The organism is Arthrobacter sp. BPSS-3 (genome assembly GCF_044628475.1).
Classification (GTDB): domain Bacteria; phylum Actinomycetota; class Actinomycetes; order Actinomycetales; family Micrococcaceae; genus Arthrobacter.
Map to the genome: position 1 here is coordinate 167,057 of NZ_JBIMMV010000005.1, position 55,321 is coordinate 222,377.

The 55,321-nt window shown below is 69.4% G+C and carries 53 protein-coding genes and 1 pseudogene (2 of these 54 cut by a window edge); 32 read left to right on the plus strand and 22 right to left on the minus strand.

Going from position 1 to position 55,321, the window contains the following annotated elements; translation table 11 throughout:
- A protein-coding gene (locus ACFVY3_RS10000) for a 3-oxoacid CoA-transferase subunit B (protein WP_400159598.1) crosses the window boundary here: on the plus strand, nt 1–82 show its 3' portion. It extends 605 nt beyond the left edge of the window; 82 of the gene's 687 nt are visible here — the last part of the coding sequence; its start codon lies beyond the left edge, outside the window; it ends in the stop codon at nt 80–82.
- A gap of 25 nt (nt 83–107) precedes the next feature.
- On the plus strand, nt 108–929 hold the full coding sequence (locus tag ACFVY3_RS10005) for an IclR family transcriptional regulator C-terminal domain-containing protein (RefSeq protein WP_290257199.1): 822 nt from the start codon (nt 108–110) through the stop codon (nt 927–929).
- 43 nt (nt 930–972) lie between these two features.
- Here ACFVY3_RS10005 and ACFVY3_RS10010 read toward each other — a convergent pair whose 3' ends face one another.
- On the minus strand, nt 973–1,596 hold the full coding sequence (locus ACFVY3_RS10010; RefSeq protein ID WP_400159599.1) for a hypothetical protein: 624 nt from the start codon (nt 1,594–1,596) through the stop codon (nt 973–975).
- Between the two features lie 127 nt (nt 1,597–1,723).
- A complete protein-coding gene (locus ACFVY3_RS10015) occupies nt 1,724–1,942 on the minus strand; it encodes a hypothetical protein (protein WP_364138256.1) in 219 nt (72 codons plus the stop codon).
- 213 nt (nt 1,943–2,155) lie between these two features.
- On the opposite strand from ACFVY3_RS10015, the gene ACFVY3_RS10020 reads away from it, so the two are divergent.
- Nucleotides 2,156–3,151 carry a diacylglycerol/lipid kinase family protein gene (locus ACFVY3_RS10020; RefSeq protein WP_400159600.1) on the plus strand — a complete coding sequence of 332 codons (996 nt, stop codon included), beginning with the start codon at nt 2,156–2,158 and terminating at the stop codon, nt 3,149–3,151.
- A gap of 17 nt (nt 3,152–3,168) precedes the next feature.
- On the opposite strand, the gene mscL is transcribed toward ACFVY3_RS10020, so the two are convergent.
- A complete protein-coding gene (gene mscL / locus ACFVY3_RS10025) occupies nt 3,169–3,612 on the minus strand; it encodes a large conductance mechanosensitive channel protein MscL (protein WP_290257203.1) in 444 nt (147 codons plus the stop codon).
- Nucleotides 3,613–3,863: 251 nt separating this feature from the next.
- Between mscL and ACFVY3_RS10030 the strand changes: the two genes are divergently transcribed.
- The 4 genes from ACFVY3_RS10030 to ACFVY3_RS10045 all read left to right on the plus strand — a co-directional run bounded on the left by ACFVY3_RS10030 (nt 3,864) and on the right by ACFVY3_RS10045 (nt 7,499).
- The gene (locus ACFVY3_RS10030) at nt 3,864–4,892 is read left to right on the plus strand and encodes an FUSC family protein (protein WP_400159662.1); all 1,029 of its coding nucleotides are present in this window, start codon (nt 3,864–3,866) and stop codon (nt 4,890–4,892) included.
- Nucleotides 4,893–4,922: 30 nt separating this feature from the next.
- A complete protein-coding gene (locus ACFVY3_RS10035) occupies nt 4,923–5,699 on the plus strand; it encodes an IclR family transcriptional regulator (protein WP_400159601.1) in 777 nt (258 codons plus the stop codon).
- Between the two features lie 103 nt (nt 5,700–5,802).
- Complete coding sequence (locus tag ACFVY3_RS10040; protein ID WP_400159602.1) at nt 5,803–6,990, plus strand: 4-hydroxybenzoate 3-monooxygenase; 1,188 nt, start codon at nt 5,803–5,805, stop codon at nt 6,988–6,990.
- A 116-nt stretch (nt 6,991–7,106) separates the two neighbouring features.
- Nucleotides 7,107–7,499, plus strand: a complete 393-nt coding sequence (locus ACFVY3_RS10045) for a nuclear transport factor 2 family protein (RefSeq protein WP_400159603.1) — start codon at nt 7,107–7,109, stop codon at nt 7,497–7,499.
- Nucleotides 7,500–7,524: 25 nt separating this feature from the next.
- Here ACFVY3_RS10045 and ACFVY3_RS10050 read toward each other — a convergent pair whose 3' ends face one another.
- From ACFVY3_RS10050 to purB, 4 genes and pseudogenes are all read right to left on the minus strand, one after another.
- Nucleotides 7,525–8,028, minus strand: coding sequence for a GNAT family N-acetyltransferase (locus ACFVY3_RS10050; protein WP_290257207.1), 504 nt, complete (start codon nt 8,026–8,028; stop codon nt 7,525–7,527).
- A gap of 133 nt (nt 8,029–8,161) precedes the next feature.
- A pseudogene (locus ACFVY3_RS10055) lies at nt 8,162–8,861 on the minus strand (histidine phosphatase family protein).
- Nucleotides 8,862–8,903: 42 nt separating this feature from the next.
- Nucleotides 8,904–9,791, minus strand: a complete 888-nt coding sequence (locus ACFVY3_RS10060) for an endonuclease/exonuclease/phosphatase family protein (RefSeq protein ID WP_377970905.1) — start codon at nt 9,789–9,791, stop codon at nt 8,904–8,906.
- 109 nt (nt 9,792–9,900) lie between these two features.
- Complete coding sequence (gene purB, locus ACFVY3_RS10065) at nt 9,901–11,352, minus strand: adenylosuccinate lyase (protein WP_400159604.1); 1,452 nt, start codon at nt 11,350–11,352, stop codon at nt 9,901–9,903.
- A gap of 233 nt (nt 11,353–11,585) precedes the next feature.
- On the opposite strand from purB, the gene ACFVY3_RS10070 reads away from it, so the two are divergent.
- Nucleotides 11,586–11,885, plus strand: coding sequence for a hypothetical protein (locus ACFVY3_RS10070; RefSeq protein WP_400159605.1), 300 nt, complete (start codon nt 11,586–11,588; stop codon nt 11,883–11,885).
- Nucleotides 11,886–11,899: 14 nt separating this feature from the next.
- Nucleotides 11,900–13,348: a hypothetical protein gene (locus ACFVY3_RS10075; protein WP_400159606.1), complete on the plus strand. Its 1,449-nt coding sequence runs from the start codon at nt 11,900–11,902 to the stop codon at nt 13,346–13,348.
- Here ACFVY3_RS10075 and ACFVY3_RS10080 read toward each other — a convergent pair.
- Entirely contained in the window at nt 13,293–13,718 is a 426-nt protein-coding gene (locus ACFVY3_RS10080) for a phage holin family protein (RefSeq protein ID WP_290257213.1), read from the minus strand. The genes ACFVY3_RS10075 and ACFVY3_RS10080 overlap by 56 nt on opposite strands.
- Nucleotides 13,719–13,777: 59 nt before the next feature.
- On the opposite strand from ACFVY3_RS10080, the gene ACFVY3_RS10085 reads away from it, so the two are divergent.
- From ACFVY3_RS10085 to ACFVY3_RS10100, 4 genes are all read left to right on the plus strand, one after another.
- A complete protein-coding gene (locus ACFVY3_RS10085; RefSeq protein WP_400159607.1) occupies nt 13,778–14,896 on the plus strand; it encodes a histidinol-phosphate transaminase in 1,119 nt (372 codons plus the stop codon).
- A 146-nt stretch (nt 14,897–15,042) separates the two neighbouring features.
- Entirely contained in the window at nt 15,043–16,281 is a 1,239-nt protein-coding gene (gene pdhA, locus ACFVY3_RS10090; RefSeq protein ID WP_400159608.1) for a pyruvate dehydrogenase (acetyl-transferring) E1 component subunit alpha, read from the plus strand.
- Entirely contained in the window at nt 16,278–17,258 is a 981-nt protein-coding gene (locus tag ACFVY3_RS10095; protein WP_400159609.1) for an alpha-ketoacid dehydrogenase subunit beta, read from the plus strand. Before pdhA ends, ACFVY3_RS10095 begins: the two co-directional genes overlap by 4 nt.
- Before the next feature lie 11 nt (nt 17,259–17,269).
- A complete protein-coding gene (locus tag ACFVY3_RS10100) occupies nt 17,270–18,811 on the plus strand; it encodes a dihydrolipoamide acetyltransferase family protein (protein ID WP_400159610.1) in 1,542 nt (513 codons plus the stop codon).
- 50 nt (nt 18,812–18,861) lie between these two features.
- Here ACFVY3_RS10100 and ACFVY3_RS10105 read toward each other — a convergent pair whose 3' ends face one another.
- Nucleotides 18,862–19,200: a hypothetical protein gene (locus tag ACFVY3_RS10105; RefSeq protein WP_400159663.1), complete on the minus strand. Its 339-nt coding sequence runs from the start codon at nt 19,198–19,200 to the stop codon at nt 18,862–18,864.
- 233 nt (nt 19,201–19,433) lie between these two features.
- Between ACFVY3_RS10105 and ACFVY3_RS10110 the strand changes: the two genes are divergently transcribed.
- The gene (locus tag ACFVY3_RS10110; RefSeq protein WP_400159611.1) at nt 19,434–21,035 is read left to right on the plus strand and encodes an AMP-binding protein; all 1,602 of its coding nucleotides are present in this window, start codon (nt 19,434–19,436) and stop codon (nt 21,033–21,035) included.
- 40 nt (nt 21,036–21,075) lie between these two features.
- Here ACFVY3_RS10110 and ACFVY3_RS10115 read toward each other — a convergent pair whose 3' ends face one another.
- The 3 genes from ACFVY3_RS10115 to ACFVY3_RS10125 all read right to left on the minus strand — a co-directional run bounded on the left by ACFVY3_RS10115 (nt 21,076) and on the right by ACFVY3_RS10125 (nt 23,520).
- Complete coding sequence (locus ACFVY3_RS10115) at nt 21,076–21,507, minus strand: universal stress protein (RefSeq protein ID WP_290257219.1); 432 nt, start codon at nt 21,505–21,507, stop codon at nt 21,076–21,078.
- Nucleotides 21,508–21,549: 42 nt separating this feature from the next.
- Nucleotides 21,550–22,842, minus strand: coding sequence for a PLP-dependent aminotransferase family protein (locus ACFVY3_RS10120; RefSeq protein WP_400159612.1), 1,293 nt, complete (start codon nt 22,840–22,842; stop codon nt 21,550–21,552).
- A 114-nt stretch (nt 22,843–22,956) separates the two neighbouring features.
- Nucleotides 22,957–23,520, minus strand: coding sequence for an NAD(P)H-dependent oxidoreductase (locus ACFVY3_RS10125; protein ID WP_400159613.1), 564 nt, complete (start codon nt 23,518–23,520; stop codon nt 22,957–22,959).
- 118 nt (nt 23,521–23,638) lie between these two features.
- Between ACFVY3_RS10125 and ACFVY3_RS10130 the strand changes: the two genes are divergently transcribed.
- The 6 genes from ACFVY3_RS10130 (at nt 23,639) to ACFVY3_RS10155 (ending at nt 31,813) form a co-directional block, all read left to right on the plus strand.
- Nucleotides 23,639–24,280 (plus strand): TetR/AcrR family transcriptional regulator, encoded by a 642-nt coding sequence (locus ACFVY3_RS10130; RefSeq protein WP_400159614.1) that lies wholly within the window; start codon nt 23,639–23,641, stop codon nt 24,278–24,280.
- Nucleotides 24,281–24,646: 366 nt separating this feature from the next.
- On the plus strand, nt 24,647–25,633 hold the full coding sequence (locus tag ACFVY3_RS10135) for an ABC transporter permease (protein WP_364138303.1): 987 nt from the start codon (nt 24,647–24,649) through the stop codon (nt 25,631–25,633).
- Between the two features lie 2 nt (nt 25,634–25,635).
- Nucleotides 25,636–26,604 (plus strand): ABC transporter permease, encoded by a 969-nt coding sequence (locus tag ACFVY3_RS10140; protein WP_377970888.1) that lies wholly within the window; start codon nt 25,636–25,638, stop codon nt 26,602–26,604.
- Nucleotides 26,601–28,853 (plus strand): dipeptide ABC transporter ATP-binding protein, encoded by a 2,253-nt coding sequence (locus ACFVY3_RS10145; RefSeq protein WP_400159615.1) that lies wholly within the window; start codon nt 26,601–26,603, stop codon nt 28,851–28,853. The genes ACFVY3_RS10140 and ACFVY3_RS10145 overlap by 4 nt, the downstream gene beginning before the upstream one ends.
- 47 nt (nt 28,854–28,900) lie before the next feature.
- Nucleotides 28,901–30,613: an ABC transporter family substrate-binding protein gene (locus ACFVY3_RS10150; RefSeq protein ID WP_400159616.1), complete on the plus strand. Its 1,713-nt coding sequence runs from the start codon at nt 28,901–28,903 to the stop codon at nt 30,611–30,613.
- A gap of 135 nt (nt 30,614–30,748) precedes the next feature.
- Complete coding sequence (locus ACFVY3_RS10155; RefSeq protein ID WP_400159617.1) at nt 30,749–31,813, plus strand: Gfo/Idh/MocA family oxidoreductase; 1,065 nt, start codon at nt 30,749–30,751, stop codon at nt 31,811–31,813.
- Nucleotides 31,814–31,922: 109 nt separating this feature from the next.
- Here ACFVY3_RS10155 and ald read toward each other — a convergent pair whose 3' ends face one another.
- Nucleotides 31,923–33,041, minus strand: a complete 1,119-nt coding sequence (gene ald / locus ACFVY3_RS10160) for an alanine dehydrogenase (RefSeq protein WP_290257227.1) — start codon at nt 33,039–33,041, stop codon at nt 31,923–31,925.
- A 245-nt stretch (nt 33,042–33,286) separates the two neighbouring features.
- Here ald and ACFVY3_RS10165 point away from each other — a divergent pair, with 245 nt between their 5' ends.
- Nucleotides 33,287–34,507 (plus strand): PucR family transcriptional regulator, encoded by a 1,221-nt coding sequence (locus ACFVY3_RS10165; protein WP_400159618.1) that lies wholly within the window; start codon nt 33,287–33,289, stop codon nt 34,505–34,507.
- A gap of 36 nt (nt 34,508–34,543) precedes the next feature.
- Here the strand turns inward: ACFVY3_RS10165 and ACFVY3_RS10170 are convergent, their stop codons facing one another.
- The 3 genes from ACFVY3_RS10170 to ptsP form a co-directional block, all read right to left on the minus strand.
- A complete protein-coding gene (locus ACFVY3_RS10170; protein WP_290257229.1) occupies nt 34,544–34,777 on the minus strand; it encodes a hypothetical protein in 234 nt (77 codons plus the stop codon).
- Nucleotides 34,778–34,851: 74 nt separating this feature from the next.
- Nucleotides 34,852–35,271: a helix-turn-helix domain-containing protein gene (locus tag ACFVY3_RS10175; protein WP_290257230.1), complete on the minus strand. Its 420-nt coding sequence runs from the start codon at nt 35,269–35,271 to the stop codon at nt 34,852–34,854.
- A 54-nt stretch (nt 35,272–35,325) separates the two neighbouring features.
- Nucleotides 35,326–37,011, minus strand: coding sequence for a phosphoenolpyruvate--protein phosphotransferase (gene ptsP, locus ACFVY3_RS10180; RefSeq protein WP_400159619.1), 1,686 nt, complete (start codon nt 37,009–37,011; stop codon nt 35,326–35,328).
- Between the two features lie 188 nt (nt 37,012–37,199).
- On the opposite strand from ptsP, the gene ACFVY3_RS10185 reads away from it, so the two are divergent.
- From ACFVY3_RS10185 to ACFVY3_RS10195, 3 genes are read left to right on the plus strand one after another with little or no spacing between them, the layout of a single operon-like run.
- On the plus strand, nt 37,200–37,928 hold the full coding sequence (locus ACFVY3_RS10185; RefSeq protein ID WP_290257232.1) for a TetR/AcrR family transcriptional regulator: 729 nt from the start codon (nt 37,200–37,202) through the stop codon (nt 37,926–37,928).
- 58 nt (nt 37,929–37,986) lie between these two features.
- Nucleotides 37,987–39,960: a PTS mannitol transporter subunit IICBA gene (locus ACFVY3_RS10190; RefSeq protein ID WP_400159620.1), complete on the plus strand. Its 1,974-nt coding sequence runs from the start codon at nt 37,987–37,989 to the stop codon at nt 39,958–39,960.
- Nucleotides 39,960–41,108: a mannitol-1-phosphate 5-dehydrogenase gene (locus ACFVY3_RS10195; RefSeq protein WP_290257235.1), complete on the plus strand. Its 1,149-nt coding sequence runs from the start codon at nt 39,960–39,962 to the stop codon at nt 41,106–41,108. The genes ACFVY3_RS10190 and ACFVY3_RS10195 overlap by 1 nt, the downstream gene beginning before the upstream one ends.
- An 89-nt stretch (nt 41,109–41,197) precedes the next feature.
- Here ACFVY3_RS10195 and cycA read toward each other — a convergent pair whose 3' ends face one another.
- Nucleotides 41,198–42,661, minus strand: a complete 1,464-nt coding sequence (gene cycA, locus ACFVY3_RS10200; protein WP_400159621.1) for a D-serine/D-alanine/glycine transporter — start codon at nt 42,659–42,661, stop codon at nt 41,198–41,200.
- A gap of 150 nt (nt 42,662–42,811) precedes the next feature.
- On the opposite strand from cycA, the gene ACFVY3_RS10205 reads away from it, so the two are divergent.
- Nucleotides 42,812–43,270: a MarR family winged helix-turn-helix transcriptional regulator gene (locus tag ACFVY3_RS10205; protein ID WP_400159622.1), complete on the plus strand. Its 459-nt coding sequence runs from the start codon at nt 42,812–42,814 to the stop codon at nt 43,268–43,270.
- A 76-nt stretch (nt 43,271–43,346) separates the two neighbouring features.
- Nucleotides 43,347–44,573: an MFS transporter gene (locus ACFVY3_RS10210; RefSeq protein ID WP_400159623.1), complete on the plus strand. Its 1,227-nt coding sequence runs from the start codon at nt 43,347–43,349 to the stop codon at nt 44,571–44,573.
- 106 nt (nt 44,574–44,679) lie between these two features.
- On the opposite strand, the gene ACFVY3_RS10215 is transcribed toward ACFVY3_RS10210, so the two are convergent.
- The 3 genes from ACFVY3_RS10215 to rraA all read right to left on the minus strand — a co-directional run bounded on the left by ACFVY3_RS10215 (nt 44,680) and on the right by rraA (nt 48,550).
- Nucleotides 44,680–46,119 carry a sugar porter family MFS transporter gene (locus tag ACFVY3_RS10215; protein WP_377970874.1) on the minus strand — a complete coding sequence of 480 codons (1,440 nt, stop codon included), beginning with the start codon at nt 46,117–46,119 and terminating at the stop codon, nt 44,680–44,682.
- 188 nt (nt 46,120–46,307) lie between these two features.
- Complete coding sequence (locus ACFVY3_RS10220) at nt 46,308–47,966, minus strand: MDR family MFS transporter (protein WP_364138340.1); 1,659 nt, start codon at nt 47,964–47,966, stop codon at nt 46,308–46,310.
- Nucleotides 47,967–48,073: 107 nt separating this feature from the next.
- The gene (gene rraA, locus ACFVY3_RS10225; protein WP_290257242.1) at nt 48,074–48,550 is read right to left on the minus strand and encodes a ribonuclease E activity regulator RraA; all 477 of its coding nucleotides are present in this window, start codon (nt 48,548–48,550) and stop codon (nt 48,074–48,076) included.
- Nucleotides 48,551–48,647: 97 nt separating this feature from the next.
- Here rraA and ACFVY3_RS10230 point away from each other — a divergent pair, with 97 nt between their 5' ends.
- From ACFVY3_RS10230 to ACFVY3_RS10245, 4 genes are all read left to right on the plus strand, one after another.
- Nucleotides 48,648–49,928: an MFS transporter gene (locus tag ACFVY3_RS10230; protein WP_400159624.1), complete on the plus strand. Its 1,281-nt coding sequence runs from the start codon at nt 48,648–48,650 to the stop codon at nt 49,926–49,928.
- 124 nt (nt 49,929–50,052) lie between these two features.
- Nucleotides 50,053–50,649 carry a helix-turn-helix domain-containing protein gene (locus ACFVY3_RS10235; RefSeq protein ID WP_290257244.1) on the plus strand — a complete coding sequence of 199 codons (597 nt, stop codon included), beginning with the start codon at nt 50,053–50,055 and terminating at the stop codon, nt 50,647–50,649.
- Nucleotides 50,650–50,867: 218 nt separating this feature from the next.
- On the plus strand, nt 50,868–52,082 hold the full coding sequence (locus ACFVY3_RS10240) for an NADP-dependent malic enzyme (RefSeq protein WP_400159625.1): 1,215 nt from the start codon (nt 50,868–50,870) through the stop codon (nt 52,080–52,082).
- 24 nt (nt 52,083–52,106) lie between these two features.
- Nucleotides 52,107–52,607: a DUF456 domain-containing protein gene (locus ACFVY3_RS10245; protein WP_400159626.1), complete on the plus strand. Its 501-nt coding sequence runs from the start codon at nt 52,107–52,109 to the stop codon at nt 52,605–52,607.
- A 24-nt stretch (nt 52,608–52,631) separates the two neighbouring features.
- On the opposite strand, the gene ACFVY3_RS10250 is transcribed toward ACFVY3_RS10245, so the two are convergent.
- The gene (locus tag ACFVY3_RS10250) at nt 52,632–53,090 is read right to left on the minus strand and encodes an Lrp/AsnC family transcriptional regulator (protein ID WP_400159627.1); all 459 of its coding nucleotides are present in this window, start codon (nt 53,088–53,090) and stop codon (nt 52,632–52,634) included.
- Nucleotides 53,091–53,417: 327 nt separating this feature from the next.
- Between ACFVY3_RS10250 and gluQRS the strand changes: the two genes are divergently transcribed.
- Nucleotides 53,418–54,308 (plus strand): tRNA glutamyl-Q(34) synthetase GluQRS, encoded by an 891-nt coding sequence (gene gluQRS / locus ACFVY3_RS10255; protein WP_400159628.1) that lies wholly within the window; start codon nt 53,418–53,420, stop codon nt 54,306–54,308.
- Between the two features lie 9 nt (nt 54,309–54,317).
- Nucleotides 54,318–54,863: an HD domain-containing protein gene (locus ACFVY3_RS10260; protein WP_290257248.1), complete on the plus strand. Its 546-nt coding sequence runs from the start codon at nt 54,318–54,320 to the stop codon at nt 54,861–54,863.
- On the opposite strand, the gene ACFVY3_RS10265 is transcribed toward ACFVY3_RS10260, so the two are convergent.
- A protein-coding gene (locus ACFVY3_RS10265) for an ATP-binding protein (RefSeq protein ID WP_400159629.1) crosses the window boundary here: on the minus strand, nt 54,860–55,321 show its final stretch. Its footprint extends 852 nt past the window's final position; only the last 462 of its 1,314 coding nucleotides appear in the window; the start codon falls outside the window, past its right edge; the stop codon is at nt 54,860–54,862. The genes ACFVY3_RS10260 and ACFVY3_RS10265 overlap by 4 nt on opposite strands.

A 55,321-nucleotide genomic window follows, 5' to 3' on the forward strand; every position in this document is an offset into this window, starting at 1 on the left:
GGTGCGGGAGACGTTCGGCTGCACCCTGGCGGACCTGCAGGCCGTGGTGCCCGTGCCGCTGACCGCGGCCGGGCCGGAATGACGGGCCGCGCAGATAGGGTAGGGCGGTGACTCAAAAGCCGAACCCGTCCCCGGCCGGTGCCACGGAGGCGCCCGCCGCGAGCGACCAGTACGTCCAGTCGCTGGCCCGCGGCCTGGCCGTCATCCGCTCCTTCGACGCCGAGCACCCGCAGATGACGCTCAGCGAAGTGGCCGCGCGGACGGATCTGACCCGCGCCACGGCCCGGCGCTTCCTGCACACCCTGGTGGAGCTGGGCTACGTCCGCACCGATGGCAAGGACTTCGCGCTCACGGCCAAGGTGCTGCAGCTCGGCTACGCGTACCTCTCCGGGCTGTCCCTGCCGCAGATCGCCCAGCCGCACCTGGAGGAGCTCTCCCTGGCGCTCGGCGAATCAACCTCCGCCGCGGTGCTGGAGGGCCAGGACATCAGTTACGTCGCCCGGGTGGCGACGCGCCGGATCATGACCGTCGGCATCACCGTGGGCACCCGGTTCCCCGCCTATGCCACCTCGATGGGCCGGGTGCTGCTGGCCGCCCTCCCGCCGGAGGAGCTGGCGCGCTACCTGGACACCGCGGATCTGCGACCGCTGACACCGCACACCATCGCCGACCGCGCCGGGCTGGAGGCCGAACTCGCCACGGTCCGCGCCCAGGGCTGGTGCCTGCTGGACCAGGAACTGGAACTCGGGCTGATGTCCGTGGCCGCGCCGATCCACGACGGGCCGAAGGTGGTGGCGGCGATCAACGTGTCCCTGCAGGCCCAGGCCGTCGCGGCCCGCCCGGACCCCGCAGCGTACCTCGACTCGGTCCGCGAGGCCGCCGTCGCCACCGCCGAACTCATCTCGGCGGACCTCTCCGCGAAGAGCTGAGCCGCGGGCTTGGCGCGCGGACTGAGTCGCCGGGCGAGGGGTTCTAGACCCGGCGGGACCGGGCGAAGAGCTGCCGCAGCGTGAAGGAGGAGCCCAGCGCGCTGAACTGCAGCATCATCAGGAATTCGCCCTTGAGGTCCTGCACCAGCGGCGGATTGCTCGTGAGGTTGTAGCCCAGCAGGTCCCAGGCTCCCGGTTCGAAGAGCAGTCCGAAGGGCTGGTCGCCGATATATTCGGCCACATCCAGCCAGATGCTGCCGAAGAACGCCAGGAGCATGGTCAGCGCGGTCACGCCCAGCACCACCCAGGCCCCGCGCCGGGTCACGGAGCCGCCCCGGCCACCGGTGCTGCCGGCCAGATAGAGCCGCGCGGCGCCGGCCGCCGTCACGAACGACACCAGCGAGGCCATCCAGCCGAGCTTCCAGAGAGCCAGCCACAGCACGACGCCGGCCGGGACCACCGCCAGGGCGAAGACGGTGCCGCGCACGGCGTGCTCCAGCGTCTCGGTCCGCGGGCGGGGCAGCGGCAGGGCCGGCAGCAGCGTGTGCCGGCGGTCCGCCGAATCCGGCCACGGCGCGCCGTCGGGCCACCGCTGGCCGTAGCGGGGCTCCGCCCCGAGGTTCGTCAGTGAGTGTTCGTGTGCGTCGGAATCCGCGCGCTCGGTCATCATTCCCCCAAATGAGATGAGTCTTCCGGCCACATCGGGCCGCTAAATCCCGCCCAGTCTGGCACATACCTTGGACAAAATACGGATTCCCGGCGGATTGTTTCCCCGTCGCCGGGCCGGGGCCCGGTTACGCGGTGGAGACGGTGATGGTGACGCCCTCGTCGTCGTCACGGATCTGCAGCTGCAGCGGCCGGTTCACCAGGGTGGTGTGCATGTCCTCGCCGCCCTCGGGATCGAGTTGTTCGGCCAGCCGGGTCAGCGCCAGCGCCATGGCCCGGCCCCAGTCGTGGGGATCCCTGCTGGAGGCTTCGGCTTCCGCCGTGTGATGGTCCTGGTGTTCGGTCATGTGGCCGCCTTCCGCGTCCGAAGCGCACACGCCTCGGAGGTTCCGGGGCGGCATCCGGCCAGGCCGGCACGCTTCAGTCCTTGAACACGGTCAGTGTACTGACCATCCGAGCGGTGCGTCCACGATTCCGCGCCCCCGCTGTGCGGGATAGCGGGGCGGCGCGGATAGGATTTCACTGCGGGAGCCATCCCGCCACGCTGCCCGAAGGACGACATGCCACAGAACAATGCCGCGACCCAGGCCACCCCGGCCCCGGAGCATTCCGCACAGACCAGCCCGGCAGGGGACGCCTCGACGACCCGCCGCGCCGCCGTCGTCATCAACCCGATGAAATCCTCCGGCGAGGACTTCAAGACCGCCTTCTATGACCTCTGCGAGTCGGAGGGCTGGGCCGAGCCTCTCTGGCTCGAGACCACCGCCGAGGACACCGGCCTGGGCCAGGCGCGTGAGGCCCTGGAGGCCGGCGTCGACGTCGTCATCGCCGCGGGCGGGGACGGCACCGTCCGGTGCGTCGCCGAGGTCCTCGCCGGCACCGGCACCCCGATGGGCCTTGTGCCGATGGGCACGGGCAACCTGCTGGCCCGCAACATCGGGGTCGACATCACCGACCCGGTCGCAGCCAGCCGGGACGTCCTGGCCGGTTCCGACATCAAGGTCGACGTCGTCAAGGCACGGCTGGACCACGGCGGGGACGAGCAGGTGTTCCTGGTCATGGCCGGACTGGGATACGACGCGGCCATCATGGCCAACACCGTCGACGAGCTCAAGGACCGGGTGGGCTGGCTGGCCTACGTCGAGGCCGGCATCCGGCACCTGCCCGGCAAGCCGGTCCGCGCCCGGATCAGCGTCGACGGACAGCAGCCGGTCCGGCGCCGCATCCGCAGCGTCATGGTGGGCAACTGCGGCAAGATCACCGGCGGCATCGAGGTGTTCCCGGACGCCAAGATCGACGACGGCATCCTGGACGTCCTGATCCTCGCCCCGCAGGGCCGGCTCGGCTGGTTCAGCGTGCTGGCCGGCATGTTCGGCCGCAAGAACAACAAGAACAAGGCCGTGGAGTACTTCGTCGGCAAAACCGCGGAAATCAGCCTCGACCAGGAGCAGGAATTCCAGCTCGACGGCGACCACATCGGCAAGGCCAAGCACCTGAGCGTGGCCGTCGAGCACGAGGCCCTGACCATCCGGATGACGAAGGCCGCGCAGGCCTAGCGAGAGGCGCCCGGCCGCTAGCGGTGATCGGCCGGGACGTCCCGGGAGTCGCGGGACGTCCCGGCCACCACCGTCAGCAGGTCCCGGATCTCGGCCAGCAGGGCCGTGTCCGCCGGGAGCGGCTTCTCCTCCGGCTCCGCCGTCGCGAGCCGGTTCTTGACCATCCTGTTGATCCGGTTCATCGGCGCCACGAAGATGAAGTACACCACCGCGGCGGTGATCAGGAAGGTGACGAACGCGGTCAGCACCGCGCCCACGTTGACGAACGTCTTCTCGTTGCCCGGCCAGATGTGGAAGCCCAGGCCCTGGGCCTCCACGCCGCCCGCGGCCGCGATGATCGGGTTGATGATGTTGGTGGTGAAGGCGGTCACCAGGGCGGTAAACGCTGTACCGACGACGACGGCGATCGACAGTTCGATCACGTTGCCGCGCAGGATGAAGTCCTTGAATCCTTTGAGCATGGGGTCCTCCGGGAATGCTGCCGTACGGGTGTTTCAACCGCTCGACGCTACCACCGCAAGCACCCTCCGGGTCTTCCGTTGATCGGAAATTGAGGCGGCGGCGGGGACCTTCCGGGCGTAAGCTCGTCAGGGATGCCAGTGCCGCCGTCGTTCACCGAATGGCAAAGGAAGGCCCCTCACACCCCGTGCATCCCTCATCCGCCGCAGACCGCCGCGCACCGTTCGCCGACTTCTTCGCCATGTTCTTCACCATGGGCCCGGCCAACAAGGACCACCACCCCGCGCTCCGCTGCGCCGTCGGCGTCTTCGTCCCGCTGATCACACTGGTGCTGCTGCAGCGGCTGGACCTGGCCATCTTCGCCTCCTTCGGCGCCTTCGCCGGGATCTACGGCCGCAACGAGCCGCACGGCCGGCGGCTGGTGCTGCAGCTGCGCGCGGGAACGCTGATGCTCGCCGTGATCCTGCTGGCTGCCCTGACCGCGCACGCCGGCGCGCTGCCCGCGTTCACGCCGGCCGGGCGGATCTGGCTGCAGGTCGCGGCGACCACCCTGGTGGCCGGCGCCTGCTCGCTCATCGTCTCCCTGTGGCGGCTCCGCCCGGCGGGATCCCTGTTCCACATCTTCGCCTTCGCGGCGATCGCCTCCGTCCCGCGCCAGCCGCCGCTCTGGCAGGGCATGCTGGTGGCGGTGCTGACGGTCGCCTTCTCGCTCCTGGTGGGCATGTCCTCCCGCGTGGTTCCCGGCCGGCGGCGGCCGTGGAACTGGTCCGCCCCCGTCCGCCTGACCGGGCCGGAGCGTCGTGCGGCGTGGCAGGAGGCCGTCGGTTACCTCGTGGCCGCGGGCCTGGCCGGGATCCTGGCCACGGTGATCGGCCAGCGCCTTGGCATCGGCCACAACTACTGGGCCATGGTGGCCGCCGTCGTGCCCCTGGTGGGCCACACCACCCGGCACCGGATCAGCCGCGGCCTGCAGCGCATCCTGGGCACGGCCCTGGGCCTGGCGCTGCTCGCGGCGATCCTGGTGGTGCAGCCCCAACCCTGGCTGACGGTGCTGGTGATCGCCGCCTGTCAGTTCGGCGCGGAGATGTTCATCGCCCGCCAGTACCTGGTGGCCCAGCTCTTCGTCACGCCGCTGGCCCTTATCTCCACCCTCCTGGTGGCGCCCGTCCCGGCCGGCGTGCTGCTCCGGGACCGGCTCTTCGAGACCGTAATCGGCGCCGTGGTGGGCGTCGCCGTCGTCCTGGCGCCCGCCCTGTGGCGGCAGTGGAAGACTGGTCGCTAGCAGGAAACGTCGACGGCGGGAGCGTGGGGCATGGCCAATTCCGAATCGGGTGATTCGGTGGTGGACCGCGTGGTGCGCCTGCTGGAGGCCATCCCGGAGGGATCGGATGCACTGCAGCTCTCCGAACTCGCCGCCCGCGCGGGGCTGCCGCTGAGCACCGCGCACCGCCTGGTCCGGCAGCTGGCCGGGCACGGGCTGCTGGAACTCGGCGCCGGCGGGTCGGTCCGGCTGGGGCTGCGGCTTTGGGAACTGGTAAACCGGAACTCGCCCACCCTGGCCCTGCGGCAGGCGGCGATGCCGTTCATGGAGGACATTCAGCAGGTGCTGAACCAGAACGTGAACCTGGCGGTGCTGGACGGGGCGGAGGCCCTCTTCGTCGAACGACTCTCCCGGCGCGGCTCGGTGGCGAACCGGGCCAAGGTGGCCGGCCGGATGCCCGTGCACCTCTCCTCGGCCGGGCTGGTGCTGATGGCCCACCAGCCGCCCGCCCGCCAGGCGGCGTACCTGCGCGACTTCGCCGATCCCGCCGGGAAGGTGGGTGTGGCCGAGCTCCGCGCGCTGCTGGCCCAGGCCGCCGCCCAGGGCTACGCCGAACTCTCCGGCGTGGTGGATCCGGACACGTGGGGCATCGCGGTGCCGGTCCGGGACGCCCGCAAGCGCGCGGTGGCCGCGCTCGGCGTCGTGGTTCCCGTGCGGGAGATGCGGCTCAAGGCGCTGGTGCCCGCGCTGCAGACCGCCGCGCGGGGCATCGGCCGGCGGCTGGGGGAGACCCGCGCATCCTCGATCCATTCAACGGAACAGGTGTAACGCCGGTCACGCCCGTGCGGCACACTGGGAGGCAGTGATGATCCGGTCTGTGCGCCGCGCCCGCCCCGGGCCCGCCCGGACCCCGCAACGAAGCGAGGAACCCATGGCACGGCACGTCGTCCGCACGCAGGTGGCCATCGTCGGCGGCGGCCCCGCCGGCCTGATGCTCTCCCACCTTCTGGCCAGGGAAGGGATCGAGTCCACGGTGGTGGAGCTGCGCAGCAGGCAAGAGATCGCCGAGACCGTCCGTGCCGGGATCCTAGAGCACGGCACCGTCAACCTGCTGGTGGACGGCGGTGTTTCGGACCGGGTGCTCACCGACGGGGACCGGCACGACGGTATCGAGCTGCGCTTCAACGGCGAGAGCCACCGCATCGACTTCCAGGACCTGGTGGGAGAATCGGTGTGGCTCTACCCCCAGACCGATGTCTTCAAGGACCTTGCCGCCCGCCGCGAGGCCGACGGCGGAGACGTGCGCTACGGAGTCACGGACACGGCCATCCACGACCTCGACGGCGACCCCCGGGTCTGGTTCACCGACGTTGACGGCACCGAGGTGGAGCTCCGGGCGGAGTTCATCGTCGGCGCCGACGGCTCCCGCAGCCACTGCCGCGGGCAGATCCCGGAGGCGCACCGAAAGTGGTACTTCCACGAGTACCCGTTCGCCTGGTTCGGCATCCTGGCCGAGGCACCGCGTAGCTCGGAGGAGCTGATCTACGCCAACTCGGAGAACGGCTTCGCGCTGATCAGCCAGCGCACCGAGACGGTGCAGCGGATGTACTTCCAGTGCGACCCGGGCGAGGACGTCAACAACTGGAGCGACGAGCGGATCTGGGAGACGTTCCGCAGCCGGGTGAACGGCAACGGCTTCGAGCTTAAGGAAGGTCCGGTACTGGATAAGACGGTGCTGAAGTTCCGCAGCTTCGTGCACGCCCCGATGCGCCACAAGAAGCTGTTCCTGGCCGGGGACGCCGCCCACACGGTGCCGCCCACCGGGGCGAAGGGCCTCAACCTCGCCATCGCTGACGTCCGGGTGCTGTTCGAGGGACTGGACAGCTACTACAAGACCGGGTCGGAGGTTCTCCTGGACCGCTACAGCAGCCGCGCCCTGGACCGGGTGTGGAAGGCCCAGCACTTCTCCTACTGGATGACCTCCATGCTGCACACCCCCGAGGGTGCGGACGACTTCGCCCGGGCCCGGCAGCTGGGCGAGCTGAACTCCGTGGTGTCCTCCCGGCACGGCCGCGCCTACCTCGCCGAGGCCTACACCGGCTGGCCGTCGGCGCGGTAGGACGGCGCTCCGGGGAGCGGTCAGCCACTCATTCTTCCATCGACACTCCCTTGCGACGGGACTAGCCTTAAACCATCCCGCCATGACCCGACGAGGACGACGGAGAGGTGTCCATCATGGGAAGCGCAGACAATGTTGAACTGGTCCGACGGGGGTACGAGGCCTTCAACTCAGGGGATATGGCGACACTCAGCGAAATCTTCGCCGAGGACGCAGTGTGGCACGTGGCCGGAAGCGGCGTGCTCTCGGGAACCAAGCAGGGCCGCGACGCAATTCTCGCCTATTTCGGCGAACTGGGTGCCCGCACGCAGGGCAACTTCCACGCCAAGGTCCAGGACATCGTTGGCGGCGAGGAACACACGGTAGCGATCCAGCGGACCGTTGCGGAGGGTAACGGCAAAACCCTGGACATGGGCTCGGTCATCGCCTTCGTGGTCCGGGACGGGAAGGTCGCGGAGGGCAGGGAGTACTTCGAGAACACCGCCACGGCGGACGATTTCTGGGCCTGACCGAACATCCCCGCCCTCGTGTCCCTCAGGCCATCGCGGTGTGGGCCGCGCTGTGGGAATCGATGGTCTTCTCGTAGCAGAAGGAGTGATCCACGCCGATGTACGGCCCAAAGTTCGGCACCGGGGCGAACCCGGAGTTGGCGTAGAACTGCCGCCCGTCGGTCTGCACCGAGCCCGCCTCCGCCGTCAGCCGGGTGATGCCCAGGGCGTGGGCGTGGCCCTCCAGTGCCGCCAGGATGGAGCTCGCCACCCCCGAACCGCGGGTGTACGGCAGGACGTAGAGGCGCTTGATCTCGGCGGTCCGGGAGTCCAGGAGGCGCAGCCCGCCGCAGCCCACCGGCTGGCCCGAGCCCTTGTCATAGGCGACGAGGAACACCGCCGAGTCCGACTCGGAGGGTACCGGGCCGGGCTCGTGGTCCGGGCGGCCGAAGCGGGCATCCAGCTCGGCCTGCTGGGCGGCCCGGAGGTCTGCGCCCACGGGGTTGGCCCAGGGCACCTGCCGGATGTGAAGCCGCGGGTTGGTCTGCATCGTTGCCTCGTTTCACCGAAGGGTTATGCAGTCCAAGGCTAGGAAGCGGTGGTTTCCACGGTGTTTCCCGCAGGTAAGGGATGGGAGAACTTGGGGCGGTGACGGCGCGGAGGGCATCGATGCCGAACGGACCTCAGGCGGGGCCGCCGGCCGGGTCCTCCGCCGTCGGGTCGGCCAGGGCCAGGCCGCCCACGGGGCTGCCGTCCCAGTGGACCATCCGCCAGCCGTCCGCGGGGCCGCCCTCCAGGGCCACGATGCCGGTGTTGGCCAGCACGTGCCGGGCCGCGAACCCGGCGTCGACGTTCTCCGCGCGCAGGGCGGTCCAGACCCGGATGGCCGCGCCGTGGCTGACGACGGCGACCGTGCCGCCGTCGTCCGTGCTCCCCGGGGACGCCCCGCCCCGGGGCCCGGCAGCTGCCGCCGCGATCCGGTCGACGGCGTCGTCGAACCGGGCCAGGAAGTCGTGGCCGCTGGGACCGGTCGGCATCCGCCGGTCCAGCTCGCCCGCGGCCCACCCGAACACCGTGCCGAGGTAGCGCAGGTGGGACTCCCGGTCGGTGAGCTTCTCCAGCGCGCCCGCCTCGATTTCGTGCAGCCCGTCCAGGACCGTGACATCGAGTCTGCGGCGGCTGGCCAGCGGGGCGGCGGTCAGCTGGGTCCGGATCAGCGTGGAGGCGTAGAGCCGGCTGATTTCCAGCCGCGCCAGGGAACGGGCCAGGGCCTCCGCCTGCCGTTCGCCCAGCTCGGTCAGGCCGGGGCCGGGATTGCGCCGTGTCGAGCTGGCCGAGCACGTTGCCCGGCGTCTGGCCGTGCCTGATCAGGAGGAGCCTCATAGCCCGAATTTTACCGCCGTGCCCTGCGAGGGGAGCCGAGCGTCAGGGGATGAGGACGGTGGCCTGGATCGGGGCGTGGTCGCTGGGGTAGCGGTCGTCGAGGCGGAAGGTGTTGACCGCCGCGTCGGCCACCTGGATGCCGGGGGTGACGGCGATCCAGTCGATCCGGCTCTCGCCCACCACCGGGTCCTTGTAGTTCGGGAAGGTGCCGTACGCCGGGGTGAGGTGCCGCTTGGCGACCAGCCAGGAGTCCCGGAACGGGCCGCCGTCCACCAGGGTGGAGTATGCCCCGGACGCTCCGGCCCGGGCGTTGAAGTCGCCCATCACCACGGTGGGCAGCCCGGGTTCGAAGCGGGCCGTGTGGTCGATGATGGCCTCGGCGCTGCGCAGCTGGGCGTTTTCCGACTCGTGGTCGAAGTGCGTGTTGAGGACCATCAGCTCCCGGCCGGTGCTGCTGTCCTCGAACCGGCCCCAGGTGGCGATCCGGGTGGTGTCGTTGCCCCAGGTGGCGGATCCCGCGACGTCCGGGGTGTCCGAGAGCCAGAACTGGTCCCAGGCCTGTAGCAGCAGGCGCCGGGAGTTGTAGAAGATGCAGGAGTACTCACCGCGGCTGCCGCCGTCGCGGCCCTGTCCGATCATCCGGTAGTGGTCCGGGAGCGCCTCCTCGATCACCGCCAGCTGGTGCCCGAGGCCCTCCTGGATGCCCAGGACGTCCGGGAGTTCCTCGGCGAGCACGGCCTGCAGGGCCGGCGCCCGCTCCGGCCAGTAGTCGGCCTGGCCGGGGAGGGTGTGGTTGGTATCGCAGCGGATGTTGAAGCTCATCAGGCTCAACGCGGCGTCGTCCGCCCCCGGAGATTCGGGGGCGTCCGGCGCCAGGGGATCCGGGTCGGTCAGAACGGTCCGTGCGGTCGACGCTATGTCGCTCGGCAAGGGAGTCTCCTCGTGTCGGTTACAGTCCCAGAATCCACGATACGACTGGCCGGTCCTCGACGGCGGCGTAAACGCGGATATGCCGGAAGGTTAATTCGACGTGAATGACCTAGCGGCCGTCCGCCAGGTGATCGACCAGCTTGTCCGCGATGCCGGTGTAGCGGCCCGGCGTGAGCGCCAGTAGGCGTGATTCCGCCTCGGCGGAGAGGCCCAGGCCCTGGACGAACTCCTGCATCCGGGCGGCGTCCACCCGCTGGCCGCGGGTCAGGTCCTTGAGTCGTTCGTAGGGGTTTTCCATGCCCGGCACGCCGGCGATTGCCTCGGCGCGCATGACCATCTGGATGGCCTCGCCGAGGACCTCCCAGTTGGTGTCCAGGTCCGCGGCCAGCACGTTCTCTGCCACGTCCAGGCGGTCCAGGCCCTTGGCGACGTTGGAGATCGCCAGCAGCGAGTGGCCGAAGGCGACGCCGATGTTCCGCTGCGAGGAGGAATCGGTGAGGTCGCGCTGCCAGCGGGAGGTCACCAGGGTGGAGCCGAGCACGTCCAGGAGGCCGGAGGAGATCTCCAGGTTCGCCTCGGCGTTCTCGAAGCGGATCGGGTTGACCTTGTGCGGCATGGTCGACGAGCCCGTCGCGCCGGCGACGGGGACCTGGGCGAAGTAGCCGATCGAGATGTAGCTCCAGATGTCGGTGCAGACGTTGTGCAGGATCCGGTTGAAGCGGGCGACGTCGGCGTACAGCTCGGCCTGCCAGTCGTGGCTTTCGATCTGGGTGGTCAGCGGGTTCCAGGTAAGCTCGAGGCCCTCGACGAAGCCCTTGGCGACGGCTTCCCAGTCGGCTCCCGGGACGGAGGCGACGTGCGCGGCGTAGGTGCCGGTGGCGCCGTTGATCTTGCCCAGGTATTCGGTGCGCGCGATCCGGTCCAGCTGGCGGGTCAGGCGGTGCGCGATGACGGCCAGTTCCTTGCCCAGGGTGGTGGGGGTGGCGGGCTGGCCGTGGGTGCGGGAGAGCATCGGGACGGCGCGGTTGGCCTCGGCCATGGCGCCGATCTGGGCCACGAGCGTGCGGGCGGCGGGCAGCCAGACATTCTCGACGGCGCCCTTGATGCCGAGCGCGTAAGAGAGGTTGTTGATATCCTCCGACGTGCAGCCGAAGTGGACCATCGCGGTCAGGTGCTCGATCCCGATGCCGGGCAGGCGGCGGCCGATGTAGTACTCGACGGCCTTCACGTCGTGGACGGTGACGGCCTCGATCTCGGCGAGTTCGGCCACCGAGGCGGCGTCGAACTCGGTGACGATGTCCCGCAGCTGCTGCTGCTGCTCCGCGGACAGCGGGCCGGCGCCGGGCAGGACGTTGTTGCCGGTCAGGTGGATCAGCCATTCGACCTCGACGGCGACGCGGTCGCGGTTGAGCGCGGCCTCAGAGAGGTAGTCCACCAAAGGCGCGACGGCGGACTGGTAGCGGCCGTCCAGCGGTCCCAGGGCGATGGGGGTGCCGGAGGCGGCCAGGGCCAGGCGTCCGGACGGCGTGCGGGTCTCAGCTGTGGCAGCAGTTTCAGGCATGGTCCGATTCTTTCACGAAGTGCCGCCGGGGCCGAAGCCGGACGGTGGTATGACAGCCGCCCGGGCGGGGCGCAGCCCGTTGTCCACATAGCCGCACCGTGCCGTGTCCGCCCCCGGTGCGTGGCCCTAGCGTCGTTCTGTGGCCGGGGTGTGCAGGAGGCAACCCCAGGAAGAGAACACACGGCAGAGAACACGAGGAAGCCGGCTTAAGCCGGAGAAAGGAGGGATGCGCGATGACGTCCACAACCGTGCTGGCCGGGGACGCGGCGGCCTGCGCCTCCCGCAGCGCCGAGGTGCAGCGGCTCGCGGCCCGGGTGGCCGGATGCGCCGGGCAGGCGGACGCCGTCCTGGCGGCGCTGGCCCGGTTGGAGCTGCAGACCTGGCAGTCGCCGGCCGGGCGGGCGTACCGGGTGACGCTCTCGCTGCAGGCGGCCTCGCTCCGACGGGCCCGGGATGGCCTGCTCGAGGCCTCGTCGGCGGTGCTGGCCCACGCCTGGTTGGTGGCCCTCGCCCCCGGCCGGTCCGGGTTTTGAGAGGACGGGCACTGATGACGGAACTCAGCCCGGCAGGCTCCGGCGAGGTGCCACGTCCGGTGGCCCCGCCCCCGGACGGCATGCTCCGCATCCGCGGCGGGGTGGGCGGCGTGGCCTTCCAATTCGAAGAACTGCTGGCCGGCGCGGCAGCCCTGGACGCCTCGGTGAGGGACCTTTACGCCGTGGAAGCGGAGGCGGACGGGATCCGCCGGTCCCTGTTCTCCTATCAGCAGGACGCCTACCGCAGCGGCAGCGAAGCCATCACCGCTGTGGGGGAGGCAGGCCGGGGGATCGGCAGGGTCCGGGCCGAGCTGGAACACATCGCCGCCCAGGTCCGGGCCAGCCACCGGGACTACGAGTTCACCGAGGCCCGAAACGCCCTGCTGCTGAGGATGGGCCTGGCCGGACCCGAGTATGGATCCGCCGGCGGGGTCCTGGGCTTCCCCGGGGTGCGCGACCGGTTCGAAACCGGGCTCGCCTCACCGGGGAGTCTGGCGCTGCTGCTGGGCCTGCCGCTCCCGCTGGCCGGAGCGCTCGCCGGGGTTCCCGGCTCGGCCTCGATCGGTGGCCTGGTCAGGGCGCTGACGGACGAGCCCGGGCTCGGCTTCCTCAAGCCCCGTCCGGTCTCGGCCACCGCCGGGGGCACCAGCACCGAAACCGTGGACCTGACGCCGGCCGGACTGCTTCGCCGCACCGAGGACGTGGACCGGACGCCGGGTGAGATCGAGGTCATCAGGGTCGATGCCGCCGGCGGCCCTGCCTGGGTGGTGCTGGTCCCGGGGACGCAACTGGGCGGTCTTCCCGCCGGAACCAACCCCTTCGACACGGCCGGCATCGCGGAGGCGCTGGGCTATGACTCCGTCGAAACAACAGCCGCCATCAGGTGCGCACTGCGTGAGGCCGGCGCGGAGGCGGGCGATCAGCTGGTGGCCGTCGGCTACAGCCAGGGCGGCATCCACGCCATGAACCTCAGCCGGGACAAGGCATTCCTGGCCGAATTCGACCTTAAGTACGTCCTGACGGCCGGGTCACCGGTCGGTGGGATCAGCCCCGCCCCGGGGATCAGCAGCCTGCACCTGGAACATCGGGAGGACTGGGTGCCCGGGGCCGACGGCGCCCCGAACGCGGACACCCGCGACCGGGTCACGGCCACCCTGACCAACGCCCTGAGCGTCCCGGCGCCAAAGGACTTCGGCCTGGGGCCGGGACACCGGCTGGAGAACTACGAGGCCGGCGCCGCCGCCGTCGAAGCCTCCCGTGACCCGTCGCTGCAGGCGTCCACCGCCGCGCTCGCGGCCGTGGTGGGTACGGGCGGGACGGCGGCCGTCACCCGGTTCGCGCTCCGCCGCGAGGCACGCCCCGTACCGGCGGGAGGAGGGAGCGTCAGGGCCGACGCCGGCGGTATGGTCAGCGGCGGCCACCGGGAAGCCGGCCGGCCACCAGCGACACCAGGGTCACGATGATGGCGGCCAGGACGGCGGTCCAGAAGAAGGAGTCGATGGTGAAGTGCACCGGCGTGTAGGAACTCAGCCAGGCCGTCAGGTACAGCATGGCCGCGTTGATCACAACGGTGAACAGGCCCAGGGTGAGGATGGTGATCGGCAGTGACAGCAGGCTGACCAGCGGCTTGACGAAGGCGTTGACCAGGCCGAAGATCAGGCCGATAAACAGGTAGGCCAGGATGATGCCGATGGTCTCCGTGCCCTGCGTGACCCCCTGGTCCGCGACGGCGCCGGTGGTGGCCGTGGTGGAGATATTCAGTCCCGGCAGGATCCAGCTGGCCACCCAGAGGGCCAGGGCATTGACGATGACCCGCACAAAGAGAGAGCGCATGGCCCCATGCTGTCACATCACCGGACGCACGGGCAGGGTGGCGTCGTAGGCTAGGGGGCATGACTTCTTCTGACAGCCTGGCCGGCGGAATTCGCCCGCGGCCGGTGGTGGACCTGCTTCCCCGATACGCCGCCGGCAAGCCGCCGGCTCCCGTCGAGGGGCTGGTCAGCTACAAGCTTTCCTCCAATGAAAACCCGCTTCCGCCGATCCCTGCAGTGCAGCAGGCCATCGCGGCGCGGACCGACTTCAACCGCTACCCGGACCCGCTCAGCAGCAAACTTTGCGCCGCGCTCGCCGATTTCCTCGAGGTCCCGGCCGAGGACATCGTCACCGGCGCCGGCAGCCTCGGCGCCCTGAACCAGCTGCTGGCCACCTTCGCCGGCCAGAACGACGACGGCAAGGCCGACGAGGTCATCTACGCCTGGCGCTCCTTCGAGGCCTACCCCATCAGCGTCGGCCTCGCCGGTGCCGAGAGCGTCCGCATCCCGCTCACCGCGGACGGACGCCACGACCTGGACGCCATGGCCGCCGCCGTCACTGTCCGGACGAAGATGATTCTGCTCTGCACCCCGAACAACCCCACCGGGCCCATCCTCACCACCGAAGAGACGGAGCGGTTCCTCAACGCCGTGCCCGCGGACGTCGTCGTCGTGATCGACGAGGCCTACCAGGAGTTCGTCCGGGCCGAGGACGCCGTGGACGGCATCGAGATGTACCGCAAATACCCCAACGTGGTGGTGCTCCGGACCTTCTCCAAGGCTCACGGCCTGGCCGGCCTCCGGGTTGGCTACAGCGTCTCCCAGCCCGAGCTGACCCAGCACCTGCGCGTCACGGCCACCCCGTTCGCCGTATCCCAGCTGGGTGAGGACGCCGCGGTCGCCTCCCTCCAGCACTACGACCAGGTTGTAGAAAGGGTACAAAGCCTGGTCGACGAACGGGACCGGGTAACGGCAGGCCTGCGGGACCTCGGCTGGTTCGTTCCCGAGGCCCAGGGCAACTTTGTCTGGCTGAACCTCGGGGCCAACAGCGGCGAATTTGCCGCACTGGCGGGGGAGCAGGCGCTCTCCGTCCGGGCCTTCGGTGACGAGGGTGTGCGGGTCAGCATCGGCGAGACGGAAGCCAACACCCGCTTCCTCGAACTGTGTGCGAACTATACAAAAGCCCCGCAGCGTTCCTAGCGGTAAGCATCACCCCCTGCGGCCGCCCGCGGAGGGTACTGTGGGGACGAGTAAGCCATCATGTATGCCGGAACCGGGATGTATTCCTGGTGTGGCATATCTACCACCGAGTGCAGCGCCCCGGATGCGGCAGGCAAGGAGACGGTATGGGTACACAACTGCCCTCCACCGAGTTCGACGGAACCGACACGGATGACCGCCGCGAGGCGCAGGCCGAGGCTGTCCTGGGTGACCCCGACGTCCCCATGGTCCAGCTCCTGCGCCCGGACGGGACGTTGGGGACGGACCCGGTGTTCTCCGAGTACGCCGCCCGCCTGGATGCCGGGAAGCTGAAGGGCTTCTACGCGGACATGGCCAAGATCCGCCGGTTCGACGTCGAGGCCACCGCGCTGCAGCGCCAGGGCCAGCTGGCCCTCTGGGTGCCGCTGACCGGACAGGAAGCCGCGCAGATCGGCTCGGGCCGGGCCAGCCAGCCGCAGGACTACATCTTCCCCACCTACCGGGAACACGGCGTCGCCCTGACACGCAACGTGGACCTCGCCGAGCTGCTGCGTCAGTTCCGCGGGGTGTCCAACGGCGGCTGGAACCCCAAAGACACCAACTTCCACCTGTACACGCTGGTCCTGGCGGCCCAGACGCCGCACGCCGTCGGCTACGCCATGGGCGTCCAGCGCGAGCAGAAGCTGAACCCCACCGGGGAGAAGGCCGCCGTCATGGTCTATTTCGGCGACGGCGCCAGCTCCGAGGGCGACGTCCACGAGTCGATGGTCTTCGCGTCCTCGTTCAACGCCCCCGTGGTCTTCTTCTGCCAGAACAATCACTGGGCCATCTCGGTCCCCACCACGGTGCAGACCCGGATTCCGCTCTCCAACCGCGCCAAGGGCTACGGCTTCCCGGGCATCCGGGTGGACGGCAACGACGTCATCGCGGTGCACGCCGTGACCGAATGGGCCCTGGACCGGGCCCGGCGCGGCGAGAGCCCGGTGCTGATCGAGGCCTTCACCTACCGGGTGGGCGCCCACACCACGGCGGATGACCCCACGAAGTACCGCGGCTCCGAGGAGGAGGCGCAGTGGCGGGCCAAGGATCCGCTGGAGCGGCTCGAGAAGTACCTTCGGGCCGAGGGCCTCGCGGACGACGCCTTCTTCGAGCAGGTCAAGGCCGACGGCGACGAGCTCGCGGCCTACGTCCGCAAGACCACCCACGACCTGGAGACCCCGGACATCCGGCAGGCCTTCGCGAACACCTACGCCGAGGCCCACCCCCTGGTGGCCGAGGAACTGGCCTGGTTCGAGGACTACAGCGCCGGCTTCGCCGATGAGGCGGCGGACGCCGAGGACTCCGGGACACAGGGCACAGCGACAGACGGGGCAGCCAGCCGATGACCACCATGACCATTGCCAAGGCCATCAACGAGGGGCTGCGCGCCACCCTATCCGGCAACCCGCGCACCCTGCTGATGGGCGAGGACATCGGACCCCTCGGCGGCGTCTACCGCGTCACCGACGGCCTGATCGGCGATTTCGGCGCCGACCGCGTCGTCGACACCCCGCTGGCCGAATCCGGCATCATCGGCACCGCTATTGGCCTGGCCCTCAGCGGCTTCCGGCCCGTCTGCGAGATCCAGTTCGACGGCTTCGTCTTCCCGGGCTTCAACCAGATCACCACCCAGCTGGCCAAGATGCACTCGCGCAGCAACGGCAACCTCACGGTCCCCGTGGTCATCCGCATCCCCTACGGCGGCGGCATCGGCTCGATCGAGCACCACTCCGAGTCGCCCGAGGCACTGTTCGCGCACACCGCCGGGATCCGGATCATCACCCCGTCCAACCCGCACGACGCCTACTGGATGATCCAGCAGGCCGTCGACTGCCAAGACCCGGTGATCGTCTTCGAGCCGAAGCGCCGCTACTGGCTCAAGGGCGACGTCGACACCGCCGCCCCGGGCCGCTCCGCCGACCCATTTGCCGCCCATGTGCTGCGCGAGGGAACCGACGCCACGGTGGTTGCCTACGGCCCGCTGGTGCCCGTGGCCCTCGCCGCCGCCAACGCCGCGGCCGAGGACGGGCACAGCGTCGAGGTGATCGACCTGCGCTCCATCTCACCGATCGACTTCGACACCGTCACCGCGTCCGTGAAGAAGACCGGCAGGCTGATCGTCACACACGAGGCCCCCACCTTCGGCGGCATCGGCGGCGAGATCGCGGCGCGTGTCAGCGAGCGGGCTTTCCACTCCCTGGAGGCGCCGGTGCTGCGCGTCGGCGGCTTCCACATGCCCTACCCGGTGGCCAAGGTCGAGGAAGATTACCTGCCGGACATCGACCGCATTCTTGAGGCGCTCGAACGCGCCCTCGCCTACTGACGGGGAGCACCATGACCGTAAACAAGTTCAACCTCCCGGACGTCGGCGAGGGCCTGACCGAGGCCGAAATCGTCTCCTGGAAGGTCAAGGCCGGCGACACGGTGGCCGTCAATGACATCCTCTGCGAGATCGAGACCGCCAAGTCGATCGTCGAACTCCCCTCGCCCTACGCCGGGACGGTGGCGGAGTTGCTGGTCGCCGAGGGTGTGACGGTCGACGTCGGCACCCCCATCATCAGCGTGGCCGACGCCGGCGCACCCGCGGCACCCGCCCCGGCGGCTTCCGCGGCGCCCGCCACCGACCGGACCCAGGCGCCGGAGGCCCCGGAACCGGCACCGATGTACGGCACGCTCACCCCGGGCGGCGACGCCGAGCCCGCCGCAGAAGCCGACGGCCGCCCCGCCGGCGGCCCGCTGGTTGGCTCCGGCCCCAAGGCCGACGCCGTGAAGCGCCGCCGCCGGACCTCCGCCCCGGCAGCGCCCGCAGCCAGCCCGGCCGCAGCCCCCGCGGCAGCCGCTCCCGCCGAGCCGGTCGAGTCGCACGACATCTGGATCGACCCGGCCTCCGTCACCCAGGCCGGACGCGGACCCCAGGCCCCCGTTGCTGGGGCCGACCCGCGCCCCACCCTCGGCGGAGCCATCACCGGCCTCGTCTCCAAGGTCCTGGCCAAGCCGCCGGTCCGGAAGATCGCCCGTGACCTTGGCATCGACCTGGCCGACGTCGTCCCCACCGGCGCCCGTGGCGAGGTAACCCGCGAGGACCTGGTCAGCTACCAGGCGCAGCGCGACGCCGAGCTGGACAAGGCGGACACCTTCTGGGGCAAGACGGGCCGCCCCCAGGAACAGCGGATCGAGAAGATCCCGGTCAAGGGTGTCCGCAAGGCCACCGCCCGGGCCATGGTCGAATCTGCCTTCGCGGCCCCGCATGTGAGTATCTTCGTCGACGTGGACGCCAGCCGCACCATGGAGTTCGTCAAGCGGCTGAAGGCCTCACGCGACTTCGAGGGCATCAAGGTCTCGCCCCTGCTGATCTTGGCCAAGGCGGTCATCTGGGCCGCGGCGCGTAACCCGAGCGTCAACGCCAGCTGGGTGGACGCCAAGGACGGCAGCGACTCCGCGGAGATCCACGTCAAGCACTTCATGAACCTGGGCATCGCCGCGGCCACGCCGCGCGGGCTCATGGTGCCGAACATCAAGAACGCTCAGGACCTCTCGCTGAAGGAACTGGCGCTGGCACTGAACGAGCTGGCCACCACGGCCCGCGCCGGGAAGACCCAGCCGGCCCAGATGCAGGGCGGCAGCCTGACCATCACCAACATCGGCGCCCTCGGCATCGACACCGGCACCCCGATCATCAACCCTGGCGAGGTGGCGATCGTGGCCTTCGGAACCATCAAGCAGAAGCCGTGGGTACTGGACGGCGAAGTCATCCCGCGCTGGATCACCACGCTCGGCGGCTCCTTCGACCACCGCGTGGTGGACGGGGACCTCTCGGCCCGCTTCATGGCTGACGTCGCCTCGATCCTCGAGGAACCGGCGCTGCTGCTCGACTAACCGGTTCCGACTCACCGGGTCTTCCCGTTAGTGAGAACCTTCTGGAGGCTCTACGCTCCGGAGTAACCGGAGAGGAGCTGGCCGATGACCCGGCTGCCGCCCCAGTTCGCGACGGCGATGGCCGCGGCAAACATGGTGCCGGCCACGCCGAAGCTCGCGCCGGTGACGATGGAGAGGAACTTCCAGTCCTCCCGCAGCACGCTGCGCACCGTCGCCGGCATCTGCAGCGACGGGGAAATAAGGTTCGGCGCCGAGTCCACGCTGCCGTCGTCGAGGTAGGCCACCACGCGGCCGGCGGCGCGGTCCACGCGCATGGCGCTGATGTGGTTGCCGTGGCGGGCCAGCAGGATGTCATGCCCGACGAGCTGGCGGCGTTGCAATGTAGGCAGGGTAGGCAAAGGATTCTCCCGGAAACGTGGGCGGATAGGACTGTCCGCACCGTCGGGGGCACCTCCCATTTTACCGCCGCGCCGACCGCCGGCCCGGACCGGAGCCGGGTGAGACTGCCCACTGGCCACCGTGACGGCGGTCAAAGTGCCGCCCTCCTGTCCGACGGCGCCCCGCGGCATTAGAGTGGCACCAGCCGCCGCGGTGCGGTCCTCACCGATCAAAGGAGATAGTGGTGTTCCGGAGTCCGTTCCCCGCCGTAGACATTCCCGACGTCAGCCTCTACGACTACCTTTTTGCCGGCCTCGACGACGCCGCCTTGGACCGAGTGGCGCTGGTGGACGGAAGCAGCGGCGCGGAGACCAGCTACCGGGAACTGCGCGACGGTGTCAACGCCGTCGCCGGAGCCGTTGCGGCCCGGGGCCTCGGCGTCGGCGGAGTCGCGGCAATCCTCTGCCCAAACACCCCGGCCTTTGCCGTCGTCTTCCACGGCCTGCTTCGGGCCGGCGCCACCGTCACCACGGTCAACTCCCTGTACACGGCCGAGGAAACCGCCAAGCAGCTCGACGACGCCGGCGCAGACTGGCTCTTCACCGTCTCGGCGCTGCTCCCGGCCGCACGCGCCGCGGCGCAGGAGGCGGGCATTCCCGCCGACCGGCTGGTGGTGCTCGACGGCGCCGAGGGGCACCCCTCGCTGCGGGACCTGCTGACCGCCGGGGATCCCGCCCCTGAGGTCAGCTTCGACCCGGCCACGCACATCGCCGTGCTGCCCTATTCCTCCGGCACCACCGGCCGGCCCAAGGGCGTGATGCTCAGCCACCGCAATCTGGTGGCCAACGTCGAACAGTCCCGGAACCTGCTCAAGGTCACCGCCGAGGACCGGGTCCTGGCGGTCCTGCCGTTCTTCCACATCTACGGCCTGACGGTGCTGCTGAACCTGGCCCTGCGCGAGGGCGCCCGGCTGGTCACCATGCCCAGGTTCGATCTCGCGGAGTTCCTCAGGCTGATCCAGGAGCAGCGCTGCAGCTTCCTCTTCATCGCCCCGCCCGTGGCCGTGGCCCTGGCCAAGCACCCCATGGTGGCCGAGTACGACCTCGGATCCGTGCGCACCACCATGTCCGGCGCGGCGCCGCTGGACGGCGAACTCGGCACCCGGCTCGGCGAACGGCTGGGCTGCCGGGTCCTCCAGGGCTACGGCATGACCGAGATGAGCCCGGTCTCGCACCTGATCCCGGTCGACGCCGTCGACGTCCCGGTCAGCTCGGTGGGCTACACCGTCCCCAATATGGAGTGCCGCCTGGTGGACCCCGCCAGCGGGGACGAGATCGAGATCCCCGCCGAGGGCACCAGCGCACCCGGACACCTGCTGTGCCGCGGCCCGAACGTGATGCTCGGGTATCTGAACCGGCCCGAGGAGACCGCGGACACCCTGGACACGGACGGGTTCCTGCACACCGGGGACATCGCCACGGTCCGCGCCGACGGGGTGGTCACAATCGTTGACCGGCTCAAGGAACTGATCAAGTACAAGGGCTACCAGATCGCCCCGGCCGAGCTCGAGGCGCTGCTGCTGACCCACCCGGGAATCGCGGACGCCGCCGTGATCGGCAGCGTCGACGAGGACGGCCAGGAGGTTCCCATGGCCTTCGTGGTGCGCCAGCCCGGGCCCGACGGCGACGCGCTGGATGAGGTGGCCGTCGAGGACTTCGTGGCCGCGAAGGTCGCCCCGTTTAAGAAAATCCGCCGGGTACAGTTCATCGACGCCGTGCCGAAGTCGGCCTCGGGCAAAATCCTGCGCCGGGTGCTGAAAAATCCGCACCCGGCGCCGCAGGCCTGAGCCGGCCGTAAAACTTGAGCCGCCCGGGCGGCCGGGGTGACTATTCCGGCGAGTCGGTCTTGGCGATGTAGACGTCGCAGGGGGCGTTGTGGGCCACGCTGTTCGCAACGCTCCCCAGCACCCGGCCCAGGCCGCGCATCCGGCGGTTGCCCACCACGATCATCCGGGCGCCGGTGCGCTCGGCCTCCTGGATCAAGGCCTCGGCGGGCTTGCCGCGCGCCGCGGAGTAGGTCACGGGGGTGCCTTCGGACTGCAGCTTCTCGGCCACGCCCTTGGCGACCGTCTCGGCGTCGCCGGCGTCGGAGACGATCCACTGGTCGCTGCCGCTGCCGAACACCTGCGTCCGGTCGCTGTCGAAGGCGCTGACAACGTGGAGGGTGGCACCGAGGGAGGCGGCCAAATCGCGCGCGGTGTGCGCGGCGCGCAGGGCAGTCTCGCTGCCGTCGACGCCGACGACGATGATTCCGGACATGAGGTCTCCTCTAATTCAGGCGGGCCAGACAATCAGTTCAGGCTACAACGCCCCGACGGCTTCCCGCAGGACCGGCGCCAGTCTGCGGACGCCTTCCTCGATCGCCTCGGCCGGGACGGCGCTGAACGCGAGCCTCAGCTTGTTCGAGGGCTCGTCGGAGGGGCTGAACGCGGCACCCGGAATGAAGACCACCCCGGCGTCGATCGCCTTCTGCAGCAGCGGGTAGGTGTCGATGCCCTCCGGCAGGGTGACCCAGACGAAGAAGCCGCCCTCGGGCCGGGTCCAGCTGAGCCCCTCCGGCATGTACTCCTCCAGGGCTGCCAGCATCGCCTCGCACCGCTCCCGGTAGAGGCCGCGGTAAGTGGCGATCTGACCCTGCCAGTCGTAATCGCGGAGGTAAGCCGAGACCAGCATCTGATTCAGCGTCGGCGGGCACAGGGTGACAGCCTCGGAGGCCAGGTAGTAGCGGCGCTGCAGGTGCGCGGGGACCAGCGCCCAGCCGATCCGCAGGCCGGGGGCGAAGATCTTGGAGAAGGACCCCATGTAGATGACGTCGTCCGGGTTCCCGGCCCGCAGCGGCGTCAGCGGGCGGCCGTCAAAGCGCAGCAGCCCATAGGGGTTGTCTTCCAGGATGATGATATTCGCGTTACGGCATATATCCACGACCCGCTGCCGGCGCTCGGCGGCCAGGGTGATGCCGGAAGGGTTGTTGAAGCTGGGGATCGTGTAGAGGAACTTGATGTTCTTGCCCTCGGCCTGCAGGGCGGCGATCCTGGCCTCCAACTGCTCCGGGACGATGCCGTCGCCGTCCATCGGAATGATGGCGACCTCCACCTGGTAGGCCTCGAAGGTGTTCAGCGCGCCGACGTAGGTCGGGTCCTCCACCAGGACCACGTCGCCGGGGTTGCAGAAGACCTTGGTGGCCACGTCCTGGGCGGACTGGGAGCCCGCCGTGATGACGATGTTCTCCGGGGCGGCGTCGAGGATTCCCTCGGCGGCCATCACCTCGCAGATCTGGCGGCGGAGTTCCTCGGTGCCCTGGCCGCCGCCGTACTGGAGGGCGGTCAGGCCCTCCTCGGCGATGATCCGGGCCGCCGATTCCGCGAGCCGGTCCAGCGGGAGGGACTGGAGGTACGGGCTGCCCCCGGCGAGGGAGACCAGTCCGGGCCGCAGGGAGATGTCGAAGACGTCCCGCACGGCCGATTGCTTGATGTTTGCTGCGCGCTCCGAGAAGAGTTCCTCGTGGCGGTGGGCGGACGTAGCCGCGCGTTCGATTGCGTCAATGGCCTCGGCCGGCAGGACAGCGCCGGCGGCATCAAGTGTTTCGTGGGTCACACCCTCAGGATACAGCGCTTGTTGTTATGGGGAAAACTTTTGTTCACAAGATCGAGCGCACACGAAAGCCCCCGGCAGCCAGCGGCCGGCCGGGGGCTTCCGGGGCAGGGGAGACTAGGCCGCGTCGGCGATGCGGGCCTCTTCGATGGCCTGGAAGACACCCTTGATCTGCTCCACGACCTCGGCGTCGTCCTTCGGGTGGACCTCGGCGAAGCGGACCATGGAGCCCGGGACGGCGAGCTTGACGTCCTCGAGGACCCGGGCGCCGGCGATCCCGGCGGCCTTGCGGGCCTCGTCCTGGGCCCAGACGCCGCCGTACTGGCCGAAGGCGGTGCCGACGACGGCGGTGGGCTTGCCGTTGAGGGCGCCGGCGCCGAACGGGCGGGACAGCCAGTCGATGGCGTTCTTCAGCGGGGCGGGAACGGTGCCGTTGTACTCGGGGGTGACCAGGAGCAGCGTGTCAGCCTCGCTGGCGGCCGCGCGCAGGGCGGCCGCAGCGGCGGGAACCTGGCCCTCGACGTCGATGTCCTCGTTGTAGAACGGGATGTCACCCAGGCTGTCGTGGATCACGACCTCCACCTGCTCCGGCGCGTTGAGCTGGATCGCCTCGGCGAGCTGGGCGTTGGTGGAGCCGGCGCGGAGGCTGCCGACGAGGGTGAGGACGGTGGTGCTGGACATAGAGTCTCCTTCGTGTGCGCCGGGAGCGGCGCGTGGCTGTTGGAATCGGCCCGGAGGCCTTCACGGAGGTAAACGGACTGCGGTCCGTTTAATATTCCCGGCGGCTAGGATGTGGAGCGTGAGCCACATCCCCCTCCGCCCCGGCATGCCGGGGTCCGCGCCCGGTGCCGCCCTGCCCTCGGCCGCCGGCAGGCCGTCCGAGCGCCGGGACGCCGCGCGGAATCGCGAACTCCTGCTGGCCGCCGCCCGGGAACTGATCGCCCAGGGCGGCGCGGAGGCCCTCACCATGGATTCCCTTGCCGCACGGGCCGGCGTGGGCAAGGGCACGGTGTTCCGCCGCTTCGGCAGCCGCGCCGGGCTGATGGTGAGCCTGCTCAGCGACGCCGAGGCGGAGTTCCAGGGCCGGTTCATGTTCGGTCCGCCGCCCCTGGGCCCCGGCGCCCCGCCCCTGGACCGGCTGGTGGCCGTGGGTGCCGCCCGGATCCGCTGGGTGCTGGAATTCGGCGACCTCGCCCGGGCCGCGGACGAATCCCCCTACAACCGGTTCGACGTCCCGGCCGCCGTCCTCTGGCAGCGCCACCTCGAAATGCTGCTGCGCGAGGCGGGCTTTACGGCGGACCCCTGGCTGATGGCCGGATCGCTCAGCGTGACTCTCGAGCCGGAGCGCATCCTCTATGCCGTCAGGGTGCACCAGGTGTCCCCGGAGCGGCTGGCTGAGTCCTGGCGGGAGTTGGCCGTCCGGGTGGTTGGCACCGCGTAGAGTACGCCCTCTTTCGGCCGTCCGCCAAGTCAAATCAATTCAAAGGAATTATTCATAACGATCTGGTAGTGACGGTCCCGGATTGGCGCATTTCCCGCCCGGCGGCGCGATTTCTATGTGGTAGTTTCCTCTGGAATGTGACCCGCAACATACTGCCTTACGAGGCTGGCCGATGGGCCTGCGGGTGGCCACGCACCTGCTGGCCTTGATCCCGGACCGACGGCGGAGACCCCCCGTCACGCGGGGACTACGGAAGGATTCGCGCTGTGAACGAACTCATGACCCTGCCCCGCGGCCGGGCGGACCTGCCCCGCCCGGCGGCGCCCGCCACCGCAGCACAGCCGACGGCCAGCCTGACGTAGCCGCATGCTCCGCTACCTGGCCAAACGGGCCGTCACCTACGTCGTCATGATCTTCCTGACCACCAGTGCCGGATATTTCCTGGCGGTCACCAGCCTGCAGCCGGCGCTGCTGGAACAGGAACGCATCCCGCGCCCCACCCCCGAGCAGGTCGCCAACTCCTTCAGGCTCAAGGGCCTGGACCCCGCGCTGAGCCCCTGGGAACGCTACGTGGACTGGCTCACCGGGATCGTGACCCGCTGGGACTGGGGCCGCAGCCCCAACGGCGCCTACATCAACGCAGAGTTTGGCGACCGGGTCTGGATCTCCACCCGGCTCTTCCTCGCCTCGATCATCCTGACCCTGATCATCGGCGTCGCCCTCGGTGTCTACACCGCGGCCCGGCAGTACAAGTTCTCCGACCGCGCCATCACCTCTTACAGCTACCTGGTGTACATCGTGCCCGCTCCGATCGCGTACTTCCTGGTGCAGCTGTGGGCCATCAACATCAACGAGACCGTGGGTGACCGGATTCTGTTCGTCACCGGCATCTCCACCCCCGGCCTGGAGGGCGACGGCTGGGTGCAGTTCCTGGACATGCTCGCCCACTACGCCGTGCCCACCTTCGCCATCACGATCGTGGGCTGGGGCGCCTACCAGATCGCGCAGCGGCAGTACCTGCTGGACAACGTCAACGCCGACTTCGTCCGCACCGCCCGCGCCAAGGGCCTGACCCGCAACCAGGCCATCACCCGGCACGCCCTGCGCGTCTCCTTCATCCCGGTGGCCCAGAGCATCGCCTTCACCATCCCGGCGATCTTCGCCGGCGGCTTCTTCGCGGAGAAGATCTTCGCCTGGCACGGCGTGGGCTCGTGGAGCATCGACGCGATCGCCCTCCAAGACGTGAACGCGGCGACGGCCACCCTGGCCTACGGCTCCGTGATCTTCGCAATCGGCGCGATCCTCGCCGACTTCGCCACCACCCTTGTCGACCCGAGAGTGCGGGTGCAGTAGCCATGACCAACCTCAACGCCATCGACCCGGCCGCGGTCGCCGAGGAAGCAAAGATCGAGGACGGCGACGTCGTCATCGCCAAGTCGCGGATCATCCTCCGCCGCTTCCTGCGCAACAAGACCGCCGTCGCCGGGCTCGTCATCTTCATCCTGCTGACCCTGCTCTCCTTCTTCGGCGGGGCACTCTCCAGCTGGGACAAGGAGACCATCGACCCGTTCAACATCGGCACCGAACCCTCCGCCGAGCACCTGCTGGGCACCTCCCAGGCCGGCATCGACCTGTACGCGCTCACCGTCGAGGGGACCCGGGTCTCCATCCTCATCGGCCTGGTGGTGGGACTGGTCTCGGTCCTGATCGCGGCCGTGTACGGCTGCACCATGGCCTACTTCGGCGGCAAGGTCGACAAGGTCATGCTCTTCATCCTCGAAGCGCTGATCATGATGCCGGCGCTGCTGGTCGTGGCCGTGGCCACGAGCGGCGGCGGGGACGGGCTGAAGAAGAGCCTGCCCAGCTGGCTGCTGCTGATTATCGTGCTGCTGGTCTTCAGCTGGATGGGCACCGCCCGCCTCATCCGGTCCCTGTCGATGTCCCTGATGCAGCGGGATTTCGTCAAGGCCGCCCAGTACATGGGTGTTCCCGCCCGGCGCATCGTCTGGCGTCACCTGGTCCCGAACATCGGCTCGCTGCTGGTGCTCGACATCACCCGCGGCGTCACCGGCGCCATCCTCTCCGAGGTCGCCTTCTCCTTCATCGGCATCGGCATCAAGGTCCCGGACGTGAGCCTGGGCGTGCTGATCGGCCAGGCCACTTCCCAGGTCTCCACCTTCCCGTGGATGTTCTGGGTGCCGCTGACCGTGATGTTCCTGCTCACCGGGTCCCTGGCAATGATGAACGACGGCCTCCGGGACGCGTTCGACCCCAGCTCCAGCTCGATTGGCAGCGCCAAGAAAAGGAAGAAGGCCACCGCATGAGCAGCGACACCACCGGCCTCGGCACCGCCGAACGCCTCAATACCACCGAACGCCTCCATGCAGCCGGCCTGCACAGCGCCGATAGTGCGCCCGCGGGCGCCGTCCTCTCCGTCCGGGGCTTGAACGTCCGCTTCAACACCGAGAACGGCGTGGTCCACGCCGTGCGCGGCATCGACTTCGACCTGATGCCCGGCAAGACCCTCGGCATCGTGGGCGAATCCGGCTCCGGCAAGTCCGTGACCTCCATGGCCATCATGGGCCTGCTCCCGGAAACCGCCGATATCAGCGGCTCGGTCCGGCTGCACGGCACCGAGCTGCTGGGCCTGAGCGACAAGGCCATGTGCCGCCACCGCGGCAACGAGATGGCCATGGTCTTCCAGGACCCGCTGTCCTCGCTCACGCCGGTGTACACCGTGGGCGCCCAGATTATCGAGGCGCTCACCGTGCACAACCCCGGGATGAGCAAGCAGGCCAAGGAGGCGCGCGCCGTCGAACTCCTCGCCATGGTGGGCATCCCCAGCCCGAAGGACCGCCTCAAAGCCTTCCCGCACGAGTTCTCCGGCGGCATGCGGCAGCGGGTGATGATCGCCATTGCGATCGCCAACAACCCCCGGGTGCTGATCGCGGACGAGCCGACGACGGCGCTGGACGTCACCATCCAGGCGCAGGTGCTGGAGGTGCTGCACACCGCGCAGGAAGAGACCGGCGCCGCCGTCGTCATGATCACCCACGACCTGGGCGTCGTGGCCGGCATGGCGGACGACATCATGGTGATGTACGCGGGCCGGCCGGTGGAAACCGGCAGCGTCGACGACATCTACTACAACCCGCGGATGCCCTACACCATGGGCCTGCTGGGCGCCGTGCCCCGCGTGGACACCGCCGAGAAGACCTCGCTGGTGCCGATCGAGGGCATCCCGCCGAACCTGATCAACGCCCCCACCGGCTGCTCCTTCGCACCCCGCTGCCCGCTGGCCACGGAGGAATGCCTCGACGGCGAGCCAGCGCTGCTGGCCGTCGGCGGCGCCGGGGACGGCACACTCGAGCACCGCGCCGCCTGCATCAAGAGCGAAGAGCTGGGCGCCGGGGTGGACGTGCACCGGATCTTCTCCGCCCCCGAGGTGCCGGTCTCCCGGTTCGACGCCGTCCCGCGCGCCGACCGCAAGGCCGTGCTGGAGCTGACGGACGTGCGCAAGCACTTCCCGCTGCTCAAGGGCTCCCTGATTAAGCGCCGGATCGGCACTGTCAAGGCCGTGGACGGCCTCAGCTTCGACATCCGCGAGGGCGAGTGCTTCTCGATCGTGGGCGAGTCCGGCTGCGGCAAGACCACCACGCTCCTGGAGATCATGGAGTTCCACCGGGACCAGGACGGCGAGGTCACCATCGGCGGCCTGAGCAACAAGGCCGCCTCGGACGCGAAGACCAAGGCCGCCATGCGCCGGGAACTCCAGATGGTCTTCCAGGACCCCACCGGCGCCCTGGACCCGCGCTTCACCGTCTTCGAGGTGCTGGCCGAACCGCTGGAGAACTCCGGCATGGCCAAGCCCGCGATCCGGAAACGGATCATGGAGCTGATGGAGCTGGTGGGCCTGCAGCCCGACCACGTCAACCGCTTCCCCAACCAGTTCTCCGGCGGCCAGCGGCAGCGCATCGGCATCGCCCGGGCGCTGGCGGTCAATCCCAAACTGGTGGTCCTGGACGAGCCGGTCTCCGCGCTGGACGTCTCGGTCCAGGCCGGCGTCATCAACCTGCTGGACCAGCTCCGCGCCGAACTGGGCCTGAGCTACCTGATGGTGGCCCACGACCTGTCCGTGGTGCGGCACATCTCCAACCGGGTGGCCGTCATGTACCTGGGCAAGATCGTGGAAATCGGCGACGTCGACGAGGTCTTCGACCGCCCCCGCCACCCCTACACCCGGGCGCTGCTCTCCGCGATCCCGGTGCCGGATCCGCGGCTCGAACGCACCCGGGAACGGATCATCCTGCAGGGTGACCTGCCCTCGCCGCTGGATGCGCCGCAGGGCTGCAACTTCGCGACCCGCTGCCCGGTCTTCGCCGCGCTTCCTCCCGCCAAGCAGGAGAAGTGCCTGACCATCGAGCCCGTGCTCGAAAACGCGGCACATCCCGAGGCGGCCCCGGGCCGCCCGGCCGGCGGTCCGCCGTCGGCCCCCACAGACCAGCAATTCGCCTGCTTCTACCCGGACGGCGACCTGGACGCGGACATGCTCGTAGTCCACGAAACCACCTGACCTACCCGTCAGGCGCAGCAGTGCAACAGAAAAAAATGAGGGGAAAAATGAAGAATCTCACCAAGATCGGCGGCGTCACCGCCGTCGTGGCAGCTCTCGCGCTGACCGCCTGCGGCGGTGGCGGGGGCGGGTCGAAGGGCCCGGAAGCCGCCAAGGGCCAGGACTCGGGCAGCGACCTGTCCAAGCTCATCAGCATCAACGCCAAGGACCCGAAGGACCTGCAGCAGGGCGGCAAGCTCACCCTGCCGCTGGGCAACATCGGCCCGGACTTCAACGGCTTCTCCAACACCGGCAACAGCGCGGACAACACCGCCCTGCACCGCCCGATCGACGAGGCCGGCACCTGGGGCTGCTGGAACTTCGACTTCGACGGCACCGCCTCGCCGAACAAGAACTTCTGCGAGGACGTCAAGAGCGACGTCAAGGACGGCAAGCAGACCATCACCATCAAGGTGAACCCGAAGGCCACGTTCAACGACGGCACCCCGATCGACGTAAAGACCTTCGAGAACACCTGGAAGATGCTCAACGGGCAGAACAAGGACATCGACATCGTCACGTCCGGCGCCTACGAGTTCGTCGACTCGGTCAAGGCCGGCGCCAACGACAAGGAAGTCGTTGTCACCACCACCCAGCCGGTCTACCCGCTGGACTCCCTCTTCACCGGCTTCATCCACCCGGCCGTCAACACCCCGGAGATCTTCAACACCGGCTTCACCGGCGACATGCACCCCGAGTGGATGGCCGGCCCGTTCAAGGTGGACAAGTACGACACCGCCGCGAAGACCGTCACCATGGTCCCGAACGACAAGTGGTGGGGCACCAAGCCGGTGCTGGAAAGCGTTGTCTTCCGCCAGCTCGAGTCCAGCGCCGCGATCGCTGCGTTCAAGAACGGTGAAATCGATGGTGTGTCCGCAAACACCATCACGCCGTACAAGCAGCTCGACGGCACCAAGAACTCCGAGATCCGGCGCGGCCAGCGCCTGTTCGCCGGCGGCCTGAACATCAACGCCCAGAAGGCTCCGATGACCGACGTCGCCATCCGCAAGGCGATCTTCACCGCAGTTGACCGCGAGGCCCTCCGCAAGGTCCGCTTCAACGGGCTGAACTGGGAAGAGGAAAGCTCCGGCTCGATGATGCTGCTGCCGTTCTCGAAGTACTACCAGGACAACTACCCCGTCACCGAGACCGGCCCCGACGCCGCCAAGAAGGTCCTGACCGACGCCGGTTACAAGGCCAACGCCGCGGGCATCATGGAAAAGGACGGCGTCCCCGCCGCCTTCAAGATCAGCAACTTCGGTGACGACCCCACCACGCTCGCCTTCGCCCAGACCCTGCAGAAGCAGCTCCAGGCCGGCGGCATGGATGTCGGCATCGACCAGCGCGCCTCCGCCGACTTCGGCAAGGTCCTGGGCAGCCGCGACTTCTTCCTGAGCGTCTCCGGTTACACCGTCGGCGCCGACGCGACCGACTCCGTCAAGCAGTTCTACGACTCCAAGACCAACGAGAACGAGCTCGGCGACGCCGACCTCGACGCGAAGATCAAGAAGCTCTCCACCATCGCCGACAACGCCGAGCGCAACAAGGCGGCCATGGAGGTCGAGAAGGAGCACATGGCGAAGTACTTCTCCATGGGCGTCGTGATGAACGGCCCGCAGATCTCCTTCGCCCGCACGGGCCTGGCGAACTACGGTCCCTCCCTGTTCAAGAGCCTGTCCCAGGTTCCGGACTGGACCACCATCGGCTGGGAAAAGAAGTAACCTCCCCTCCGACGCTCCCGCAGCTTAAGCGGGAATTCGGGCGGCGCTCCCTCACCTTGTGGGGGAGCGTCGCCTTTTTGTAGCCGAAACCGAGGGAGCGCCCCTCCGTGTGCAAGGGGCCGGTAGCGTGGACCCATGGCAGCCCCCACGCACCCCCTCCGCACCGCCGTCGCCGGGTTCGGCCTCTCCGGCAGCGTCTTCCACGCCCCCCTGATCGCCGCGGACCCCGCCTATTCGCTGGAGGTCATCGCCACCGCGGACCCGGGCCGGCGCGCCGCGGCCGCCGAACGCTACCCGGGCGCCCGGCTGGTGGACACCCCGGAGGCCATCCTGGCGGGCGCGGACGGCCTGGACCTGCTGGTGCTCGGCACCCCGCCGGCCACGCACTACCCGCTCGCCCGCGCCGCACTGGAGGCCGGGCTCGACGTCGTGGTGGACAAGCCGTTCACCGTGACCAGCGCCGAGGGCCGGGAGCTGACCGGCCTGGCCGAGCGGCTGGGCCGGGTGCTCACCGTGTTCCAAAACCGCCGCTGGGACGGCGACTTCCTGACCGTCCGCGGTCTGCTGGCGGCCGGCAGCCTGGGCCAAGTGGCGCGCTTCGAGTCCCGGTTCGAGCGCTGGTCCCCGGCGGTCAGTAAGCCGTGGAAGGCGGCGGCGACGGCGGCCGAGGGCGGCGGGGTGCTCTACGACCTGGGCACCCACCTGGTGGACCAGGCATTGCGGCTCTTCGGGCCCGCCACGCTCCGCCATGCCGAGCTGGCCGTGCGGCGGCCCGGCGGGGCCTCAGACGACGACGCCTTCGTGGCGCTGCGGCACGACTCCGGGGTGACGAGCCACCTCTGGATGAACCTGCTCTGCGCCCAGCAGGGGCCGCGGTTCCGAATCCTGGGCAGCGGCGGCGGCTACACCAAACACGGCGTGGACCCGCAGGAACCCTACCTGGCGGCCGGCGGCAGCCCGCTGGACGCGTCCTACGGGGTCGAGCACACGGAGTGGGCCGGTCTGCTGGGCCGTGACGGCCACCTGGACCGGCTGCCCACCGAACGCGGCGCCTACCCGGAGTTCTACCGGTTGCTCGCGGAGAAGATCGCCGACGGCGGCGCGAACTCGCCCCTGCCCCTCCCGGTCGATCCGCAGGACGCCGTCGAGGCCCTGGAGATCATCGAGCAGGCGCGGGAACTGGCCGGGGAGAGGCCCTAAAACGCGCAACGCTGGACGACGGGCATCCGGCAGCGTGCGTCAAAGCGACGAAGGAGCAGCACGCAGAGGATGTCTGTCGCCCAGCGCAGCGGGACGATGACGGTGTGAGTTACGCCGAGACGAGCTCGTGCCAGTCGGAGACCAGGGGCAGGTTGTGCGCCTCGGAGACGGAGCGGTGTGCCACCTTGCCGGCGGCGATGTTCAGGCCGGCGGCCAGGGAGGCGTCCCGATCGAACGCGGCCTTGACGCCCAGGTTGGCCAGCGCCACGCCGTAGCGCAGCGTGACGTTGGTCAGGGCGTAGGTGGAGGTGTTCGGCACGGCGCCGGGCATGTTGGCCACGCAGTAGAAGATCGTGTTGTGGACCTTGTACGTGGGTTCCTGGTGCGTGGTGGGGTGGGTGTCCTCGAAGCAGCCGCCCTGGTCCACGGCGATGTCCACCAGGACCGAGCCCGGCTTCATCCGGGAGACCAGCTCGTTGGTGACCAGCTTGGGGGCCTTGGCGCCCGGGATCAGCACCGAACCGATGACCAGGTCGGCGTCGACCACGGACTTTTCGATCTCGTAGGCGTTGGACGCGACGGTCTTCAGGCGGCCCTGGTACTGGGCGTCCAGTTCACGCAGCCGGTTGATGTTGATGTCCAGGATGGTGACGTCCGCGCCGAGGCCCAGGGCCATGGCGGCAGCGTTGGTGCCGGCCACGCCGGCGCCCAGGACCACGACCTTGGCCGGTCGGACGCCTGGGACGCCGCCGAGCAGCACGCCCTTGCCGCCGGCCGGAGCCATCAGCGATGTGGCGCCCACCTGGACCGACAGGCGGCCGGCGACCTCGGACATGGGCGCCAGCAGCGGCAGCGCGCGGCCCTCCTGCACGGTCTCGTAGGCGATCGCGGTGACGCCGGAGTTGATCAGTTCCTGGGTCAGTTCCGGCTCGGCGGCCAGGTGCAGGTAGGTGAAGAGGATCAGGCCCTTGCGGAAGCGGTGGTACTCGGCCTTGACCGGCTCCTTGACCTTCATCACCATGTCGGCGCGGGCCCAGACGTCGTCGGCCTCGGCCACGATCTCGGCGCCGGCGATGGCGTATTCCTCGTCCGTGATGCCCGAGCCCAGGCCCGCGCCGCGCTCCACCAGGACGGTGTGGCCGTGGTGGCGGAATTCGTGCACGCCGGCCGCCGTGATGGCGACGCGGAATTCGTTGTTCTTGATCTCTTTGGGGACACCGATGATCATGTGTGAAGCTCCAAAAGTGGCGGCCTGGCCGGCCGGGTGTACGGGGGAAGTCGTGATTCCAGAATAGGACCGGCTGTGAGGCAGGCGACAGGGACGTCCTGCCCGCCTGACGCCAAAACCTTGCCATTCCGCGGATGTTATCCGGCGTGATTCGACAGATGTCGAGGGTGCAGGCGGCAGGTGTCGCCTGCTGTCCGGAGTCGTCCGGCTTCGCCGCGGCCCGGGCGGGGCAGTACTGTGGCAGCATGCAGCAGCAGGAAGTCGAGCAGCTCGTAGAGCGCGTGGCCATGCGCCTCGGGCGCGGATTGTCCCTCGAGGACCTCGACGGCGTCCTGCTCGCCTACTCCTCCAACCAGTCCGCCGCGGACCGGGTCCGGGTGAACTTCCTGCTCAGCAAGCGCGTCCCGGTGGACGTCAGCGCCTGGCAACTCTCGCACGGCATCGCCACCGCGGTCCGGCCGGTAGTGGTCCCGGCGAACGAGGAGCTGGGCATGCTGGGCCGGGTCTGCGTACCCCTGCTGGTCCGCGGCTTCCGGGTGGGCTACCTCTGGGTCCAGCTCGACGCCGGAGAACCCACCGCCGGATCCGTCCTGGCCCAGCTGCCGGACGTGGCCCGCGACCTCGAGCAGCTCTCGGCACTGCTGCTGGACTCCAACACCGCCGAATCCGAGTTCCGCCGCCGCCGGGAACGGGAGTTCCTGGCCGCCTGCCGCGGGGAGGCGAACGCCGTCGCCGCCGTCGCGGGCTGGAAGGAAGTCCAGGGCCGCGGGCCCTGGCAGCTGGTCACCGTGCTCGACGCCGACGGCTGGGCCGAGGGATCGGACCCCACGGACGCCACGCTGGTCCACCGCTCCGCCGCGCTGCAGGCCACCATCGGCGTGGACGCGGCCCTCTTCAGCGCCGGAACGGAGACCCACGCGGTGATCCTGTTCAAGGAGTCCACCGGCCGGGCGGATCACGCCCAGGTGCTGGTGCACTATCAACTCGAACTGGCCAAGCGCTCCGGCCGCCCCGTCCGGCGGATCATCCTGGGAACCTCGGAGGGATTTTCCCGGCCCCGGGGTCTCGTGGAGGCGTACCAGCAGTCGCGCCAGGCGGCGCAGGCGGCCGCCGTCGATCCGCAGCTGGGGGAGCTGGTGGACTGCCGGGCCACCGGGATCTATCAGCTGCTGGCCTCCGCGGGCGGCGGCGCCGGGGCGTGGGCCGATGCGGGGTCGGTGCACTTCCGCACCCTGGCCGACCATGACCGGAACGGGGAGCTCTTGCCGGTGCTGGAGCTGTTCTACGACAACGACGGCTCGGTCCAGGACGTCGCGGCGAAGCTGCACCTGCACCGCAGCAGCATCTACAACCGGCTGGGACGGATCCGGCAGCTGTTGGGCGTCGACCCGCTCAAGGGCCTGGTCCGGCTGGAACTGCACGCGGCGCTCAAGGCGCGGCGCTGGGCCGAGCGGCCAAGGATCTAGCGGCCGGGTGCCAACGGCCAGGGACCCAGCGGGAATCTACCGCTCGTCCGGCTCCGGGCGATCGTGCACCGAGTCGCGCGGGGCCTGCCGGGCGGTTTCCCGCCGGCGGCGCGTGAGCCGGCTTTCGGTCCAGAGGGCGACGGCGACGAAGACCACGCAGCTGGCCATGAAGGAGGCGGTGTTGTTCAGCCCCATCAGGTTTCCGAGGATGCCGGTGATCACCATGGCGGCGATGCCGGCCAGGATGTGCCACCCTCTGAACTTACCCACAATTCCAGCGTAACCCCGGGGTCCGCCGCACTTTCGCCCCGGGGCCGGATTGTTGCTTGATCCTTATCACGCCGTCAGGATTCTTCGGCGGAAACGGGGGACTCGGCGGGCTCCCCGGCCGCGGCCCCGCTCTTCTTCTGCGTCTCCAGCCACGCCATGATGTCCGCCAGCCGGATCCGCCGGTGCGTCCCGCGGTACTGGACCGGGATCTCCCCGCGGTCCGTCATGTTGCGCAGGTAGGTGTGCGAGATCCCGGCCAGTTCGGCCGCCCGTGAGGTGGTCAGCATCTCCTCGACGCTGCTGACCGTGACGGATTCGCCGCGGCTGAAGCGCTGCAGCAGATCCACGACGGCGTCCCGGGCGGAGGCGGGCAGCCGGTGGACCGTCCCGTCGACGAAAACGGTGACGTCGGTGCTGCCGTCGAGGGCGTAGCGGAGGGCCTGGGCGTCCTCGGCGGGGAGCGCGGCGGTGACCCGGGGCGCGATGAGTGTCATGGACTGCATCCTAGCGTCCCGGGCCCGCCGCGGCGGCTGCTTTGGAGGTCCGGCTCAGAGGCCCAGTTCCTCCAGGACCGGAAGCTTGGCCCGGACCCAGGCGCGCGCGTCCGTGGCGCTCGGGGCGGAGAGGGCCAGCTTCGCAAGTTCCTGCGCCTCGGGCAGGGTCACGGTCTTCAGGACCGCGGCCACGGCCGCGATGGAGCGGGCGGTCATGGACAGGGTGGTCACGCCCAGGCCGGTGAGGACCACGGCCAGGGCCGGGTCCGCCGCGGCCTCGCCGCAGACACCCACGGACTTGCCGTGGCCCTCGGCGATTGAGCCCTCCACGGTCAGTCCCACCAGGCGGAGCACGGCGGGCTGCCACGGGGTGTTCAGGCCGGCCAGGGGGCCGAGTTGCCGGTCCGCGGCCATGGCGTACTGGGTCAGGTCGTTGGTGCCGAGGCTGGCGAAGGAGACCTCGCGCAGGATCGCTTCGGCGGTGAGGGCGGCGGACGGGACCTCGACCATGACGCCGGGGGTCTTCAGGCCGGCCTCCGCGCACATGGTGGCGAAGCGGGCCGCCTCCTCGGCGGTGGAGATCATCGGGGCCATCACCCAGACGTCGGCGTCGGACTCGGCCGCGGCGCGGGCGATCGCCTGCAGCTGGCGCTCCAGGACGCCGGGGGTGGTCAGATCGGTGCGGTAGCCGCGGACGCCGAGCGCCGGGTTGGGTTCGGTGGCGTCGGTCAGGAACGGCAGCGGCTTATCAGCGCCGGCGTCCAAGGTGCGCAGCACCACCTTCTTGCCGGGGAAGGCGTCGAACACCTCCTTGTAGGCGGCCGCCTGCTCGTCCACGCTCGGCTCATTGTCGCGTTCGAGGAAGCAGAACTCGGTGCGGAACAGGCCCACGCCCTGGGCGTTGAGCCGGGCGGCGGCCGCCGCGTCCTTGCCGCCGCCGACGTTCGCCAGCAGCGGCACCTGGTGCCCGTCCGCCGTCGTTCCGGTGCCGTCGAAGTCGGCCAGCAGCGACGCGGTAGCTGCCCACTTTTCGGCCGCGTGGCGCTGTTCGTCGCCGGGCTCGGCGGTGATGGTGCCGGCGGCGCCGTCGACGTAGACCTCGGTGCCGTCGGCCAGGGCGTCCACGCCCGCGGCCGCGACGACGGCGGGCAGGCCGAGCGAGCGGGCGATGATCGCGGTGTGCGACTGCGGCCCGCCGCCGGCGGTGAGCAGGGCCAGGACCTTTTCCGGGTCCAGGGTGGCGGTGTCGGCCGGGGCCAGGTCCTCGGCGATGAGGATGAAGGGAGTCTCGGCGCTGGGAATACCGGGGGCGGGCACGCCTCGCAGTTCGGCGACGATCCGGGCGCGGACGTCCAGGACGTCGGTGGCGCGTTCGGCCATGTAGCCGCCGAGGTTGTGCAGCATCTCCGAGACGGAGGCGCCGGCCTCCCAGATGGCCCGCTGGTTGGAGGTGCCGCGGGCGATCAGCTTTCCGGCCGTCTTCAGCAGCATGGTGTCCGTGGCCATCAGGGCCGTGGCCTCCAGCACGGCCTTGCCGTCACCACTGACGGTCTGGGCGCGGTTCTTGAGCTGGTCGTGCACGGCCTTCGCGGCGGCTTTCAGCGCTGCCGTCGCATCCTCGGCGGAGACGCCGGCTTGCAGCTGCTCTCCGGCGGGCGGCTCGCTGACCGGTTTTGGCATCTGACGGATGGTGCCGATGATCCGGCCGGGGCTGACGCCTACACCTTGGAAGTTCTGCACTGAAAGTCCTCATTCTCTGCCGTGAGCCAGTAAGACGGTTCAGATGCCGCTGCTGAGCCGCTAGACCCTAGATTTCCCGGGGCCGTCCACTACGTCAACCCGGAACCCGAAGCACCTGAAAAAGTCGATGGAAAAAAGTGTTGTGATGCACTTCATATAGCGTTGCTATAGGTGCTAGGGTAGCGGCTATGAGTATCGATGGCCAGCTACCGCCCAAAATCCGGCTGCTCCGCGCAGCCGCCGGACTGCTGGCCAAATCCGGAGGCGCCGCCGTCTCCACCCGCCAGATCACGCAGCTGGCCGGAGTCACGGCACCCACGCTCTACCACCACTTCGGGGACAAGGAAGGCCTGTTCGACGCCGTCGTAGCGGCCGGCTTCGAGGAGTACGTGGCGGGGGAGCGGGACTTCGAACCCTCCGGACGTCCGCTGGAGAACATCCGGCGGATGTGGGACAAGCACGTCCAGTTCGGCCTGAAGCAGCCCGAGCTGTACCTGGTCATGTTCGGTAACATCCGCCCCGAAAGCCGCCCCGCCGTCGTCGCCGACGCCGAGGCGCTGCTCGAAGGCATGCTGAACAAGGCCGCCGTGGCCGGCCACCTGGCCGTCCCGCCCAAGGAAGCGGCGCGCAGCATCCTGGCCGCAAACGTGGGCGTCACCCTGATGCTCATCACGGAGAAGGCCCCCGAACGGAACCTGGAGCTCTCGGCCATGACCCGGGACGCCATGATCTTCGCCGTCTCCACCGATCTGGCCCGCGAGGCCGACCCGGAAGACCCCGGCAAGTCGCCGGTGGTGGTGGCCGCGATCGCCTTGAACGCGGCCCTGCAGTCCTCGCACTCGGACCAGCTCTCCAGCTCTGAACTCAAGCTCTTCCTCGAATGGCTCCACCGGATCTCCATCAGTTCCACCAGCTAGCTCGTCGAAATATCGGACACTCCTGCGGTGCAGCAGGAAAACACGGTTAGGAAATCACATGGCAACAGAGACAGTTGCGAAACCCCGTAGCAGCGTGCGGGTCGGCGTCCAGAAATTTGGCACCTTCCTCTCGGGCATGATCATGCCGAACATCGGCGCCTTCATCGCCTGGGGCATCATCACCGCCTTCTTCATCCCGGCGGGCTTTACCCCCAATACCGAACTGGCCAAGCTGGTCGGCCCCATGATCACCTACCTGCTGCCGCTGCTGATCGGCTACACCGGCGGCCGGATGGTCTACGGCGTCCGCGGCGGCGTCGTCGGCGCGGCGGCGACCATGGGCGTGATCGTCGGCACGGACATCCCGATGTTCATCGGCGCCATGATCATGGGCCCGCTCACGGCCTGGATCATGAAGAAGCTCGAGAGCCTCTGGGAGAACAAGGTCAAGCCCGGCTTCGAGATGCTGATCGACAACTTCACCGCCGGCATCGTCGCCGCCATCATGGCCATCTTCGGCATGCTGGTCATCGGCCCGGTGGTCAAGGCCTTCAGCAACGGCGCAAGCGCCGTCGTCGAATTCCTGGTCAACAACGGCCTGCTGCCCTTCACCAGCATCTTCATCGAACCCGCCAAGGTGCTGTTCCTGAACAACGCCGTCAACCACGGCATCCTCACCCCGCTGGGCACCGAACAGGCCCTCGCCCAGGGCAAGTCCATCCTGTTCCTGCTCGAGGCCAACCCCGGCCCCGGCGTCGGCATCCTGCTCGCCTACATGCTCTTCGGCAAGGGAATGGCCAAGGCCTCGGCCCCCGGCGCCGCGCTGATCCAGTTCGTCGGCGGCATCCACGAGATCTACTTCCCGTACGTGCTGATGAAGCCGATCATCATCCTCGCCGCGATCGGCGGCGGCATGACCGGCATCTTCACCCTGGTCCTCACCGGCGCCGGCCTGCGCTCGCCGGCCGCGCCGGGCAGCATCATCGCCGTCTTCGCCGCCACCCCGGCGGACAGCCTGCTGGGCGTGGGACTGTCCGTGGTGCTGGCGGCCACGGTGTCCTTCCTGATCGCGTCCGTCATCCTCAAGTCCAGCAAGGACGTCGAGGGCGACGAACTCGGCGCCGCCACCAGCCGGATGGAAGCCATGAAGGGCAAGAAGAGCTCCGTCTCCTCCGCCCTCACGGGCGCCGGTGCGGGTGCCGGCGGCGTCGCCGTGCTGGCCGGACCGGTGAAGAACATTGTCTTCGCATGCGACGCCGGCATGGGCTCCTCCGCGATGGGCGCCTCGGTACTGCGGAACAAGATCAAGGCGGCCGGCTACCCGGACGTCAAAGTCACCAACTCCGCCATCGCCAACCTCAGCGACAGCTACGACGTCGTCATCACCCACCAGGACCTGACCGAACGGGCCAGGCCCGTTACCGCCAGCGCCGTGCACGTCTCCGTGGACAACTTCATGAACTCGCCGCGCTATGACGAGGTCGTGGAGCTGGTCCGCAGCAGCAACGCCCCGGCGGACGCCTCCGGCGCCGTTGCCGCGGGAACCGCCGCGCCTGCCGGAACCGCAACCGCTCCCGCGGAAGCCGGGACGGCCGCACCGTCGGACATCCTGGTGGCCGACAGCGTGGTCCTGCAAGGCTCCGCCACCACCCGTGACGGCGCGATCGACGAGGCCGGCCGGCTCCTGCTGGACCGTGGCGCCGTCGATTCCGGCTACCTGGACGCCATGCACGAACGCGAGGAATCTGTCTCCACCTACATGGGCAGCTACCTCGCCATCCCGCACGGCACCAACGCCGCCAAGGACCACATCATGAAGTCCGCGGTGTCCGTGGTCCGGTACCCGGAGGGTATCGACTGGAACGGTAAAGAGGTCAAGTTCGTCGTCGGCGTCGCCGGCGTGAACAACGAGCACCTGCAGATCCTCTCCTCGATCGCGAAGGTGTTCACCAACAAGGCGCAGGTCGCACAACTGGAGGCGGCCACCACCGTCGACGAAGTGCTGGACCTGCTGGGAAAGGTCAATGACTAGTGAAGGCTGTTCATTTCGGAGCCGGGAACATCGGCCGAGGGTTTGTCGGGCTGCTGTTGCATGAGGCGGGCTATGAGGTGGTGTTCGCGGATGTCGCGGACGCGCTGATCTCCCAGCTCGCCGCGGCGGACAGCTACCGGGTACACGAGGTGGGGGAGACCCCGGCCGTGCGCACGGTGGACAACTTCCGCGCGCTGAATTCCGGCAGCCAAGAGGACGCCGTCGTCGCGGAGATCGCGACGGCGGACGTCGTCACCACCGCCGTCGGGCCGCACATCCTCAAGTTCGTGGCGCCCGTGATCGCCAAGGGGATCGCGGCCCGCGCGGCGGGGCTGGCTCCGCTGCAGGTGATGGCGTGCGAGAACGCCATCAACGCGACGGACATCCTGAAATCCGAAATCACCGCCCAGTGGGATCCGGCCGCCGGCGACCTGGCGGCAGCCGCGGTGTTCGCCAACACGGCCGTGGACCGGATCGTGCCCAACCAGGAGGCCGGCCAGGGCCTGGACGTCACCGTCGAGACCTTCTACGAGTGGGTCATCGACCGGACACCGTTCGGGGACCACCAGCCGGTCATCCCGGGCGCCACGTTCGTCGACGACCTGGGCCCCTACATCGAGCGGAAGCTGTTCACCGTCAACACCGGGCACGCCTCCGCGGCGTACTTCGGCTTCGACGCCGGGCTGGAGAAGATCTCGGACGCCATGGCGGACCAGGACGTGGCCGCGGACGTGCGGGCCGTCCTGGACGAGACCAAGGAACTGCTGGTGGCCAAGCACGGCTTCAACCGTGACGAGCAGGAAGCCTACGTGCAGAAGATCCTGGGCCGCTTCACCAACCCGTACCTGCCGGACACCGTGAACCGGGTGGGCCGGGCACCGCTGCGCAAGCTCAGCCGGCACGAGCGCTTCATCGGACCGGCCGCCGAGCTGGCCGAGCGGGGCATCGTCCCGGAAGCGCTCCTCGGGGCGATGGCCGCCGCGCTGCGCTTCAACGACCCGGCCGATGCCGAGGCCGTGGAGCTGGGCCAGATCCTGGCGTCCTCCAGCCCGGAGGACGCCACCGCCCGGATCACCGGCCTGGAGCCGACCCATCCGTTGTTCCCCGCCGTCTGCGCCCTGGTCACGGAGGCCAAGGCCGCGCTCTGACGGCGTTCTGCTGCACCAACAAACAACGGGCCCTCCCTCACATCATGTGAGGGAGGGCCCGTCGTTTTGCTACAGGACCTGCGGGAGCGTCAGGGGCGGGCGGCGGCGGTTTCGGCGTCGGCCATGGACTTCCACTCGGCCACCCGGGCCTGGTGCAGCGGGGACCGCCGGACGACGGCGAACGCGACGCCCAGGATGGCGAACCACAGCGGGGTGACCAGCAGGGCCACCAGGGTGTCCGGCTGGGTGGTCAGCGCCCAGACCAGGAACGCGAAGAACGCGAACACCACCCACACCATCGGGATGCCGCCGGGCATCTTGAAGGTGGAGGCGTCGTGCAGCTGCGGCCGGCGCTTCCGGAAGACCAGGTAGCTGGCCAGGATGATGCTCCAGACGAACATGAAGCAGACCGCCGAGACGGTGGTGACCATGTCGAACGCGGTGCCCACGTCCTTGCCCGCGTAGAGCAGCACGACGCCGGCGAGCAGCAGCACGCAGGAGAGGAACAGGGCGTTCTGCGGGACCTTGCGGCTGGAGAGCCTGCCGAAGACCTTGGGGGCGTCGCCGTCGTTCGCCAGGCCGTAGACCATCCGGGACGTGGAGTAGATGCCGGAGTTGGCCGAGGACATCGCGGAGGTCAGCACCACCAGGTTCACCACCGTGGCCGCCATGCCGAGGCCGGCCAGGGAGAACATCGCGATGAAGGGGCTTTGCCCGGCCTTGAAGCCGGTCCACGGGGTGACGGACATCAGAATGATCAGGGCGCCGACGTAGAACAGCATGACGCGCAGCGGGATGGCGTTGATGGCCCGCGGCAGGTTGTGCTCCGGGTTCTTGGTCTCCGCCGCGGCGGTGCCCACGAGTTCGATGCCGACGAAGGCGAACACGGCGATCTGGAAACCCGCCACGAAGCCCATGAACTCCTTGGGGAAGAAGCCGCTGTGGCTCCACAGGTTACTGAAGGAGGCGGTGCCGGCGTTGGACTGGAAGCCGGTGAAGATCATGACCAGGCCCACCACGATCAGCGCGACGATCGCCACGATCTTGATCAGCGCGAACCAGAACTCGGTCTCGCCGAAGGCCTTGACCGTGGGCAGGTTCAGCAGCAGGAGGATGACGATCGTGGCGATGCCGGGGACCCAGAGCTGGATGCCGGGCCAGAGCTCCTCGGCGTAACCGGCGATCGCGATCACGTCGGCGACGCCGGTGACCACCCAGCAGAACCAGTAGGTCCAGCCGGTGAAGAAGCCGGCCCACGGGCCCAGCAGGTCGCCGGCGAAGTCGCTGAAGGACTTGTAGTTCAGGTTGGAGAGCAGCAGCTGGCCCATGGCGCGCATCACGAAGAAGAGCATGAAGCCGATGATCATGTACACAAAGATCACGGACGGGCCGGCCACCGAGATGGTCTTGCCGGAGCCCATGAAGAGCCCGGTGCCGATGGCCCCGCCGATGGCGAGCAGCTGGATGTGGCGGTTGCTCAGCGAGCGGGCGAGGTGGGGCTCGGTGTCCCGGCTGGAGGCAGTTCTTTGCCCCGCGGTGGTCTGTTCGGGCATATCAACGATCCTTCGAATGGTCCGCCGAAGGGGTGACGGCGGTTACAAATCAGCCCTCCTAAAGTACAGGTTTAGCCCTGGGCGTGCCTTATGGGTCGTCCCGGCGTCATCATTGACTCTTAGGCACCCTAACTGTTAGGCTTCCTAAGTATGAATGACGAGACCCCCTGCGAGGACCTGCTCGCCCTGGCCCAGGACTTCCGCGAGGCGCTGCGGCACAGCATCTACCTGGTGCGCCGCCTCGACGCCGACGGCGAGCTCAGTGCCGCCCAGATCAGCACCCTCAAGATGCTGCTGGAGGCGGACTCCGACGGCGGCGTCCGGGTGGGCGAGATCGCCCGGAACCAGGGCGTCAAGGTCCCCAGCGCCACGGAGCAGATCATCAAGCTCGAGCGCGCGGGCCTGGTCCTGCGGGAGGCGGACCCCGCCGATTCCCGGGCCGTCCGCGTCCGGCTCACCGCCGCGGGGCACACCGCCGTCGAATCCGCGAACGCCCGCCGCAACGCCGTCATGGCGCAGATCCTCGGCGGCCTCCCGGAGGAGGACCGGCGGGCCCTGGCCGCCGCCATGCCGGTGATCGGCCGGATCAACGAATCCGTCCAGACCTGACCCGCGGCCACCGCGCCGGCCCCGCCCGGCGCCACACAGACCACCCCGTACATCCACGACCCTAGGAGCGCCCTCCATGGACGGCCAGCTCACGGCCCCAGCGCCGGAAGCATCATCAACCCTCGAAGCCGAAAAGGCCTCGTTCCTCAAGCAGCCGAAGGCGGTGTGGGCCACGGCCCTCGCGGCCGTCTTCGCCTTCATGGGCATCGGCCTGGTGGATCCCATCCTCCCGGCCATCGCCAAGAACCTGGAGGCCACCCCCAGCCAGGTTTCGCTGCTGTTCACCAGCTACTTCCTGGTCACGGCCATCGCCATGCTCATCACGGGCTTCGTTTCCTCCCGGATCGGCGGCAAGCGCACGCTGCTGACCGGCCTGGCGATCATCGTCATCTTTGCGTCCCTCTCCGGTTTCTCCGGATCCGTCGGTGAGCTCGTGGGCTTCCGCGCCGGCTGGGGTCTGGGCAACGCCCTCTTCGTGGCCACCGCCCTGGCCGTGATCGTCGGCGTGGCCAGCGGCGGCGCCGGAATTGCGATCATCCTCTATGAGGCCGCCCTCGGCCTGGGCATCTCGCTCGGCCCGTTGCTCGGCGCCCTGCTGGGCGGCTGGCAGTGGCGCGCCCCGTTCTTCGGTACTGCTGTGCTGATGGCCGCCGCCTTCATCGCCCTGATTGCCCTGCTGCCCAAGACGCCGCTGCCCGAACGCAAGGTCCGGCTCCGCGACCCGCTGCTGGCCCTGGGCCACAAGGGCCTGCGCACCACCGCCGCCAGCGGACTGTTCTACAACTACGGCTTCTTCACCATCCTTGCCTTCACCCCGTTCATCCTCGGGATGGACGCCTACGGCATCGGCGCGGTCTTCTTCGGCTGGGGCGTCGCCGTCGCCGTGTTCTCCGTCTTCGTGGCCCCCGCCCTGCAGCGCCGCTTTGGCGCCGTCCGGGTCCTCTCCGGCACCTTGGCCCTGCTGATGCTGGACCTGGTGGGCCTGGGCCTGTCCGCGGGCCACTCGGTACCCGCCGTCGTCACCCTCGTGGTGGTCTCCGGCGCCCTGCTGGGCGTGAACAACACGATTTACACCGAACTGGCCATGGGCGTCTCCGACTCCCCGCGTCCGGTGGCCTCCGCCGGCTACAACTTCGTGCGCTGGATGGGCGGCGCGCTGGCGCCGTTCGCCGCCGCCCAGCTGGGCGAGCACTTCGGCCCGCAGGTGCCGTTCTTCGCGGCCGCCGTCGCCATGGCCGTGGCCATCGCGGTGGTTCTCGGCGGACGCCGGTTCCTCAGCTCGCACGAGCCGCACCTGGTCTAGCCGTCCGGTAGTAACAAAAGGTCAGGCCCATGTTTCCGCGGAAACATGGGCCTGACCTTTGTGCTTTTACAGGCTGAGTTGCCGACTGGGCTGCCCGCTGGGCTGCTTACTTCTTGGCGGAACCCTTCGGGACGAACAGCGTCTCGGCGTGCTCCAGGGCCATGCCGTTGGTCTCCGGGACCTTGAACATCACGAAGAAGAACGACGCCGCCGCGAACAGGGCGTACATGGCGTAGGTCAGCGGCAGCGATGCGGCGGCCATGACGGGGAAGCTCAGCGTGATGGCGAAGTTGGCGATCCACTGGGCGGCCGCGGCCAGGCCGAGCGCGCGGGCGCGGATGCGGGACGGGAAGATCTCGCCCAGCAGCACCCACACCAGCGGACCCCAGGAGGCGCCGAAGCTGATGACGAAGACGTTGGCGGCCACCAGCGCCGCAGGGCCCCAGCCGCCGGGGAGCGTGATGTTCTCACCCGAGCCGGTCGCGGAGCCGAAGGCCACGGCCATGGTGGCCAGCGAGGCGGCCATGCCGATCGAACCGGCCAGCATGATGGGGCGGCGGCCCACCCGGTCCACCAGGGCGATCGCCACGAGGGTGACCAGGATGTTGGTGATGGCCGTGGCTACCGAGATGGTCAGCGAGTCCTTTTCCTGGAACCCGACGGCCTTCCACAGGGTGGTGGAGTAGTAGAAGATCACGTTGATGCCGACGAACTGCTGCAGCACGGAGAGGATGATGCCGATCCAGACCACCGGCTGCAGGCCCAGGGCCTTGCCGCGCAGCGAACCCTTCTTGCCGGCGATCTTGTCCTCTTCGATGGCGTCCTTGATGTCGCGCAGGTGACGGTCCGTGTCCTCGTTCGGGGCAATTGACTTGAAGACCTTGCGGGCCTCCTCGTCCTTGCCCTTGACCACCAGGAACCGCGGGGATTCCGGCAGGGTGAACGCGATCCAGCCGTAGATCACGGCGGGGACGGCGCCTGCAATGAACATCCAGCGCCAGGCCTCGATGCCGAACCAAAGGTTCTGGTCGGCGCCGCCGGCGGTGTTGGCGAACAGGGCGTCAGAGAGCAGGGCCGCGAAGATACCGGTGGTGATGGCGAGCTGCTGCAGCGAGGCCAGCCGGCCTCGGACGTGCCGCGGGGAGATCTCGGAGATGTAGGCGGGGGCGATCACCGAGGCGAGGCCGATGCCCAGGCCGCCGATCAGGCGCCAGAAGATCAGGTCCCAGACGCCGAAGGCGAAACCGGTGCCGAAGGCGCTGACCAGGAACAGCAGGGCGCCCAGTTTCATCGCCGGGATGCGGCCATAGCGGTCCGCGACCTTCCCGGCGAGGTAGGCGCCGGCCGCGCAGCCCAGCAGGGCGACGGCGACGGCGAAGCCGGTCACGGCCTCGCTGAGGGCGAACTGTTCCTTGATGGCATCGACGGCGCCGTTGACGACGGAGGAGTCGAAGCCGAAGAGGAAGCCGCCGACGGCGCCCGCCACGGCTAGCCAGATGACCCGCTTCGGAATCTTCGCGGCGGTCTGGTCCTGGGTGGTGGTCATATGGCTCCCTCGGCAAATCGTGGTCAGCGGCTTGCGCCGCAACTATCCAGTTTTACACCGGTCCCCGCATGGTGCACGTCACGGGGACCGCGAAAGTGAGCCGAAACATAGCGGAACCGGGCGGTTAGGCGCCTCCGGCGGGGACGGCCGAAGCCGCTCCCGCCGGAGGGTGTCACCCTTCGCCCGGGTCAGTGCGCCGCGGCAGCGGCGCCTTCCCGGGCGGCGGCCTTCGGGTCGGTGAGCTTCTTGTTCGGCAGCGCGAAGGTGATCAGGAACGCGATGCCGGTGAGGATGGCCGCGGTGAGCATGACGGCGTCGATCGATTGGGCGAAGCCCTCGGTGATCGGGCGGGTCAACTCGGGGTTGGCGGTGTGCAGCCAGCTCGTGTCGTTCAGCGAATCGTTGCTGGCGCCGTCCTTGAAGAAGGCGTACAGCTTGGCGTTCGCCGGATCAGCCGCCACCGCCGGGTCCTTGAGCACCTTCAGGTAGTCGGCGTTCTGGACGGCGGCCTTCATGCCGTTGCCCACCTTGTCCGCCGCGAGGCTGAACAGCATGGAGATGAACACGGCCGTGCCGACGGCGCCGCCCATGGAGCGGAAGAACGCGGCCGAGGAGGTGCCCACGCCCATGTCCTTGGGCGGGACTGAGACCTGCATGGCCAGGGTCAGCGGCTGCATGCAGAAGCCCAGGCCCAGGCCGAAGAACACGGCGATCGCGCCGGGGACCCACAGCGGGGTGTCCACACCCAGGGACAGGCCCATGACGACGGCGGCGCCGGTCAGGACCGCGGTGCCCAGGATCGGGAAGATCCGGTAGGTGCCCGAGGCGGAGATGGTCCGGCCCGCGGTGATGGAGCCGGTAAGGATGCCCACCGTGAAGGTGATCATCATCAGGCCGGCCTCGGTGGGGGTGAGTCCCTTGACCAGCTGGAGGTACATGGGCAGCATCGCGATGGCGCCGAACATGCCGATGCCGATGATGAAGTTCAGCAGCGAGGACAGCCCGAACGTGGTGTTGCGGAAGAGGCGAAGCGGGATCAGGGCGTAGTCACCGGCGCGCTTTTCGGCCAGCAAGAACGCGGCGATGCCGACGACGCCGAGCCCGTAGCAGAGGAAGGCCCCCGTGGAGGCCCAGCCCCAGGTGCGGCCCTGTTCGGCGACCAGCAGCAGCGGCACGATCGCCAGGGTGATGGCGGCGGCGCCCCAGTAGTCGATCTTCTGCTTGAGGTGTTTAGCGGGCAGGTGCAGATAGAGGAAGACGACGGCGAGGGCGGCCAGGCCGATCGGGATGTTGATGAAGAAGACCCAGCGCCAGCCGTCGAAGCCGAGGATGTTCGCGGAACCGGCGAACGCGCCGCCGATGACCGGGCCCAGCACGGAGGAGACGCCGAAGACGGACATGAAGTAGCCCTGGAACTTGGCGCGGTCCTTGAGGGCGACGATGTCGCCGATGATGGTCAGCGCCAGGGCCAGCAGGCCGCCGGCGCCCATGCCCTGGATGCCGCGGGCAATCGCCAGCTCGGTCATGGAGTGGACGGACCCGGCGTAGAGGGACCCGGCCAGGAAGATGAGGATGGCTGCGAGGTACAGGGGTCGGCGGCCGAAGATGTCGCTGAGCTTGCCGTAGAGGGGGGTGCTCACCGTGGAGGTAATCAGGTAGGCCGTCGTCGCCCAGGCCTGCAGCGAGAGGCCGTCGAGGTCGTTGGCGATCGTGTAGATGGACGTCGAGACGATCGTCTGGTCCAGCGACGAGAGGAACATGCCGAGCATGAGGCCCACCATGACGGTGATGGTCTGACGGTGCGTCAGGACCTCGCCGGGCAGGCGGGCGGAGGTGGTGGTGGACATGACTGCTCCAAGGGGAAAGATTCAGGATTTAAGCACAAAGGTTGCTTTCAGTAACTATCTTAGTGCCAGCTTTGTTCCTGATTTTCCGGCCAATTTTCCTGGCGGTCTCAACGCTCCAGCAGGATGCCGTCCGGGTCGCACCAGATCCACTGCCCGGGCCGGATGCTGACGCCGTCAATCACCAGCTCCACGTCCTGTTCACCGGCGCCGTTCTTGGCGCTCTTGCGCGGGTTGCTGCCCAGGGCCTTGACGCCCAGCGGGAGCCCGGCGATGGCCACGCGGTCCCGGATGGCGCCGTTGATGACGACGCCGGCCCAGCCGTTCTCCACGGCGCTCGCGGCGATCATGTCCCCCATCAGGGCGGTGCGCAGCGAGCCCCCGCCGTCGACCACCAGGACCGCGCCGTTGCCCGGGGTCGCCAGCACGCTCTTGACCAGGCCGTTGTCCTCGAGGCAGCGGATGGTCCGGACCGGGCCGGCGAAGTGGCTCCGCCCGCCCAGCGACTGGAACTGCAGGGCCACGGAGTCCAACTCCTCCCCGCGCTCGTCGTACAGGTCGGCGGTGTTGACGGGCGTCTGGGTCATGGCGTCTCCTCTGGCGGCGGGTGTGGCTCTTGCAGCCCACGATAGTCTGGCCCCAGCCTGGTCCACCGCGCCAGACATCCGTTCCGGGGGGAACCGCATGAGCCTGTCCGATCTGCCGGCCGCCGGGAGCGCCTCGGCCGCCACCGCCGAACCGGTCCGGCCCGTCCGGCCGGTGTGGACCACCGGCGTCGTCCTGGTCAACGTGGGCATCAACGCCGCCTTCTTCGGCCCGCTCCAGGTCCTCCTCGGCCAGCAGGCAGCGGTGTTCGACGAGGGGCAGAAGGAAGCCATCCTGGCCCTGGTCACCGGGGCGGGTGCGGCGGTGTCCGTGGTGGCGAACCCGCTGAGCGGGGCCCTGAGCGACCGCACCGCGGCACGGCGGGGCCGGCGGGTCCCGTGGGTGGTCTTCGGCGCGGTGCTGGGCGCCGCCGCCCTGATGGCGCTCGCCGGGGCGCCGAACGTGGCCGTCATGGCGCTGCTGTGGTGCCTGGTCCAAGCCGGCTGCAACGCCGCCTACGCCGCCATCACCGCGGCGATCCCGGACTGGGTCCCCGTCGCCCAGCGCGGCACCGTGGGGGGCCTCGCCGCGATGGGCCAGACCGTCGGCATCCTGCTGGGAGCCGTGATCGCCGCCGTCGTCGCCGGGCACTTTGGCCTGGGCTATGTCCTCTGCGCGGCCGTCCTGCTCGCCGGCGTCGTGCTGTATTACCGGCGCAACGACGACGTCGCCCTCCCGCCGGGGGAGCGTCCGCCGTTCGCGCTGGCCGCCTTCCTCCGCAGCTTCTGGGTCTCCCCGGCCCGGTACCCGGACTTCGCCTGGGCCTGGCTGACCCGGCTGCTGGTGAACATCGGCAACCACATGATCACCCTCTACCTCCTATTCTTCCTCACGGACGCGGTCCGGCTCCGCGAAACCCAGGGCATTGAGGCCGAATTCGGCGTGCTCATCCTGACCGGCCTGTACGCGGTGATGGTGATCATCACCAGCGTGATCGGCGGCCGGCTCAGCGACCGGATGGGGCGGCGCAAACCCCTGGTCATCATCTCCTCCGCCGTGATCGCCGCGGCCGCCCTGGTCCTGGCCTTCGACCCCACCTGGCCTGGGGCCCTGGTGGGCGCGTCGGTGCTCGGCATCGGCTTCGGCGCCTACCTCGCCGTCGACTTCGCGCTGATCACCCAGGTGCTGCCGACGGCGTTGAGCCGCGGCAAGGATCTGGGCGTCATCAACATCGCCAACTCGCTCCCGCAGGTGCTCGCGCCGCTGATCGCCTACCCGTTCGTCGCCCTCTGGGGCGGGTACGTCTCGCTCTACGTGGCGGCCGCTGTGATCGGGCTGCTGGGCGCGGTATTCGTCGTGAAAATCAAGGGCGTGGACTGAGCCGCAGGCTCCCCTGTGACTGGCCGGGCGCCCAGCCCGGTGCCGTATAGTGGACGGGATTCCCGCGGCACCCCGGCGGAGCACGCCTCCGCAGTGCCGAGAAAACGACCCCGGAACCTTGCCGATGCCTGAGTCTCTTTCCGATCTTCCCCCGATGGCGCCGCCGCCCACGCTGCCCCGGCAGCGGCAGCGCTATGCCCGCATCCTCGACGTCGCCGCCGGATTCGCCCGCACCGGCCTCGACGCCGTCGTGCTCTCCGAAGTGGCCGCCAAGGCCGACGTGCCGCTGGGTACCCTCTACCGGTACTTCCCCTCCTCCACCCAGCTGATGCTGGCCCTCTACCGCAAGCAGCTGGGCGAGCTGCACGTGGGGGACCGGCCCGCGGGGACCCGCGCCCCGGTGCACGTCCTGGTGGGCGTCGTGATGGAGATCTTCCACATGCGCCTGATGCAGCCGGCGGTGGAACAGTGCCTGAACCGGGTGGTGTACGCCAAGGACACGGACACCACCCGCCTGCTTCGCGACATCGACGCGACGGCGGAGAAGGCCGTCACTGCCGTCAGCGGCGACCCCGTGGTGTCCCGGGTCCTGCTGCTGACCGTGTCCGGGCTGGTGCAGTCCGTGCGGTGCCGCAGGCTCTCGCTCTTCGAGGCCGAGGAAGACCTGAAGCGGGCCTGCTCCCTCTTCGAGCGCGGATCCCAGGCGGCCAAGCCGGTCTAGACCGGTTACTCCTTTGTGTCCGGCCGACTCCGGCCCGGCCCCCGATTCTGGCTACCATGGCAACACCGGAGCGGCGCCATGCCAGCACTTTCCGGAATCTCCACCGCAGGCCCGCCACCCCGGGGCCGCCGCCGGAGTTCCCCACGACCACCCTGGGCGCGTCCGCGCCCAGGCAGCCAAGTGCCGTATGCCCACGGTCAGCCCCAGGAGACAACGACGTGTCCATTGAAACCATCCTGCCCACTTCCGCCGACGACGCAGCCGGGGCAGCAGCCGCCCCGATCGACGACCAGGAAATCTTCGCCTCCCACCAGGGCGGAAAACTCTCCATTGCCAGCACCGTCCCGCTGGAGAGCAAGCGCGACCTTTCCATCGCCTACACCCCGGGCGTCGCCCAGGTCAGCCGGGCGATCGCCGCGGAACCGGAACTCGCCAAGACCCTCACCTGGGCCGAACGCCTCGTGGTGGTGGTCAGCGACGGCACCGCCGTCCTCGGACTCGGCGACATCGGCCCCAGCGCCTCCCTCCCGGTGATGGAGGGCAAGTCGGCCCTGTTCAAGGCCTTCGGCGACCTCGACTCCATCCCGCTGGTGCTCAACACCACAGATGTCGACGAGATCGTGGATACCCTGGTCCGCCTGCGGCCCAGCTTCGGCGCCGTCAACCTCGAAGACGTCTCGGCTCCGCGCTGCTTCGAGCTCGAGGAGAAGCTGATCGAGGCCCTCGACTGCCCCGTCATGCACGATGACCAGCACGGCACCGCCGTCGTGGTCCTCGCCGCCCTCACCGGTGCCGCGAAGGTCGCCGGCCGCGACCTGGAGGGCCTGCGCGTGGTGGTCTCCGGCGCCGGCGCCGCCGGAATCGCCGTCGCCGAGATCCTGCTGACCGCCGGAATCGACGACGTCGTCCTGCTGGATTCCCGCGGCGTGATCAACCGGGAGCGGGCGGACATTGCCGCGGATCCGGCCAGCAAAAAGGCCCGGCTCGCGGCCCGCAGCAACCCCCGCGGTGTCAGCGGCGGCCCGGGCGAGGCGCTGGAGGCGGCAGACGTCTTCATCGGCGTCTCCTCGTCCCGGCTGGACGAGGCGCACCTGGGCCGGATGAACGGCGGAGCGATTGTCTTCGCCCTCTCCAACCCGGACCCGGAGGTGCTGCCCGAGGTCGCCGCGAAGTACGCGGCCGTCGTCGCCACCGGCCGCAGCGACTTCCCGAACCAGATCAACAACGTCCTGGCCTTCCCCGGCATCTTCCGCGGCGCGCTCGACGCCGGTGCGCGCCGGATCACCCCGGCCATGAAGCTGGCCGCCGCGCGGGCCATCGCCGCGCTGGCCGAGGAGGACCTCTCGGCCGACTACATCGTGCCCAGTCCGCTGGACCCGCGCGTCGCCCCGGCGGTGGCCGCCGCCGTCGCCGCCGCGGTCTCCGAGGGGTAGGAGGGCCGGCCCTAGACTGGGCAGGTGTTTGCCGAAACGCTCGTCACCGTCCTGTGCGGCCTGGCCATCCTGACCGGGGTGGCGGGCATCGTCATCCCGGTCCTGCCGGGCAGCATCCTGATTGCCCTCAGCCTGCTCGCCTGGGCCCTCTGGGGCGGGGCGGGCACCACGGGCTGGGTGGTCCTGGCCGTCGGCGGGGTGTTCGTGCTGGCCTGCATGGCCGCCGGCGCGGTGCTTACGGGCCGGAAGCTCAAGCAGCACAGCATCCCCGGCCGCTCGGTGGTTACCGGGCTGGTGTTCGGCGTCGTGGGCATGTTCCTGATCCCCGTGGTGGGACTCTTCGTCGGGTTCGCCGCGGGCCTGCTGTTGAGCGAACTGCACCGCACCCGCGCCTGGCGAACCGCCGCGGCGTCCAGCTGGGCGGCCCTGAAGGCCACGGGCCTGGGCATGCTGGCCGAGTTCGGCCTCGCGTGCCTGGCCGCCAGCACCTGGGTGATCGGCGTCTGGACGGCCGCGGTCGCCTAGCGGCCCGGCGGTAGGTCCGGGGTCCTAGTCGGCGAGCAGTCCGGTGGTCCGGTAGGGGATGACCTCGCGCAGGAACATGCTGGTGGAGGTCCGGACGATGCCGGGGCAGAGCCGGATCTCCTCGGAGACCCGGTAGAGGTCGTCCGGGCTGGTGGCGACCACCCGGATCAGCAGGTCGGTGTCCCCGGCGGGGGCGTGGCATTCGAGGACCTCGGGGATGTTCCGCAGCGCGGCGATCGCCTCGTTCAGGTGGCTCTGGTCCAGTTCGGCGCTCACCGCCGCCGCCACGCCGCGGCCCAGGGCGGCGGGGAGGACCCGGCTGCTGTTGGCGCGCAGGGCGCCCGAGGCGGTCATCCGCTCCAGCCGCGACTGCACGGTCCCGCGGGCCAGGCCCAGTTTCTGCGCCAGCAGCATGATTGGCATCCGGGGTTCCTCGTCGAGGGCCAGGAGGATCCGCCGGTCCGTTCCGTCGAGCTGCTGCAATCTGACCACTCCCTGCTAGATGTTTGGGTCCGCCTTGGTCAGTCTGATCAATGCCACCGGCGTCCGTTGCATCAACTGTAGGGCTTCTGCTCAAATGGTGGCAACAAAGGAACGCCGGCCACCGCCGGCACCCAATGGCTGCAGATCTCCCGGCACACCTCCCGGCCTCTGGATCCGGCTCCCGCAAGGAGCCTGCCGCTGATTGACTCTTGTTCACACCCTGGTCATTCCGCACACCCTGGCAAGAGCCCCTGAGCCCCCGACGTCGGTTCCCCGAAGTCATCGGTGGCTGAGGGGCTCTTGTGCTGTCCGGCATAGGCTTGACCCATGGATCCCGCCGGCCGCTTCGCCCCCAGCCCCTCGGGAGAGCTGCACGCCGGCAACCTCCGCACCGCCCTCCTCGCCTGGCTCTTCGCCCGCTCCTCCGGCCGCCGGTTCCTGCTGCGCGTGGAGGACCTGGACCGGGCGCGCTCCGGCGCCGAGGACGCGCAGTTGAGCGACCTGGCCGCGATCGGCCTGACCTGGGACGGCCCCGTCGTCCGCCAGACCGACCGGGAGCCGCTCTACGCCGCCGCGATCGACCGGCTGACCGCTGCGGGCCTGACCTACGAGTGTTTCTGCACCCGGCGCGAAATCCAGGAGGCGCCGTCGGCCCCGCACGCGCCGCAGGGCGCCTACCCGGGGACCTGCCGGAACCTGGATGAGGCCGAACGTGAGGCCAGGCGCGCACTCCGGCCCGCCGCGATCCGGCTGAGGGCCGCCGTCACCGAGGGCACCATCCGGGACCGGTTGCTGGGGAGTTTCACCGGCGTCGTGGACGACTTCGTGCTCCGCCGCGCCGACGGGGTCACCGCCTACAACCTCGCCGTCGTGGTGGACGACGGCGAACAGGGCATCGACCAGGTGGTCCGGGGAGATGACCTGCTGCCCTCCACCCCGCGCCAGGCTTACCTTGCAGGTCTGCTGAATATTCCCGTGCCGGAATATGCGCATGTGGCGCTGGTGCTGAACGCCGACGGCGCCCGGCTGGCCAAGCGCGACGGCGCCGTCACCTTGTCGGACCTCGCCGCCGCCGGCGTGACCGCGGACCGGGTCCGGGACCTGCTCCTGGCCTCGCTCGGGCTGCCGCCCGGCCCGCTCGGGAATGCCCTGGCGGCCTTCGACCCGGCCGCGCTGCCGCGGGAGCCCTGGGTATGGACCGGGATGACGGACGCGTAGGCTGAACCCATGCCCGAAACAGAGCCTTCCGCCCCGCGCTTCACCGTCGAGACGGCCAGGGTCCTCGCCGAAGTGGCCCACAACCGGCAAAAGGACAAACTGAAACGGCCCTACCGCGAGCATGTGCTGGCGGTCGGCGACGCGCTGGCCGACTTCGACGAGGACATCCAGATCGCCGGCTACCTGCATGACATCGCGGAGGACACCCCGATCACCCGGCAGGCGCTGCTGGAGATGGGCGTCTCCGAGCGGGCCGTGGACATCATCGAGCGGGTCACGAAGCGGCTGCAGGACAACCCGGACGACTACCAGTCAGGCATCCGCGCGATCGCGGAACACCACGACGCCACGCTGGTCAAGATCGCGGACAACGCCCACAACTCGCTGCCGGAACGGGTGCAGGCCCTGGCCGAGAAGTGGCCGGACAAGCCGCCGGTGACCCGGTACGCCGAGGCGCGTCCCGTCCTCTACGCCGCCGTTCCCGTTGAGGAGACCCGCAAGATCCTGGCGCGGATCAATCCCTGGCTGCTGGCGGAACTCGAAGGGGACGCCTAGACCCGGCCCAGCAGGTCGATATCCTCCAGGAACTCCTGCTGCACCTCGGCGCTGACGGTGGTCCGGGTGTCCGCGATCGCGTCGAGATAGTCCTGGGTGGCGGGGCCCCGGCGCACGGCGCTTCCAGCGCCGGAACCGGGCGCTCCGCCGTCGCGCTCCCCATAGACCGCGTTCTCCAGGGCGCGCTGCGAGGCGCTCCGGGCGGCGTATTCGATGTCCGCGGGGGAGAAGCCCTCCGTGCGCTCCACCAGCAGCTCGATGTCGACGTCGTCCACCACCGCGGCGGGAATGAAGCGCTGCCACATCGCCTCGCGGGCCTGCCGGTCCGGGAGGCCGATGGGGATCACGTAGTCGAACCGGCCGTGGCGCAGGAACGCCGAATCCAGGGCGCGGATGAAGTTGGTGGCACAGACCAGCAGGCGGCCCGGCTGCTCGCGGAAGGCCGGGATGATCTTCAG

What these genes read in the sequence shown, in the direction of transcription:
- ACFVY3_RS10010 (WP_400159599.1), bottom strand. Translation starts at nt 1,596, where the DNA reads ATGACCGAGCGCGCGGATTCCGACGCACACGAACACTCACTGACGAAC.
- ACFVY3_RS10015 (WP_364138256.1), bottom strand. Translation starts at nt 1,942, where the DNA reads ATGACCGAACACCAGGACCATCACACGGCGGAAGCCGAAGCCTCCAGC.
- ACFVY3_RS10020 (WP_400159600.1), top strand. Translation starts at nt 2,156, where the DNA reads ATGCCACAGAACAATGCCGCGACCCAGGCCACCCCGGCCCCGGAGCAT.
- mscL (WP_290257203.1), bottom strand. Translation starts at nt 3,612, where the DNA reads ATGCTCAAAGGATTCAAGGACTTCATCCTGCGCGGCAACGTGATCGAA.
- ACFVY3_RS10030 (WP_400159662.1), top strand. Translation starts at nt 3,864, where the DNA reads ATGGGCCCGGCCAACAAGGACCACCACCCCGCGCTCCGCTGCGCCGTC.
- ACFVY3_RS10035 (WP_400159601.1), top strand. Translation starts at nt 4,923, where the DNA reads ATGGCCAATTCCGAATCGGGTGATTCGGTGGTGGACCGCGTGGTGCGC.
- ACFVY3_RS10040 (WP_400159602.1), top strand. Translation starts at nt 5,803, where the DNA reads ATGGCACGGCACGTCGTCCGCACGCAGGTGGCCATCGTCGGCGGCGGC.
- ACFVY3_RS10045 (WP_400159603.1), top strand. Translation starts at nt 7,107, where the DNA reads ATGGGAAGCGCAGACAATGTTGAACTGGTCCGACGGGGGTACGAGGCC.
- ACFVY3_RS10050 (WP_290257207.1), bottom strand. Translation starts at nt 8,028, where the DNA reads ATGCAGACCAACCCGCGGCTTCACATCCGGCAGGTGCCCTGGGCCAAC.
- purB (WP_400159604.1), bottom strand. Translation starts at nt 11,352, where the DNA reads ATGCCTGAAACTGCTGCCACAGCTGAGACCCGCACGCCGTCCGGACGC.
- ACFVY3_RS10070 (WP_400159605.1), top strand. Translation starts at nt 11,586, where the DNA reads ATGACGTCCACAACCGTGCTGGCCGGGGACGCGGCGGCCTGCGCCTCC.
- ACFVY3_RS10075 (WP_400159606.1), top strand. Translation starts at nt 11,900, where the DNA reads ATGACGGAACTCAGCCCGGCAGGCTCCGGCGAGGTGCCACGTCCGGTG.
- ACFVY3_RS10080 (WP_290257213.1), bottom strand. Translation starts at nt 13,718, where the DNA reads ATGCGCTCTCTCTTTGTGCGGGTCATCGTCAATGCCCTGGCCCTCTGG.
- ACFVY3_RS10085 (WP_400159607.1), top strand. Translation starts at nt 13,778, where the DNA reads ATGACTTCTTCTGACAGCCTGGCCGGCGGAATTCGCCCGCGGCCGGTG.
- pdhA (WP_400159608.1), top strand. Translation starts at nt 15,043, where the DNA reads ATGGGTACACAACTGCCCTCCACCGAGTTCGACGGAACCGACACGGAT.
- ACFVY3_RS10095 (WP_400159609.1), top strand. Translation starts at nt 16,278, where the DNA reads ATGACCACCATGACCATTGCCAAGGCCATCAACGAGGGGCTGCGCGCC.
- ACFVY3_RS10100 (WP_400159610.1), top strand. Translation starts at nt 17,270, where the DNA reads ATGACCGTAAACAAGTTCAACCTCCCGGACGTCGGCGAGGGCCTGACC.
- ACFVY3_RS10115 (WP_290257219.1), bottom strand. Translation starts at nt 21,507, where the DNA reads ATGTCCGGAATCATCGTCGTCGGCGTCGACGGCAGCGAGACTGCCCTG.
- ACFVY3_RS10125 (WP_400159613.1), bottom strand. Translation starts at nt 23,520, where the DNA reads ATGTCCAGCACCACCGTCCTCACCCTCGTCGGCAGCCTCCGCGCCGGC.
- ACFVY3_RS10135 (WP_364138303.1), top strand. Translation starts at nt 24,647, where the DNA reads ATGCTCCGCTACCTGGCCAAACGGGCCGTCACCTACGTCGTCATGATC.
- ACFVY3_RS10140 (WP_377970888.1), top strand. Translation starts at nt 25,636, where the DNA reads ATGACCAACCTCAACGCCATCGACCCGGCCGCGGTCGCCGAGGAAGCA.
- ACFVY3_RS10145 (WP_400159615.1), top strand. Translation starts at nt 26,601, where the DNA reads ATGAGCAGCGACACCACCGGCCTCGGCACCGCCGAACGCCTCAATACC.
- ACFVY3_RS10150 (WP_400159616.1), top strand. Translation starts at nt 28,901, where the DNA reads ATGAAGAATCTCACCAAGATCGGCGGCGTCACCGCCGTCGTGGCAGCT.
- ACFVY3_RS10155 (WP_400159617.1), top strand. Translation starts at nt 30,749, where the DNA reads ATGGCAGCCCCCACGCACCCCCTCCGCACCGCCGTCGCCGGGTTCGGC.
- ald (WP_290257227.1), bottom strand. Translation starts at nt 33,041, where the DNA reads ATGATCATCGGTGTCCCCAAAGAGATCAAGAACAACGAATTCCGCGTC.
- ACFVY3_RS10165 (WP_400159618.1), top strand. Translation starts at nt 33,287, where the DNA reads ATGCAGCAGCAGGAAGTCGAGCAGCTCGTAGAGCGCGTGGCCATGCGC.
- ACFVY3_RS10175 (WP_290257230.1), bottom strand. Translation starts at nt 35,271, where the DNA reads ATGACACTCATCGCGCCCCGGGTCACCGCCGCGCTCCCCGCCGAGGAC.
- ACFVY3_RS10185 (WP_290257232.1), top strand. Translation starts at nt 37,200, where the DNA reads ATGAGTATCGATGGCCAGCTACCGCCCAAAATCCGGCTGCTCCGCGCA.
- ACFVY3_RS10190 (WP_400159620.1), top strand. Translation starts at nt 37,987, where the DNA reads ATGGCAACAGAGACAGTTGCGAAACCCCGTAGCAGCGTGCGGGTCGGC.
- cycA (WP_400159621.1), bottom strand. Translation starts at nt 42,661, where the DNA reads ATGCCCGAACAGACCACCGCGGGGCAAAGAACTGCCTCCAGCCGGGAC.
- ACFVY3_RS10205 (WP_400159622.1), top strand. Translation starts at nt 42,812, where the DNA reads ATGAATGACGAGACCCCCTGCGAGGACCTGCTCGCCCTGGCCCAGGAC.
- ACFVY3_RS10210 (WP_400159623.1), top strand. Translation starts at nt 43,347, where the DNA reads ATGGACGGCCAGCTCACGGCCCCAGCGCCGGAAGCATCATCAACCCTC.
- ACFVY3_RS10215 (WP_377970874.1), bottom strand. Translation starts at nt 46,119, where the DNA reads ATGACCACCACCCAGGACCAGACCGCCGCGAAGATTCCGAAGCGGGTC.
- ACFVY3_RS10220 (WP_364138340.1), bottom strand. Translation starts at nt 47,966, where the DNA reads ATGTCCACCACCACCTCCGCCCGCCTGCCCGGCGAGGTCCTGACGCAC.
- rraA (WP_290257242.1), bottom strand. Translation starts at nt 48,550, where the DNA reads ATGACCCAGACGCCCGTCAACACCGCCGACCTGTACGACGAGCGCGGG.
- ACFVY3_RS10230 (WP_400159624.1), top strand. Translation starts at nt 48,648, where the DNA reads ATGAGCCTGTCCGATCTGCCGGCCGCCGGGAGCGCCTCGGCCGCCACC.
- ACFVY3_RS10235 (WP_290257244.1), top strand. Translation starts at nt 50,053, where the DNA reads ATGCCTGAGTCTCTTTCCGATCTTCCCCCGATGGCGCCGCCGCCCACG.
- gluQRS (WP_400159628.1), top strand. Translation starts at nt 53,418, where the DNA reads ATGGATCCCGCCGGCCGCTTCGCCCCCAGCCCCTCGGGAGAGCTGCAC.
- ACFVY3_RS10260 (WP_290257248.1), top strand. Translation starts at nt 54,318, where the DNA reads ATGCCCGAAACAGAGCCTTCCGCCCCGCGCTTCACCGTCGAGACGGCC.